This is a genomic window from Rhodococcus sp. AH-ZY2 (assembly GCF_030916465.1).
Classification (GTDB): Bacteria; Actinomycetota; Actinomycetes; order Mycobacteriales; family Mycobacteriaceae; genus Rhodococcus; species Rhodococcus ruber.
In genome coordinates, this window is sequence record NZ_CP126458.1 from 2,340,563 (window position 1) to 2,398,233 (window position 57,671).

Here is a 57,671-nt window from a genome sequence, read left to right on the forward strand (position 1 = left end):
ATGGCGACCCGGTCCACGCGCAGCGACACGATGGCGCCGGTGTGGATCCGGCGTGTGGACAGTGTCCGGAACTCGTGTCGCTGCGTCACGGTCGGCTACTTGCCGCCGGCGGTGGCGTTCTCGGACACGGTGGCGTCCTCGGACACGGTCGGCGCCGCGGCGCCGCCGTCGACCAGGGCGTGGTCGGCGTCGTCGCCGTGCACGTCCACCGGCAGCCGCTCGGCGGCCTTGTACCGCAGCGCGGCCGCGACGAATGCGGAGAACAGCGGGTGCGGCCGGGTGGGGCGGCTCTTGAGCTCGGGATGCGCCTGGGTGGCCACGAAGAACGGGTGCACGTCGGCGGGGTATTCGACGAACTCGACGAGATGCCCGTCCGGGGAGGTGCCCGAGAAGGTCAGGCCCGACTTGGCGATCCGGTCGCGGTAGGCGTTGTTGACCTCGTAGCGGTGGCGATGCCGCTCGGAGACCCGTTCGCTGCCGTAGGCACGCGCGACGACCGAGCCCTTGGTGAGCACGGCCGGGTAGGAGCCGAGCCGCATCGTGCCGCCCAGGTCGGCTTCTCCCGCGACGGCCTGCTCCTGATCGGCCATCGTGGAGATCACCGGGTGGGTGGTGTCGGGGTCGAATTCGGCGGAGTTCGCGTCGGCGATGCCGACCGAGCGGGCCGCTTCGATGACCACGCACTGCAGGCCCAGGCACAGGCCGAGCAGCGGGATCTTGCGGGTGCGGGCGTAGCGGATCGCGCCGAGTTTGCCTTCGATGCCGCGGATGCCGAAGCCGCCGGGGATCAGGACCGCGTCCACGTCGCCGAGCGCGGCCTGGGCGCCGGCCTCGGTTTCGCAGTCGTCGGAGGGCACCCAGCGGATGTCGACCTTGGCGCGGTGTGCGAACCCACCGGCCCGCAACGCCTCGGTGACCGACAGGTAGGCGTCGGGCAGGTCGACGTACTTGCCGACGAGGGCGACCCGCACGGTCTCGCGGGGCTGGTGCACCCGGTCGAGCAGATCACCCCACACGGTCCAGTCCACGTCGCGGAACGGCAGGCCGAGCTGGCGGACGACGTAGGCGTCCAGGCCTTCGCGGTGCAGGACCTTGGGGATGTCGTAGATCGACGGGGCGTCGGGGCAGGAGATGCAGCCGTCGACGTCCACGTCGCACATCAGCGCGATCTTCGCCTTGAGGGCGGCGGGGACCTCCCGATCGCAGCGCAGCACCAGCGCGTCGGGCTGGATGCCGATGTTGCGCAGCGCCGCCACCGAGTGCTGGGTGGGCTTGGTCTTCAGCTCGCCCGACGGGGCCAGGTAGGGCACGAGGGAGACGTGCAGGAAGAAGACGTTGCCGCGACCGACGTCGTGGCGGACCTGGCGAGCCGCTTCGAGGAAGGGCTGGGACTCGATGTCGCCGACGGTTCCCCCGATCTCGGTGATGACCACGTCGGGAACGTTGCCGTCCTTGTCGGGGCCGGCCATCGCCATGATCCGGTTCTTGATCTCGTCGGTGATGTGCGGGATCACCTGGACGGTGTCGCCGAGGTACTCGCCGCGCCGCTCCTTGGCGATGACCGTGGAGTAGATCTGGCCGGTGGTGACGTTGGCGGCGGCGTTGAGATCGCGGTCGAGGAAGCGTTCGTAGTGGCCCACGTCCAGGTCGGTTTCGGCGCCGTCCTCGGTGACGAAGACCTCGCCGTGCTGGAAGGGGTTCATGGTGCCGGGATCGACATTCAGGTAGGGGTCGAGCTTCTGCATGGTCACGCGCATTCCGCGCGCGGTGAGAAGAGCGCCCAGGCTCGATGCCGTCAGCCCCTTGCCCAACGAGGAGGCGACACCCCCGCTGACGAAGATGTGCTTGGTGGCGGTACGCGAGTGGCGTGACTGTGGCAAAGAAGCTCCCGTGACGTCTGGTGCAGGACTTCGGACTGATGACGGAACAACTGGGGCCTGCACGACCCACGGAACTTCACGGTAACACCTGCCGCGGGTCCCGCGTACACGACTCGCCCGGATCGGACGGGGATCACACCGTCCGCCGCGGCGCGCCCCGTCAGCGGGCGGCGGTTCCGACGGTGACGGCGCCGGCGTTGGGCCCGGTTCCGTACCGGCCCGACACCCCGGCGAGCTGTTCCTGCAGCGCCAGCACCGTGGTGATACGGCCGGATTCGCGGTCGACGGTGTCGACCGTGGACAGACCGGCCGACAGCGCCGCGTCGGCCCGCACCACGGCAACGGCCCCGTTGCCGACGGCGGCGCCGGGCCGTCCGGCCAGGACCGTGCCGGCGCCCCGGGAGTCGAACGCGGCGGCGAAGCGGGCCAGCAGCGCGCCGCGGTTACCGCCGGCCTCGGCCCCGGCCTCCCCGTCGCCGGTGACGACGATCGCGGCCTGCGCGGGCTCGACGGTCCCGTCGTCGTATGCGACGAATCCGCCGCCGCGCAGCGTGGACAGGGCGAGGTCGCGTTCCTGGGGGGTGCTGCGCGGTTGCGCGTTCGCCGGATCGACGAGCAGCACGGCGCCGAGCAGGTCGCCGGCCAGGCTGCCCTGGTCCACGGCGCCGGTCTGCAACTGCACCCCGGCGGGCACGACGTTGGTGACGGTGGTGCGCAACTGGTCGGCGCCCGCGGCGTCGACGAAGGACTCGGTCAGCGAGATCCGGCCGGTCACGGCGGCGCCCGCGGCCTCGACGGTGCGGATCACCGCGTCCAGGTCCGCCGGGTCGGTGTCGGGGGTGGCGATCATGAGCACCGTGCGACCGGCGAGCGTGTCGCGCACGATGCGTCCGGACACGGCGGCGTCGAAGCCGTCCGCCGCGTTGAGCTGCTCGGTGAGCGCGTTAGTGCGGTCCTCGGCGTCCTGCAGCCGGCGCTGCAACTCGGACCGGTCGTCGCGCAGGCCGGCGACGACGCTGTCCGACAACAGCCCGGAGCCGAGGGCGATGCCCACGGCCAGGGCGAGGAAGACTGCTGCGATCGAGATTGCGTGGTGACGCAACGAGATCACGCGGTCAGCCCCTGCACCCACACCACGAGGCTGTCCCAGCTCTGCACGGCCCAGTCCACGACGTCGCCGCCGAGGTTGGACACGATCAGGGCGACGATCACGGCGATCAGCGCGGCGAACACCAGCAGGGCGATCACCCCGCCGGAGACGCGGCTGCGGTAGAGGGTGGCGACGGCCTTGGCGTCGACCAGTTTCGGGCCCACCTTCAGCCGGGTCATGAACGCCGACGGGTTGCTGTCACGGCGGCCCTGGTCGAAGAACTCGTCGAGCGAGACGGTGCTGCCGACGGTGACGACGAGGGCGGCGCCGTGGTGGTCGGCGAGCAGCAGCGCCAGGTCGGCGGGGGCGCCGGTGGCGGGGAATGTCATCGCGCCGATGCCCAGGTCCTGGATCCGTTCGAGACCGGGCGCGTGACCGTCGTGATCGGCCGGCAGCACCACCTCGGCGCCGGACTTGAGGGTTTCGGTGCCGATCTCGTCCGGGTCGCCGACGATCAGATCCGGCCGGTACCCGGCGCGGACGAGCGTGTCGGCGCCGGTGCCGACACCGACGAGGATCGGCGAGTACTCCTTGATGAACGGTTTGAGATTCTTCAGGTCCTGCTCGTGGTCCGGTCCGTCCGCGACCACCACCACGTGCCGGTCGCGCAGGTCCACGTCGACGTCGGGCACTCCGACCCCGTCGATGAGCAGCGGGCTCTCCGAACGGATGAACTCGATGGTGTTGCCCGAGAACGCCTCGAGGTGGTCGACCAGACCGGTTTTCGCCTCGATCATGCGGTCGGAGATCTCGGTCTCGGTCTGCTCCTCGCCCTGGATCAGCAGCCGCTCCCCGGAATAGACCCCGCCCTCGTGCAGGCGAACCTTGGCGCCGTCCTTGATCTTCTTGAACACCTCGGGACCGGTGTTGTCGATCAGGGCGATGCCGTTGGCCACGAGCACCTCGGGGCCGAGGTTCGGGTAGCGGCCGGTGATCGACGTCGAGGCGTTGACCACGGCGGTCACTCCCGCCTCGACGAGCGCGTCGGCAGTGACGCGGTCCATGTCGACGGCGTCGAGAACGACGATGTCGCCGGGACCGACCCGACGCAGGAGCTTGGTCTGGTTCTTGTCGACCCGGGCAATGCCGCTCACTCCGGGCAACGTTTCGTTATTGCGTGACAGCAGCGCCGGCATCTTCATGGCATCGATGATGAACCCGGGCCGCGGTCGGGCAACGGAGGCGCGCCGGGGCGGGATCAGCCCCGGCGTTCGGCGTGCGCGGTGGCGAGCAGTTCCTCGGCGTGGGCCCGGCCCGTCTCGGTGTCGCCGAGACCGGCGAGCATGCGGGCGAGTTCGGCGACTCGTTCGGTCTCGGTGAGGGTGCGCACCCCGCTGCTGACGACGCCGCCCGCGTCGTCGACCTTGTCGACGACGAGATGGGTGTCGGCGAATGCAGCGACCTGCGGTAGATGGGTGACCACGATGACCTGATGCGTGCGGGACAACCGGGCCAGGCGCCGGCCGATCTCGACCGCCGCGCGACCGCCGACCCCCGCATCGACCTCGTCGAACACCATCGTGGCGCCGCGCTCGGATCCGGCCAGCACCACCTCGAGCGCGAGCATCACGCGGGAGAGCTCGCCGCCGGAGGCGCTGCGGGCGATCGGCAGGGACCGGGCGCCGCTGTGCGCGGCGAGCCGGAACTCGACGTCGTCGACACCCGACGTGCCGGCGTGCAGCAACCGCCCGCCGACCTCGAGAGGTGCGCTGTCCTGCGGTCCCGCCTCCCGGTCCCGCACCTGCACGTCCAGACTCGCCCGTCCCATCGCCAGGCCGGAGAGCTCCTTGCTCACCGCCTTGGCGAGCTTGTCGGCAGCCTTCCTGCGGGCGGCGGTGAGGGCGGTGGCGGCTTCGGCGGTCGCGGCCGCCTCACGGTCGGCGCGTGCGGCGAGCTCGGCGACCGCATCGGCGGACACGTCGATCCGCGTCAACCGATCACGGGCGTCGCGGGCCCACGCGAGCACGCCGTCGATGTCCGCGGCGTACTTGCGGGTGAGCGATTTCAGCTCGGCCTGACGGCCGAGCAACGTCTCGAGGACACCCGGATCGGACGGCAGGTCCGACAGGTACCCGGACAGCTCGCCCGCGACGTCGGTGACCACGGCGATGGCCTCGTCGAGCCGCGGCCCGAGCTCGCGCAGGGCGGGGTCCTCGGCCGCCTCGAGGCGCGCCCGGGACTCCCCGAGCAGATCCAGCGCCGCCGCGCCGCCCACGTCGTCGCCGTCGCCGCCGGCGAGCGCGGCCTGTGCGCCCTGGGCGGAGTCGCGCAGCGAATCGAGGTCGCCGAGCCGGCGCACCTCGGCCACGATCCGGGTGTCCTCCCCCGGCTGCGGGTCGACCGCGTCGATCTCGTCGAGCGCGAACCGCAGGCGGTCCGCCTCCTGCGCGAGTTCGCGGGACTTCTCGGTGCGTTCGAGTAGTTCGTCCCGCGCGGCCAGCCAGCGCCGGCGGTGTTCCTGGTACGTCGACAGCAGCGACGTGATCGTCTTGCCGGCGAACCGGTCGAGCGCGGCGCGCTGCTGGTCGGGTCGCAGCAGCCGCAGCTGATCGTTCTGGCCGTGCACGGTCAGCAGCGGATCGGTGAACTCCGAGAGCACCCCCACCGGGACACTGCGACCGCCGAGGTGGGCGCGGGAGCGGCCATCGCTGCCGACGGTGCGGACCGCGATGATGCTGCCGTCCTCGTCACGCTGGGCGCCGGTCGTCTCGAGCAGTCGCGCCACCTCCCGCTCGACGTGGCTGGGCACGGCGCCCTCCGCGCCCGAGCCGCCGTCGGCGTCGATGCAGAACCGACCCTCCACGACGGCGCGGGCGGCGCCGACACGGACGCGGGTAGGGTCGGCGCGGACCCCCGACAGTAGATGCAGGCTGGTCACGACCATGGTCTTGCCGGCTCCGGTTTCGCCGGTCAGGACGGTCAGACCGCCGTGGAACTGGGCGCCCGCCTCGGAGATGACCCCCAGATTGTCGATCCGGATCTCGGCAAGCACCTCACAGTCTCCTTCCCCGCCAGCCCTTCACCGGAAGATCGAACTTGCGCACCATTCGGTCGGCGAACGGCGCCGAGTCCAGGCGCACCCACCGCACGGGATGCTTGCCGCGGACCACCTCGAGCCGCCCACCCGCGGGCAGGTCGAGGGTGCGGCGGCCGTCGCAGAACACCAGCCCGTCGTGGCTGCCGGCGAGGGTCTCCACGGCGATCAGCGATTCCGGGCTGGTCACCATGGGCCGGGCGAACAGAGCGTGGGCGTTGCTGGGAATCACCAGCAACGCTTCGAGTTCCGGCCAGACGATCGGGCCGCCGGCGGAGAACGCGTAGGCGGTCGAGCCGGTCGGGGTGGCGATCAGCACTCCGTCGCATCCGAACGCCGACACCGGCCGACCGTCGACCTCGAGCACCACCTCGAGCACGCCCAGGCGGGACTTGTTCTCGAGGCTGGCCTCGTTGAGCGCCCATCCCCGGTCGACGATCGCGTCGTCGACCCGGATCGCGACGTCCAGCGTCATCCGCTCCTCGACCCGGTACTCGCGGCGCACCACCTGTGCCAGCGCCTCCTCGAGATGCTCGGTCTCGGCCTCGGCGAGGAAACCGATGCGTCCCAGGTTGATTCCGAGCACGGGCACCGTCGCGCACTGGGCCAGTTCGGCGGCGCGCAGGAAACTGCCGTCGCCGCCGAGCACGATCACCATCTCGCAACCCCGGGCGGCGTCCGGTCCGGGTTCGACGATGCGGACCCGGCCCTCGGGTCCGGCCAGGGGACCCAGACCGGTGCTGGCGACCTCGTCGTCGAGCACCCGCAGCCCGATGCCGGCCTCGCCGAAGATCTTCGCCGTGCGCTGCGCCGTCGCGGCGATCTCGACCCGTCCCGAGTGGGACACGAGCAGGACCTCGCGGGTCGCGCGCTCCGGGCCGGGCGCTGCACTATCTGTGGTCACTGGGGTCCTTCCTGCACGGCTCGTTCGACCAGCTCGACCACGTCCGCGTCCGGCTCGGCCGGGCCCGGTTGCCCGGCGCGCAGCCACAGGAAGTATTCGACATTGCCGGACGGACCGGGCAGCGGACTGGCCACCGCCCCGAGGGTACGCAGCCCGAGAGTCTGGGCTTCGCGCGCGACGTCGAGGACCGCCTCGGTCCGCAATGCCGCATCCCGGACGACACCGCCACTGCCGACCCGCTCCTTCCCGACCTCGAACTGCGGTTTGACCATGGGTAGCAGATCTGCGCCCGCGGTCACGCACCGCACGAACGCCGGAAGCACCAGCTTCAGCGAGATGAAGGACAAATCCGCCACCACCAGCTCGACCGGCCCCCCGATCGCGTCCGCATCGATGTTACGCACGTTTGTTCGATCGATCACGCGGACCCGGTCGTCGGACTGCAGCCGCCACACCAGCTGGCCGTAGCCCACGTCGACGGCGACGACTTCCCGTGCGCCCTCGTGCAACAGCACGTCCGTGAAGCCCCCGGTGGAGGCCCCGGCGTCGAGACACCGCCGGCCGGCGACCCGAAGTCCCCGGTCGGTGAACGCCTCGAGGGCGCCGAGCAGCTTGTGAGCACCTCGTGACGCCCACTCCACCTCGTCGGCGACCTCGGTGACCAACAGGGGCGCCCCCGGATCGACTTGCGTCGCAGGCTTCGTCGCGACCGTGCCGTGGACGAGGACCCGTCCCGCAGCGATCAGCTCGCCGGCGTGCTCGCGGGACCGGGCGAGGCCCCGACGGACCAGCTCCGCGTCGACTCGCGCTCGCCGGGCCACGTCAGATCTTGTCCACGGTAGCGAGCGCCTGGACGAGCAGGTCGTGTGCCTGTTCGAGCAGCTGCGCCTGCCGCGGGATGATCTCGGACGGATCGGCCGCACCGACAGCGGTGTCGCGGGCACGCGTGAGCAGCCCCTCGACATCGGTGTGGATCGACCGAGGATCCATACCCGGATGGGAGCCTGGAAGGTGATCGCCTGGGCGTGGTATCGACGTGCTCATCATCGACCACGCTAGTGCATGCCGGTGACGAACCGGCACACCACGCAGAACGGTCTCAGCGGGGCATTCCCCACCGCGCCAGCAGGTCGTCCGTCGCCACGACCCGACCGAAGCCGGGATGGGACCAGGCGACGTCGAGCACGGCACGAAGAGCAGCCATCGGGTCCGCGGCCGGTTGCGGGGCCAGATGCACGTCCCGACCGTCGAACGACACCGCGTGGGGCTCGCGCGTGCCCGGCCGCAGCTCGGCGGCCTCGCCGTCGAGACTCGCGAGCGAGTCCGCAACATAGGTGGGACGTTGCTCCGCCGGGGCCCGGAGCAGGTCCGCGACAGTGCTCACCCCGGTCAGCACCAGTAGCGAATCGACACCGACGGCATTCGCGCCGGCGATGTCGGTGTCGAGCCGGTCGCCGACCACGAGCGGACGCGAGGCACCGCTGCGCACGACGGCGTCCTCGATCAGTGGCGCGGCCGGTTTGCCGGCCACCAGCGGCTCACGTCCCGTCGCAGACCGCAGGGCCGCGACCATGGAACCGTTCCCGAGCACCAGACCTCGCTCGGTGGGCAGCGTCGAGTCGATGTTCGTCGCCACCCACAGCGCGCCGGAGCGCAGTGCGAGCGTCGCCTCGGCGAGAATCGCCCATCCGGTTTCCGGGGAATGCCCCTGCACGACCGCCACCGGGTCGGCGTCGGCGGAGCGTACCGGCACCAGCCCGACCCCGGCGACCTCGTCGACGAGGGCTTCGGTGCCGACCACCAGCACCGGCGCGCCGGCCGGAACCCGCTCCGCCAGCAGCCGGGCCGCGGACTGGGAGCTGGTGACCACGTTCGACTCGTCGGCCGCGAAACCGAGTTCGCGCAGGTGTTTGGCGACCTCACCGGGGCGGCGGCTCGCGTTGTTGGTGACGTAGAACAACCGCTCAGCCCCCTCGGACAGGGCCTCGCGGGCGCCCGGCACCGCTTCGGCGCCGCGGTAGACGGTGCCGTCCAGGTCGAGCAGAAGGACGTCGTAGTGGGTCCGCAACGATGCGCCCGTACCGGTCACAGATCCTCTCCGGTGAGCTCGGCGACGCGTTCCTCGGCGTCGGTGTCCCCCTCCAGATCGGCGGCGGCGGCGTTGAGGAACCACTTCAATCCGTCCTCGGTACGTCCCGCTGCCACGAGCGCGTCCGCATACGCGTAGAACAGGCGCGCGGCGGACGGTCCGGTGCGCGAGGCGTCCAGTTCCGGCGTCTGCAGGGTGACCACCGCCTGGTCGAACTGCCCCAGGTCCATCCGGGCACCCGCGACGACGATGCGCAGTTCGGTGGCCTCGTCTCCGGTCAGCGCCCGAGCCTCGTCGCTACGGCCCAGCTCGATCGCCCGTTCCGGTCGGCCGAGTCCGCGCTCGCAGTCCGCCATGACCGCCAGCAATCCGGGTCCACCGGCCATCCGGCGAGCGGCCCGCAACTCGGACAGGGCCTCCGCCCATTCGCCGGCGTGGTAGGCGGTGATGCCCGCTGCCTCCCGGACCACGGCGATGCGGCCGGCGCGCTGCCGCGCAGCACGCGCATGAGCCAGGGCGACACGGGGGTCGTCGTCGATGAGGCGGCCGGCCATGACCAGGTGCCGAGCCACCGCGTTGGCGTTCGACTTGTCGAGGCTCAGCAGATCCCGGCGGATGGTCGGATCGAGCTCCGACGCCTCGACGTCTTCGGGAAGATCCGGCTCGTCCGGTCGAGATTCGCGACGTCCAGCGGGAACGCCTTCCCGACCCCGGCCCGGGCCGAAGCCGCCTTCGCCGCCGCGGCGGCGCGGGGCGTTGCCGTCCCGCTGTTCGGGTCCGTGGCCGGCCCGGGACGTGCCGGTGCGCCGATCATCCCGGGTCCGATCGTCACGCCGGTCACCGGTGCGCCGATCGTCCCGGCGGTCCTCGTTCGTGCTTCGATGCGGACGCTCGCCGCGCCGTTCACCGTAGGGCCGGTCTCGCCGGTCTCCCGGCGGGCGGTCGCTGCGGGGTCGCTCGGACCGGGCGCCCTCCCGGGAGTCGTCCCCGGCGCCCTTGGGTGCCTCACTTCGGCGTTCCCCGCGGAACGTGCGGTCCTCGCCGCGGCGATCCGGTCGGCCGGCGAATCCTTGCCGGCGGTCCTCGCTGCGGGCCTGACCCCGATCACCGCCTTGGCGACGTTCGCCGCTGTCTCCGCGTCCCGACCTGGGAGTGGACCCTCCACCCCGGAAGGATCGACGCTCACCATTGTTGTCGGACACAGAAAAATCCTTTCACGAAAAACGACGAGAGGGGACCCACCAGGTGGGTCCCCTCTCGGTAACGGGTGTTCGGCGGTGTCCTACTCTCCCACACCCTGTCGGGTGCAGTACCATCGGCGCAGACAGGCTTAGCTTCCGGGTTCGGAATGGGACCGGGCGTTTCCCTGTCGCTATGGCCGCCGTAACTCTGCGAAACGTCACGCATCAGAGTTCTCGAATACCCTTGTCGGGCTTCGGTATCTGATGTGTGTGCTGTTTCAGATACCGCACAGTGGACGCGTAGCTTCTTCGTGGTAAGTCCTCGGCCTATTAGTACCGGTCACCTGCATGCGTTGCCGCACTTCCAGTTCCGGCCTATCAACCCGGTGGTCTGCCGGGGGCCTTACCCCCTCGAGGGGGTGAGAAACCTCATCTTGGAACAGGCTTCCCGCTTAGATGCTTTCAGCGGTTATCCCTTCCGAACGTAGCCAACCAGCCGTGCCCCTGGCGGGACAACTGGCACACCAGAGGTTCGTCCGTCCCGGTCCTCTCGTACTAGGGACAGCCTTCCTCAAGTTTCTAACGCGCGCGGCGGATAGAGACCGAACTGTCTCACGACGTTCTAAACCCAGCTCGCGTGCCGCTTTAATGGGCGAACAGCCCAACCCTTGGGACCTACTCCAGCCCCAGGATGCGACGAGCCGACATCGAGGTGCCAAACCATCCCGTCGATATGGACTCTTGGGGAAGATCAGCCTGTTATCCCCGGGGTACCTTTTATCCGTTGAGCGACACCGCTTCCACATGCCGGTGCCGGATCACTAGTCCCGACTTTCGTCCCTGCTCGACCTGTCGGTCTCACAGTCAAGCTCCCTTGTGCACTTGCACTCGACACCTGATTGCCAACCAGGCTGAGGGAACCTTTGGGCGCCTCCGTTACATTTTGGGAGGCAACCGCCCCAGTTAAACTACCCACCAGGCACTGTCCCTGAACCCGATCAGGGTCCGAGGTTAGAGGTCCAATACGATCAGAGTGGTATTTCAACAACGACTCCACGGTAACTGGCGTCACCGCTTCACAGTCTCCCACCTATCCTACACAAACCGAACCGAACACCAATACCAAGCTGTAGTGAAGGTCCCGGGGTCTTTTCGTCCTGCCGCGCGTAACGAGCATCTTTACTCGTAATGCAATTTCGCCGAGTCTGTGGTTGAGACAGCAGAGAAGTCGTTACGCCATTCGTGCAGGTCGGAACTTACCCGACAAGGAATTTCGCTACCTTAGGATGGTTATAGTTACCACCGCCGTTTACTGGGGCTTAAATTCTCAGCTTCGCGGATCGCTCCGCTGACCGGTCCTCTTAACCTTCCAGCACCGGGCAGGCGTCAGTCCGTATACCTCGTCTTACGACTTCGCACGGACCTGTGTTTTTAGTAAACAGTCGCTTCTCTCTGGTCTCTGCGACCACCCCCAGCTCCGACCGCGAAGGTCTTCACCAGGGCTGGTCCCCCTTCTCCCGAAGTTACGGGGGCATTTTGCCGAGTTCCTTAACCACAGTTCTCTCGATCGCCTCGGTATTCTCTACCTGACCACCTGTGTCGGTTTGGGGTACGGGCCGTGTGAAAGCTCGCTAGAGGCTTTTCTCGGCAGCATAGGATCATGGAATTCGCCTCATTCGGCTACGCATCACCTCTCAGGCTCGTGCGACACGGATTTGCCTATGTCACGCCCTACAGGCTTACACCGGTACAACCACTGACCGGCCCCACTACCTTCCTGCGTCACCCCATCGCTTGGCTACTACCAGATCGGGTCCCGTGCATCCACACGACCGATTCCCGAAGGAACCGGCCGGCTTCAGGACGGTTAGCATCACTGATTCACCAGGGGCGCGTTCACACGGGTACGGGAATATCAACCCGTTGTCCATCGACTACGCCTGTCGGCCTCGCCTTAGGTCCCGACTCACCCTGGGCGGATTAACCTGGCCCAGGAACCCTTGGTCATTCGGCGGACGAGTTTCTCACTCGTCTTTCGCTACTCATGCCTGCATTCTCACTCGCGCCGCCTCCACACCTGGATCACTCCGGCGCTTCCCCGGCGGCACGACGCTCCCCTACCCACCCACACCACTGCACCCGTCTCCGCAGAAACGAGTGGGTGTTGTGTGAGTGCCGCGGCTTCGGCGGTGTACTTGAGCCCCGCTACATTGTCGGCGCAGAACCACTTGACCAGTGAGCTATTACGCACTCTTTCAAGGGTGGCTGCTTCTAAGCCAACCTCCTGGTTGTCTCAGCGATCCCACATCCTTTTCCACTTAGTACACGCTTAGGGGCCTTAGCCGGCGATCTGGGCTGTTTCCCTCTCGACTACGAAGCTTATCCCCCGCAGTCTCACTGCCGCGCTCTCACTCACCGGCATTCGGAGTTTGGCTGATTTCGGTAAGCTTGTGGGCCCCCTAGACCATCCAGTAGCTCTACCTCCGGTGAGAAACACGCGACGCTGCACCTAAATGCATTTCGGGGAGAACCAGCTATCACGGAGTTTGATTGGCCTTTCACCCCTACCCACAGCTCATCCCCTCAGTTTTCAACCTAAGTGGGTTCGGGCCTCCACGACGTCTTACCGTCGCTTCACCCTGGCCATGGGTAGATCACTCCGCTTCGGGTCTAGAACATGCCACTGATACGCCCTGTTCGGACTCGCTTTCGCTACGACTACCCCACACGGGTTAACCTCGCGACATGCCACTAACTCGCAGGCTCATTCTTCAAAAGGCACGCCGTCACCCCCAGCAGACCGAACTGCTCGAAGGCTCCGACGGATTGTAAGCGCACGGTTTCAGGTACTATTTCACTCCCCTCCCGGGGTACTTTTCACCTTTCCCTCACGGTACTAGTCCGCTATCGGTCACCAGGGAGTATTCAGGCTTATCGGGTGGTCCCGACAGATTCACAGCAGATTTCACGGGCCCGCTGCTACTCGGGTATCCGAATCGACAGTCACCGTGTTTTCGTCTACGGGATTCTCACCCTCTACGACGGGCCGTTCCAGACCACTTCGACTAACACAGGCGATTTCTCACTGTCGGCCGGTGCGGCAGCACCGACACATCGAACCCCACAACCCCGAACACACAACCCCTGCCGGGTATCGCATGTGCCCGGTTTAGCCTCTTCCGCTTTCGCTCGCCACTACTCACGGAATCACATGTTGTTTTCTCTTCCTGTGGGTACTGAGATGTTTCACTTCCCCACGTTCCCTCCACACGCCCTATATATTCAGGCGCGGGTAACACGACATCACTCGTGCTGGGTTTCCCCATTCGGAAATCCTCGGATCACAGCTCGGTTGACAGCTCCCCGAGGCATATCGCAGCCTCCCACGTCCTTCATCGGCTCCTGGTGCCAAGGCATCCACCGTACGCTCATAAACACTTACAACAAAGATGCTCGCGTCCACTGTGCAGTTCTCAAACAACACACAACAACCGATACTGGGGAAAGAAGAACCCTTCCCGTTCCCGGTCATCGTCGCTGACAAAACACTCGCGTGTTCTCTCAGGACCCAACAGTGCACCGATATAACTCTCTTCCCGCCGGCACTCGGACCGGCGGTGACGAAGAAAATACCTGTCAGCGTTCCACCCATGAGCTCCTGCCGTTCCACGTGTGGGAACGAAACAGTCTCTGCCCGAGAGGCATTCACCTGTGTGAACCCTCGCCGGGAGAAGTGCTCCTTAGAAAGGAGGTGATCCAGCCGCACCTTCCGGTACGGCTACCTTGTTACGACTTCGTCCCAATCGCCGATCCCACCTTCGACGGCTCCCTCCCACGAGGGGTTAGGCCACCGGCTTCGGGTGTTACCGACTTTCATGACGTGACGGGCGGTGTGTACAAGGCCCGGGAACGTATTCACCGCAGCGTTGCTGATCTGCGATTACTAGCGACTCCGACTTCACGGGGTCGAGTTGCAGACCCCGATCCGAACTGAGACCGGCTTTAAGGGATTCGCTCCACCTCGCGGTATCGCAGCCCTCTGTACCGGCCATTGTAGCATGTGTGAAGCCCTGGACATAAGGGGCATGATGACTTGACGTCGTCCCCACCTTCCTCCGAGTTGACCCCGGCAGTCTCCTGCGAGTCCCCACCATTACGTGCTGGCAACACAGGACAAGGGTTGCGCTCGTTGCGGGACTTAACCCAACATCTCACGACACGAGCTGACGACAGCCATGCACCACCTGTACACCGACCACAAGGGAAACCCCATCTCTGGGGCGGTCCGGTGTATGTCAAACCCAGGTAAGGTTCTTCGCGTTGCATCGAATTAATCCACATGCTCCGCCGCTTGTGCGGGCCCCCGTCAATTCCTTTGAGTTTTAGCCTTGCGGCCGTACTCCCCAGGCGGGGCGCTTAATGCGTTAGCTACGGCACGGATCCCGTGGAAGGAAACCCACACCTAGCGCCCACCGTTTACGGCGTGGACTACCAGGGTATCTAATCCTGTTCGCTACCCACGCTTTCGCTCCTCAGCGTCAGTTACTGCCCAGAGACCCGCCTTCGCCACCGGTGTTCCTCCTGATATCTGCGCATTTCACCGCTACACCAGGAATTCCAGTCTCCCCTGCAGTACTCAAGTCTGCCCGTATCGCCTGCAAGCCCGCAGTTGAGCTGCGGGTTTTCACAGACGACGCGACAAACCGCCTACGAGCTCTTTACGCCCAGTAATTCCGGACAACGCTCGCACCCTACGTATTACCGCGGCTGCTGGCACGTAGTTGGCCGGTGCTTCTTCTGTACCTACCGTCACTTGCGCTTCGTCGGTACTGAAAGAGGTTTACAACCCGAAGGCCGTCATCCCTCACGCGGCGTCGCTGCATCAGGCTTGCGCCCATTGTGCAATATTCCCCACTGCTGCCTCCCGTAGGAGTCTGGGCCGTGTCTCAGTCCCAGTGTGGCCGGTCGCCCTCTCAGGCCGGCTACCCGTCGTCGCCTTGGTGGGCCGTTACCCCACCAACAAGCTGATAGGCCGCGGGCCCATCCTGCACCGGAAAACCTTTCCACCCCGGAACATGCATCCCGAGGTCCTATCCGGTATTAGACCCAGTTTCCCAGGCTTATCCCGAAGTGCAGGGCAGATCACCCACGTGTTACTCACCCGTTCGCCACTAATCCACCCAGCAAGCTGGGCTTCATCGTTCGACTTGCATGTGTTAAGCACGCCGCCAGCGTTCGTCCTGAGCCAGGATCAAACTCTCCGTTGAAGACTCTCAATCAAACCCCGAAGGGCCGATCAGCCATAAGCGTAGAGCCGAATCACTAGCAAAAAACTCAAACTAGCAAAAACACTGACCACCACAGACGGAAGAATGCGGCAGCCAGCAACAACCACCCCACAAAAGTGAAGTGGCCGCACCAAAATAATTTGGCACTGACATTCATCGGCACACTGTTGAGTTCTCAAAGAACACGCACACACCGTCGCTTCGCGCTCTCGCGTTCGGCTCCGGGGCAACCGTTCTATCCTAACACTCCGAGTTCACCTACGCAATCAGCGTCTGCGATCATCGTGTCGGCCGTTCGGTCGGTCAGGACACAACCAACTTCCGTACCTCTCGGTCCGGGTCGGTGTCCGTGTCGCTCGAACGACGACAAAGTTACGCCACCGCTAACGGGCCGTCAAACCAGCAGGTCAGCGGCCCGTCAGCGGGTGAGGGCGTTCTCGTCAGCCGCGCTCGATGCGGACGCCGGCGAAGTTGCGCTTGCCTCTCCGCAGCACGAGCCAGCGACCGTGCAGAAGATCCGCACTCGACGGGACCCAGTCCTCGGACGCGACGCGCTGGTTGTTCACGGAGGCGCCCCCTTCCTTGATCGTGCGCCGGGCCGCGCCCTTGCTCTCGCACAGACCTGTTGCGACGAGCAGGTCGACGATCGTGTCGGGTTGCCCGTCGTGCACCTCGGCGACGGAAGCCTCTGCCAGGGCGGCGGAAAGGGTCGCCTCGTCCAGCTCCGAAAGCTCGCCTCGCCCGAACAACGCCCGACTCGCCAGTTCGACCGCGCGAGTGTTCGCCTCTCCGTGAACGAGAGTCGTCATCTCGGCCGCGAGCCGGCGCTGCGCTTCACGGGCGTGCGGCCGCTCGGCCGTCGCCGTCTCGAGTTCGGCGAGCTCCTCCTGATCCAGGAAGGTGAACCACCGCAGGTACTTCACGACGTCGGCATCCGCGGCGTTGACGAAGTACTGGTACCAGGCATAGGGGGTGGTCATCTGCGGATCGAGCCACAGGCTTCCGCCGCCGGTGGACTTTCCGAATTTCTTTCCGTCGGCGGAGGTGACGAGCGGGACCGTGAGCGCATGCACTGCCGCGGCGTCCGTCCGCCGGTTGAGCTCGACGCCCGCGATGATGTTGCCCCACTGGTCCGATCCACCCACCTGCAGGGTGCACCCGTGCTGACGACGCAACTGCACGTAGTCGTTGGCCTGGAGCAGCATGTAGCTGAATTCGGTGTACGAGATGCCGTCGCCCTCGAGCCGGCGTCTGACGGTGTCGCGCGCGAGCATGACGTTGACGGAGAAGTGCTTGCCGACATCGCGGAGGAAGTCGACGACGCTGAGGGAGGAGGTCCAGTCGGCGTTGTTCACGACGATCGCGCTGGTCGGGGAATCGTCGAAGTCGACGAACCGCTCGAGCTGCCCACGGATGCGTTCGGCCCACTCGGCGACCGTGTCCGCCGAGTTCATGGTCCGCTCCCCCACCTCGCGCGGGTCGCCGATCATGCCGGTGGCGCCGCCGGCCAGCACGATCGGCCGGTGGCCCGCCCGCTGAAAGCGCTTGAGTGCGAGCAACGGCACGAGGTGACCCGCGTGCAGACTGGGGCCGGTCGGGTCGAATCCGGCATAGAGCGTGACCGGGCCCGCGTCGAGGTCGCGGCGGAGTGTGTCGAGGTCGGTCGATTGGGCGATCAGCCCGCGCCAGGTCAGTTCGTCGAGGATGTGCTCAGTCACTGCTCGATCATCCCATCCGGCGCGGAGCGGCCGGCGCGCGCGGGCTGCGCCGGTAGGCCGACACGCCCACCGCCCCCGGAATCCACAGCCGCCACGGCCGCTCGGCCGCGACGCTGATACCCACGCGGGGTCCCGCCGCGACCCGCTCGGCGTCCCCCAGGGTGAGCCTCACCGAGGCGCCTTCGTCGAGCACGTCGATCCCGTTGTCCGCGAGCGTCAGCCCCAGAGCCTCGGCCAGGTTGCCGGGTCCGCGGGCGAGGTTCGACGCCGGAGTCCCGGCCGTTCGCCGGGCACGGACGGTCTCCTCCCCCGCAACGACTTCCGCGCCTCGCAGCAGCACGGCGGCAGCCACTCCGTCGGCTCCGACCGAGATGTTGGCGCAGTGGTGCAGCCCGTAGCTGCGGTAGACGTAGAGATGGCCCGCGGGGCCGAACATCACCGCGTTCCGAGGCGTACGTCCCCGGTAGGAATGCGCCGCCGGATCGGGCCAGGGACCGTCCTCGGGGCCCCCGTAGGCCTCCACCTCCGTGATCCGCAGCACCACCTCGCCCGCACACAGCGTGGCACCGAGGATCGTGTGGGCCGCCTTCAGCGGATCGACCGCGGTGAGCCGCTCGAACGCCACGGTCAGTCCGTCACCGGGTCCTCGGTCCAACCGGCCACCCCGCGCGCGACATAGTCCTCGTGTTCGGCGTCGGTCACGTCTCGGGCCTCGTCGACGAGGAGGACGGGGATGCCGTTCTCGATCGGATACGCCCGGCGCAACCGCGGGTTGTAGAGGACCGAATCGTCGACGAGGAGCAGCGGCCCCTTGTCCTGCGGGCAGGCCAGGATGCTCAGCAGCGTGGGATCGACAGCCACGGTTGTCCTCTCGACGGTGGTGTGGGGGCCGGACGGGCCCACGCTACCGTGCGCCCGGCGCCGGACCAGCGCCGACGCCGGCAAATCTCACTGCAACCGCTTTGGTGAACCGCTTGTAGGTGCCGGTATCGGGATCGGCGAACCACGACCGCACCGTCGGCTTCGGCAGGCCTCGTGCCGGCAGATCGCCGGACACGGGCCGGAATGTGGGCCCGAGGTCGATGTGCGGGACGACATGGACGAGATCGGGTCGTTCCGAGGCGGGGACTGCGTCGAGTGCCGCGGTGATCTCCGCGGCGCTCGGCGCGCGGTTCTCGCGGAGGGTGCAGGCGGCCACGGCGATTTCGGTGCCGGCGGTGCGCACACCGTAGACGACGCAGAGATCGACCTTCGGGATACTGCCGAGCGCGTCCGCCACCGGCTGCCCGTATACCGGCCCGTGCGGGGTACGGATGACACTGTGCTTGCTGTCGAGCAGCCAGTAGTCACCGTCCTGGTCTCGACGGAAGAGGTTCTCGGTGGGCACCCATACGTCACCGACTTCGAACACACCTCGCATGACACCGGGCAGTGCTTCGGTGGAGGCACTGGGCCGCCCGAGCAGGAGTCCGACCTCGCCGTCCGCGCTTTCGCGGACGAAGCCCCGCGGATCCTCCACCAGGCGCCCGGTCGTGGGATCCCATGCGGCAAGGCGAGCCTCGGCGCTGCCGGGCAGGGGCCGTCCCTTGCACCCGATCTTGGCACCCGAGACGTTGGCCAGGACGACCTCGCCGTCGGTGGAGGCATAGAACTCGAGCACCTGTGCGGGAGCAAAACGTTCGAGGGTCCGCCGCCACAGTCCGGTGGTCATGCCCGAGCCGATGAAGAGGCGGACGGGATGGATCTCGTCGATGTGCAGCGCGGGGCTGTCGAGGATGTCCCTCATCATCGCCCAGGTGTAGGTGACGACGGTGACGCCGTAACGGTGAACTTCCTCGCTGAAGCGTGCGGGATCGAGACCGTGGGACAGGGCTATCCGGCAGCCTCCCGCGAGTGCGCCGCCGAAGCTGACCAGCAGACCGGACGAATGATAAAGCGGGGCAAGGCAATAGACCGTGTCACCGCGGCCGAGCGCGGCGGCGGTGGCGGTCCCGAAGGCGGAGAGCGCCCATCGGTGGTTGGAGATCTGACGCATCTCCAGGGTGTCACCACTCCCGGTGAACAGGAGAAAGGCAAGTTCCCGCGCGACACCGGGATCGGGGGCATACCAGCCGGGGAGTTCGATCGTGGTGATGTCGAGGTGCTCGAGATCGGCGACGTCTGCACCGGGCGGGATGTCGAGTTCGCGAATGCTGCCCCCGCCGAGGACCAGGGCCGGGATCCCCGTGGCGAGCGCCCGATCGAGGTTCTCGGGGTCGGTGATGATCTTCTGGACACCACCCGATCGGATCGCCTCGTCGAGGTCGGGGCCGGGTGGGAGCAGGACCGACACCGCTCCGATCCGGGAGACGGCCGTGACCGCGGCCATCGCGCTGGGGCGGGTGTCCATCAGGATGCCGACGTGGGCGGCGGGACGCACACCGGAGTGCACCAGTCCGCGCACCACGTTGTCGATCCGGCGATTGACTTCGGCGAAGGTGTAGACGCGGTCTTCGTAGATGAAGCACTCGCGGTGCGGTCCCTTGCGGCACTGCTCGGTGAGGACACCGGCAAGGGAGATGCGGGTACGGGGCTGGATCTGTCCGAGCCGGGCCAGTCGTGGCAGGGCGCGGGCCGCTTCCCCCGACAGTTCCCGCGCGCCGCGCACCGTCTCGGAGGCCAGGTCGGCGATGCCCTTGCCGACCTCTACGCCGACCTCCGCGATGGTGGCGACGGTGTGGGTGAGCCGGGTCGCGACGGACACCCCGGTTTCCCCTTCCGCGTGGAGTTCGGGGATCGCCATCCGGCCGACGCCGACCGGTCGGTCGCCGTGCCCTTCGCGCCACTGCACCCATTCGCCGACGGCGGGCCAGGTCTGCCGGGCCGCAGTGCCACCCACGACGAGTCCGAAATGCCCTGCGCGTAGCGAATATTCGAAAACCTGGGCCCGGGGGGCGGCCTTGCGGATGCCGCGCACCGCAAGGGGCTGGCCGATGTCGTCCACCTCGCCGACGAACGCGAGGATCGGACAGGTTATCTCGGCCAGGCTCACAGCACGGTCGTTGATGACGAATCCGCCACTGACCATGCGGTTGTGCACGATGAACTGGCGGAGCAGTTCGGCCACCGCGGGACCGGACCAGGCCACCCACCCCTCGGTGTCGAGGAAGCGACGCTGGGGTTCGCGCGGCAGGAGGGCTTCCCGGTCGTGCAGTTGCATGAGGAACTCGATGCGCGACCGCACCGTCTTGACAGGATCGAGGAACTGGAAACCGGTCTTGGCCATCCAACCGGTGATGGCGAGACGGTTGAAGACGTGGTCGGCGAGGAAGTCGGCAGCCCGGACCGCGACGCCCTCCGGGATTCCGAACGGCAACGCGGCCAGGGTGTCCACCGGGCTGCCGAAGGTGATCAGGCTCGCGACGTGCCGACTGCGGCGGTAGGCAGCGGCCTGATAGCAGAACATCCCGCCCTGCGAGTAGCCGGCGAGGTGGATGTCACGACCGGTGTAGTCGTGCACGTGATCGACGATCTCGTCGAGGGCGATGATGTGATCGGTGAGGGTGCGGTCCCACCCGCCTTCCTCCCGGTCCGGGGAACCGAAGTCGACCACCCAGGGGTCGAGGCCCATCGAGTGCAGGATGCCGACCGCTCCCGTCTCACGGGTGACGTCGTACACGTCCGCCGACATCATCATCGGGGGAACCATCACCACCGGAGCACCGGTCTCGGCGGCGTCGGATTCCGGATAGTAATGCCGCAGCCTGTACATGCCGGTCCGCTCGACGACCTGGAACGGGGACGGGGTCGCCCCCGTTTCCAAGCCGCCGTGACGGATCACCTCGAGGCCGTTCTGCGCGGTCGCCACCACACGTCGCAGGGGCCCCATCACCGATCCACCGCCCAGTGCCACGAACCTCTTCCCATCCGCCGAGTTCTGCGTGTGTCGACCCTGTCAGGAATGACAGCCTGCCACATTACGTCGACCCGATGGCCCCGTTCACCGAGCAGGCCGGTCAGCCGCGCACCCAGTCCCGCAGCGCGCGGGCGGCGGCACGGACACCGTCGAGCTGTTCACCGACCCGCACGCCCGCGGTGCCGCCGCGGGCGTTGCGCGAGGCGATCGAGCCCTCCACGGTGAGGACCTCACGTACCTGCGGGGTCAGTGCGGCATCGACGGCGGCCAGTTCGTCGTCGGTCAGTTCCTCGAGTCCGACTCCCCGCGCCTCCGCCGCCCGCACGCAGGCGCCGGCCGCTTCGTGCGCGATCCGGAACGGCACTCCCTGGCGCACCATCCACTCGGCGATGTCGGTGGCGAGGGTGAACCCGGCGGGTGCCAGCTCGGCCATGCGATCGGTGTGGAAGGTCAGGGTGGACACGAGACCGGTGATCGCCGGCAGGAGGAGCTCGAGCTGCGCGACCGAGTCGAACACCGGCTCCTTGTCCTCCTGCAGGTCCCGGTTGTACGCCAGCGGCTGGGCCTTGAGCGTGGCGAGCAGGCCGGTGAGATTGCCGATGAGGCGGCCGGCCTTGCCCCGGGTCAGTTCGGAGACGTCCGGGTTCTTCTTCTGCGGCATGATCGACGAGCCGGTTGACCACTCGTCGGCGAGGGTGATGTAGCCGAACTCCGGCGTGCTCCACAGGATGACCTCTTCCGCCATGCGGGAGAGGTCGACCGCGATCATTGCGAACACGAACGCGGCCTCGGCGGCGAAATCCCGCGAGGAGGTGGCGTCGATCGAGTTCTCGGCAGCGGAGTCGAAGTTCAGCTCGGCCGCGATCGCGTCGGGGTCCAAGCCGAGGGAGGAGCCCGCCAGCGCCCCGGAGCCGTACGGGGAGACCGCGGCACGCGCATCGAAGTCCCGTAGCCGCTGTACGTCGCGCAGCAGCGGATGGGCGTGAGCGAGCAGGTGGTGCGCGAGCAGTACCGGCTGTGCCGCCTGCAGGTGGGTCTTGCCCGGCATCACGGCCGTGGGATGGGCGGCGGCCTGGTCGGCGAGGGCGTCGACGACGGCGAGGACCCCGTCGGCGATGCGTCGCGCCGCGTCGCGCAGCCACATCCGGAACAGCGTGGCGACCTGGTCGTTGCGGGAGCGGCCGGCGCGCAGCCGGCCTCCGACCTCGGGTCCGACCCGCTCGATGAGCCCACGTTCGAGAGCGCCGTGGACGTCCTCGTCGGACTCGGCGGGGGTGAACGCACCGGAGGCGACGTCGGTGGCGAGCCTGTCGAGACCGTCGAGCATGGCGGTCAGGTCGGCATCGCTGAGCAGTCCGGCCTTGTGCAGCACCCGTGCGTGTGCCTTGGAAGCTCGGACGTCGTAGGGGGCGAGTGCCCAGTCGAAGTGGGTGGATTTGCTCAGCGCCGCCATGGCGGCGGCCGGTCCGGATGCGAACCGGCCGCCCCACAGGGCGCCTTCGTTGGTGCCGTGAGCGGTCATCGCTACAGGCCCAGATCCCGCTTCGCGGCGACCTTGGAGGACAGGCCGTGGATCTGGACGAAGCCCTTGGCGTTGGACTGGTCGAAGGTATCGCCCTCGTCGTAGGTGGCGAGGTTGAAGTCGTACAGCGATTCGGCGCTGCGGCGACCGTTGACGGCGATATGGCCGCCGTGCAGGACGAGCCGGATGTCGCCGGAGACGTGCTCCTGGGTGTTCTGGACGAACGAGTCGAGCGCGTACTTCAGCGGCGAGAACCAGAGGCCGTCGTAGACCAGCTCACTCCAGCGCTCCTCCACGCGACGCTTGTACCGTCCCAGTTCGCGTTCGAGCGTGACGTGTTCGAGTTCCTGGTGGGCGTGGATGAGGGTGAGCGCGCCGGGGGCTTCGTAGATTTCGCGGCTCTTGATGCCGACGAGCCGGTCCTCGACCATGTCGAGACGGCCGACGCCCTGGGCGCCGGCGCGGCGGTTCAGTTCCTGGATGGCCTCGAGCACGGTGACCGACCGGCCGTCGATCGCGGTGGGCACACCCTTGTCGAAGGTGATGATCAGCTCGTCGGGGGCCTGCCAGTTGAGGCTGGGGTCCTCGGTGTAGTCGTAGACGTCCTTGGTGGGGGCGTTCCACAGGTCCTCGAGGAAGCCGGTCTCGACGGCCCGGCCCCACACGTTCTGGTCGATCGAGAACGGGGACTTCTTGGTGACGTTGATCGGCAGGTTGTGCTCGCCGGCGAAGGCGATGGCCTTCTCACGGGTCCACGCGTAGTCGCGGACGGGTGCGATGACCTCGAGATCGGGGGCGAGGGCGCCGAATCCGACCTCGAACCGGACCTGGTCGTTGCCCTTGCCGGTGCACCCGTGCGAGACGACGGTGCCGCCGTGCTCGCGGGCCGCCTCGACGATGTGCTTGACGATCAGCGGGCGGCTGATCGCGGAGACCAGCGGGTAACGGTCCATGTAGAGGGCATTGGCCTGCACGGTCGGCAGGCAGTACTCCTCCGCGAACTCGTCCTTGGCGTCGACGACGACGGATTCGACCGCGCCGCAGTCGAGGGCGCGCTGGCGCACGACCTCCATGTCCTCGCCGCCCTGGCCGAGATCGATGGCGACGGCGACGACCTCCTTGCCGGTCTCCTTGCCGATCCAGCTGATGGCGACGGAGGTGTCCAGCCCGCCCGAGTAGGCGAGTACGACGCGATCGGCCATTGTGTTTGTGCTCCTTCTTGATTGAACGTGCGTCTATCGGTGCTCGGTGCGCGATCGGATCAGGCCAGGGATTCGATCTTCGCGGCGAGGTCGGCTCCGGTGAGGGGCTCACGCGCGATCACCGCGATGGTGTCGTCGCCGGCGATGGTGCCGACCACTTCGGGTAATGATGCCCGATCGAGTGCGCTGGCCAGATAGTGCGCTGCTCCTGGTGGGGTGCGGAGCACCGCGATGTTGCCGCTCGAGTCGGTGGAGACCAGCAGTTCGCCGAGGAGGCGGGAGAGTCGGTCGGTGCCTCCGGAGACGCCTCGGACGGGGCTCCCGTCCTCGGGGACGACGTACACCCCGGGGCCGCCGTCGGCGCCGCGGAGTTTGACCGCACCGAGCTCCTCGAGGTCGCGGGAGAGGGTGGCGTTGGAGACCTCGATGCCTTCGGCGGCGAGCAGCGCGGCGAGTTCCGGTTGGCTGCGGATCGCACGGGTGGCGACGAGCGCGGTGATCCGGGCCTGCCGGGCCGCGCGGGTCGGGGCCGCGGCGGCGCCGGCGCCGCTCGACGGTTCGGCCACGCTGCTCACGGCTACCGTTCGCGCTGCTCGAGCAGCCATACGAGCAACGCCTTCTGGGCGTGGAGGCGATTTTCGGCCTCGTCCCACACCACCGACTGCGGTCCGTCGAGGACCTCGTCGGTGACCTCGTCACCGCGGTGGGCCGGCAGGCAGTGCAGCACGACGGCCTTCGGGTCGGCGAGCGCGAGCAGCTCGGCGTTGACCTGGTACGGACGGAAGGGACCGACGCGGTCGAGTCCGTCGTTCTCCTGGCCCATGGAGGTCCAGGTGTCGGTGACGAGGGCGTCGGCACCGGTGGCGGCGGCGCGCGCGTCCTCGGTGAGGGTGATCTGCGCGCCGGTGTCGGCGGCGCGGGCGCGGGCCGCTGCCACGACGGCGGGATCCGGAGCGAAACCGGCGGGGGCGGCGATCGTGACGTCGATGCCGGCGGTGACGCCGCCGAGCATGAGCGAGTGCGCCATGTTGTTGGCGCCGTCACCGAGGTAGGTCAGTTTCAGTCCCTGCAGCTCCCCCTTGTGCTCGCGCAGGGTGAGCAGGTCCGCGAGGACCTGGCAGGGGTGGTACTCGTCGGACAGGGCATTGACGAGGGGCACGGTGGCGCCTTCGGCCATCGCCTGGAGCCGGTCCTGGCCGAAGGTGCGCCAGACGACGGCGTCGACGTAGCGGGACAGGACGCGGCCGGTGTCCTGCAGGGTTTCTTCCCGTCCGAGCTGGGTGGTGCGGCCGTCGACGACGACGGCGTGGCCGCCGAGCTGGGCGATTCCCATCTCGAAGGAGAAGCGGGTGCGGGTCGAGTTCTTCTCGAAGATGACGCCGACGCCGCGCGGGCCCTCGAGCGGGCGGGCCGAGAACGGCGCCTTCTTCAGGGCCGCGGCGAGGTCGAGAACCTCGCGCTGTTGTGCGGGCGTGAGGTCGTCGTCCTTCAGGAAGTGCTTCACCATGGGTCTAGTTTCCTTCCTGCCGGGCGGCGTCGAGCACGCAGGGCAGTGTCGCGACGAATCCGTCGGCCTGTTCCTGGGTGAGGATCAGCGGTGGGGCGAGGCGGATGACGTCGGGGGCGGCAGCGTTGACGAGATAGCCGGCGTCCCGGGCTGCCGCTTCGACGGCGGGGGCCCGGGTGTCGGTGAGGACGATGCCGAGCAGCAGGCCGGCGCCGCGGACGTGGTCGACGAGGGGGTGGCCGAGTGCCTCGATGCCGGTGGCGATGGACTTGCCGACGGCGTCGACGTGGGCGAGCAGGTCCTGTTCGTCGATGGTGCGCAGGACGGCGAGCGCGGCGGCGGCGCACACCGGGTTGCCGCCGAAGGTGGTGCCGTGCTTGCCGGGCTGGAAGAACTCGGCGGCCGGACCGGTGGCGAGGACGGCACCGATGGGCAGGCCACCGCCGAGACCCTTGGCGAGGGTCATGACATCGGGCACGATTCCGGCGGTCTGGTGGGCGAAGAACGTCCCGGTGCGGGCGATGCCGGTCTGCACCTCGTCGAGAACGAGCAGTGCCCCACGTTCTGCGGTGATCCGGCGGGCCTGGACGAGGTAGCCCTCGGGGGGCACGACCACGCCGGATTCGCCCATGATCGGTTCGAGGAACACGGCGGCGGTGTTCTCGTCGACGGCGGCGTCGAGGGCCTCGGCGTCGCCGTAGGGGACGAATTCGACGCCGGGGGGCATGGGTTCGAACGGGGCGCGCTTGTCCGGCTGGCCCGTGAGGGCCAGGGCCCCCATGGTGCGGCCGTGGAAGGCCTTCTCCGCGGCGATGATCTTGGGGCGTCCGGTGAGCCGGGCGAGCTTGAACGCGGCTTCGTTGGCTTCGGTGCCGGAGTTGCAGAAGAACGCCCGGCCGGGGTGCCCGAAGTGCGCGAGGAGGTGTTCGGCGAGTTCGACGACGGGTCCGCTGGCGTAGAGGTTGGACACGTGACCGAGCGTGTCGAGTTGCGCGGTGACGGCGTCGCGGATGGCGGGATGGCGGTGGCCGAGGGCGTTGACGGCGATGCCGCCGAGCAGGTCGAGGTACTGCTTGCCGTCGGCGTCGGTGACGACGGCACCGTCGCCGGCGACGAGGGCGACCTTGGGGACGCCGTAGTTGTTCATCAGCGACCCGGCCCAGCGCTGCTGGAGTTCGGAGGTGCCGGTCATGGGGTGCCTTCCTGGGTGGGCGCGGTCGCCCGGGGGTGGGTGGGAGTGACCATCGTGCCGATGCCTTCCTCGGTGAGGAGTTCGAGCAGCACCGAGTGCGGCTGGCGGCCGTCGATGACGTGGGCGGTGGGCACGCCACCGCGGACGGCTCGCAGGCAGGCTTCCATCTTGGGGACCATGCCGGCGTCGAGGGACGGCAGCAGCTCGGCCAGGGCGTCGGCGTCGATGCTGGTGGCGAGGGAACTGCGGTCGGGCCAGTCGGTGTAGAGGCCCTCGACGTCGGTGAGGACGACGAGTTTCTCCGCGCCGAGCGCCTCGGCGAGCGCGGCGGCGGCGGTGTCGGCATTGATGTTGTGGACCACGCCGTCGGCGTCGGGGGCGATGGTGGAGACGACGGGGATGCGACCGGCCGCGACGAGGTCGTGGACGGCGGCGGGGTCCACGGAGGTGACGTCGCCGACGAGACCGATGTCGGTGTCCTCGCCGTCGACGACGACCGTGCGGCGGGTGGCGGTGAACAGGTGGGCGTCCTCGCCGGAGATCCCGACGGCGTACGGGCCGTGGGCGTTGATCAGGCCGACGAGTTCGCGGCCGACCTGGCCGAACAGCACCATGCGGACGACGTCCATCACCTCGGGGGTGGTGACGCGGAAACCACCGCGGAACTCCCCTGCCATGCCCAGTCGCTTCAGCATGGCGTTGATCTGCGGTCCGCCGCCGTGGACGACGACGGGATGGACGCCGACGGTGCGCAGGAATGCCATGTCGGCGGCGAAGGCGCGCTTGAGCCGGTCGTCGATCATGGCGTTGCCGCCGTACTTGACCACGACGGTCTTGTCCCGGAATTTCTGCAGCCACGGCAGCGCCTCGGCGAGGACGTACGCCTTCTGGTGGGCGGTGAGCTGCGCGATGGGATCGGTGGTCGTCTCGGTTCCGGTCATGACGAGTAGGCCGAGTTCTCTTCGACGTATCCGTGGGAGAGGTCGGTGGTGCGGATGGTCACCTCGGCGTCACCGACGCCGAGGTCGATGTCGAGGGCGATGTCGGGGCCGGACAGGTCGACCTCTCGGGCGCCGGGAGCGCCCACGCCGTCGAGGCACACCGGGGATCCGTTGAACGTGACGGAGATGCGATCGGGGTCGAGCGCGATGGGCGCGATGCCGATGGCGGCGAGCACACGCCCCCAGTTGGGGTCGGAACCGAACAGGGCGGTCTTGACGAGGTTGTCGCGTGCGACGGTCCGGGCGCCCACGAGGGCGTCCTGCTCGGTGGCGGCGCCGCGGACGGTGATGGTGACCCGTTTGGTGACGCCCTCGGCGTCGGCCATCATCTGCCCGGCGAGGTCGTCGCACACGGCGAGGACGGCGGCGTCGAGCTGCTCCTGGCTGGGGGCGATGCCGCTGGCTCCGGACGCGAGCAGCAGCACGGTGTCGTTGGTGGAGGTCGACCCGTCGACGTCGAGACGGTCGAACGTGAGCCGGGTGGCGGCGCGCAGGGCACGGTCGAGCTGCTCGGCGGTGGCCACCGCGTCGGTGGTGAGCACGCACAGCATCGTGGCCAGGGCGGGGGCGAGCATGCCTGCGCCCTTGGCCATGCCGCCGACGTTCCACTTGTCGGCGTGGTGCAGGGCGGCCTGTTTGGGCACGGTGTCGGTGGTCATGATGGCGTAGGCGGCATCGGTGCCGCCGGAGATCCCGCCGGCGAGTTCGTGGACGATCTCCGCGACACCGGCGAGCACCTTGTCCATCGGCAGTCGGTCGCCGATGAGGCCGGTCGAACACACCGCGACTTCGCCGGCACCGGTCTCGGTGCCCCAGTTGCTGAGCGTTTCGGCCACCTTCTCCGCGGTGGCGTGGGTGTCCTGGAAGCCGCCCGGTCCGGTGCAGGCGTTGGCGCCGCCGGAATTGAGGATCACGGCGCGCAGCGCGCCGGACGTCAGGACCTGCTGCGACCACAGCACGGGCGCGGCCTTGATCTTGTTGGTGGTGAAGACGCCGGCTGCGGTCAGCTCCGGGCCCTCGTTGAAGACCAGCGCGAGGTCCGGGTTGCCGGAGGCCTTGATGCCGGCGGGGATACCGGCGGCGCGGAACCCGGCCGGCGACGTGACGCCCTGGGTGCGGATCAGGCGGCCGCCGGCGATCTCGACCGCGTCGGCGTAGACGTGCTCGTCGGTGGACTGTCTGTCGATGCTCACGGGGCGACTCCCACGGTGGACAGGCCGGCGGTCTCGGGCAGGCCGAGCGCCAGGTTCATGGACTGCACCGCCGCGCCGGCGGTGCCCTTGGTCAGGTTGTCGAGCGCGGCGACGACGACGAGGACGCCGGCGTCGGGGTCGACGGTGACGGCGAGCTGCACGGCGTTGGAGCCGAGTACCGCGCCGGTGCTGGGCAGCGTCCCTTCGGGCAGTACCTGCACGAACGGCTCGTCGGCGTAGGCCTTCTCGTACACGGCCCGGGCCTCGTCGGCGGTGGCGGTGGTGGGGGCGGTGCAGGTGGCGAGGATGCCCCGCGGCATCGGCGCCAGCACGGGGGTGAAGGAGACGGACACTGCGGCGTCGGTCAGGGTGGCGAGGTTCTGCTTGATCTCGGGGGTGTGCCGGTGTGCTCCGCCGACGGCGTAGGCCCGGACCGAGCCCATGACCTCGGAGCCGAGGAGGTCGGCTCGGAGGGACCTGCCGGCGCCGGAGGTACCGGATACGGCGACGACGTGGACTGTCGGCTCGACGATGCCGGCCGCGACGGCGGGGGCCAGGGCCAGGGTGGCCGAGGTGGGATAGCAGCCGGGGACCGCGATCCGGGTGGCGCCGATCAGGTGCTCGCGCTTGCCGGGTAGTTCTGGCATCCCGTACGGCCAGGTCCCCGCATGTTCCCCGCCGTACCAGCGCTCCCAGTCGGCGGACTCGGACAGGCGGAAGTCGGCGCCGCAGTCGATGACGACGGTGGTGTCGGGCAGCTGTTCGGCGATGACGGCGGAGTGGCCGTGCGGCAGGCCGAGGAACACGACGTCGTGGCCGCTCAGGGTCTCGGAGTCGGTGGCGTCGAGGACGCGGTCGGCAAGCGGGAGCAGGTGGGGATGGAATTCGCGGAGCCTCGCGCCGGCGTTGCCACCGGCGGTGAGTGCACCGACGACGAGCCGGCCGTCCTGGTAGGCGGGATGCCCGAGGAGCAGACGCAGGATCTCGCCCCCCGCGTACCCGCTCGCCCCTGCGACGGCGACCCGAATCGGTGACTGTGCGGTCGCCGTGAATTCCGGTGAGTTACCCATGCGATTGATTATGCACCATCATGCAACTTCATTCATGCGGGTGGGTCGGACCGAGCCCGGTTCACCCCTCGGCCAGCGAGCGACGGATCTCGCGCAGCCTGTCGGCGGCGGCCTGTCGGCGCTCGTCGAACTGCTCCTCGAGCGTGCGTCCCGCTGCGCTCTCGCGGGCGAGTTCCTCCGCACCGGTCGCGGTGCCCGCGCGGCGCTCGATCTTCTCCCGCACCGCGTCGAACGTGGGTACCCCGGCCGAGGTGTAGCCGGGGTCCTTCCCCTCGGCGGGTGTCACGTCCGGCCCGACCGGGGACGGCGGAACATCCGGCACCGACGGGGAACCCGGTTCCGCCGGGGTCACATCCGGCACCGACGGCGAACCCGGTTCCGCCGGGGTCACATCCGGCACGGGCGCGTCCGGGGCATCGGGGGCGGGTGAGGACGGATCGGTGGTCATGCTCCCAGGCTACGTCCGCGGCGGTGGCTCAGTGCCGCAGTTCGGCGCCGACCGCCGTGCCGGCCGCGGCCACAGCGGCGTCCCGGGCCGCGCTGGCCTCGTCCTCCGTGAGGGTGCGGTCTGCCGCGCGGAAGCGCAGAGCGAAGGCGAGCGACTTACGCCCCTCCCCCACCTGCGCCCCCTCGAACACGTCGAACAGGCGGATGTCTTCGAGCAGTTCGCCGCCGCCCGCGCGCAGCGCCTCCTCGACGTCGGCGGCCGGGATCTCCTCGGCCACGACGACGGCGACGTCCTGCAGCACAGCGGGGAACGGGGAGATCTTCGGCGCCGGCAGCGACTCCACCATCGGCAGCGCGTCGAGGTCGAGTTCGAAGGCGCACGTGCGGGCGGGCAGCCCGGCCCGCTCGAGCACTGCCGGATGCAACTCACCGGCGTGACCGACGACGACACCGTCGACCAGTAGTTCGGCGCAGCGGCCCGGATGCCACGGCAGGTACTGCGCGGCGCGGCGCTGCAGCCGGACACCCGCGGCGGCCGCGACGGTCTCGGCCGCGGCGAACGCGTCGGTCGCGTCCGCGGGCCGGCCCGGCCCCCACGGCCCGGCGGGTTCCCGCAGGCCGCACAGCACCGCCCCGACGTGGACGGGCTGCGCAGGCAGCGAGCCCTCGAGCAGCGCGATCTCCTCGTCCGTGGGGCGCCGGTCCACCGGCAGGGGCGGCACCGGCCGGGTGCCGGGGCCGGGCAGGACGACCTGCGCGATCGCATAGAGCGCCAGGTCGCGCTGACCTCGGGACACGTTGCGGGCGAGCACCTCGAGCAGGCCGGGCAGCAGCGTCGTCGCCAGCTCGGGACGATCGGCCTCGAGCGGGTTGAGGACCGTCGTGGTGGTGCGGCGGGGGTCATCGGCGGCGAGACCCCACGTGTCGAATACGTGCGCCGGCAGGAAGACGGGGGCGAGCACCTCGACGTGACCGTCGGCGGCCAGGGCGCGGCCCACGGCGCGGCGTCGTTTCTGGCTCGGGGTCAGTCCGCGGCCCGCCGGGGCGGCCGGGAGCACGGACGGGATCTGTTCGAGCCCCTCGAGCCGGAGCACCTCCTCCACGAGGTCGGCGGGCTGACGCAGGTCGGGACGCCAGGTCGGCGGCGTGACCACGAGCTGGCCGTGTCCGTCCGGGCCGACACCGACCTCGACGCCGCACCCGATCTGGGTGAGCCGGCGCGCGGCGGTGCCGGTCGGGTAGGCGACCCCGGCGGTGCGGTCGGGCAGGTCGATGTCCATGCGGATCGAGACCGGCTCGACGGGGACGGACAGGTCGGTCAGGACCGGCTCGACGCGGCCACCGGCGATCTCCACGAGCAGCGCCGCGGCCCGGTCCAGGGCCGGCAGCGCCACTTCGGGGTCGACGTTGCGCTCGAAACGCTTGCCCGCCTCGCTCACCAGCTTGTGGCGCCGGGCGCTGCGGAACACGGCCAGCGGATCCCAGGTGGCGGCCTCGAGCAGGACCTCGGTGGTCGTGCCGCTCACCTCGGTCGCGGCGCCGCCCATGATGCCGGCGAGGGAGATCACCCCGGAGTCGTCGGTGATGACGACGTCCTCGGGATCAAGGGTGCGTTCGACGCCGTCGAGTGTCGTCAGCTTCTCCCCCGCCTTCGCACGCCGGACGACGAGCTCACCGCGGAGGGTGGCGGCGTCGAAGGCGTGCAGCGGCTGGCCGAGCTCGAGCAGCACGTAGTTGGTGACGTCGACCGCCGGGGAGATCGGGCGGATGCCGGACAGCAGCAGCCGCCGTTGCAGCCACCACGGGGACACGGCATGGGGGTCGATGCCGGTGACCTTGCGGGCAGCGAAGCGGGTGGCGCCGGTTTCGCGTTCGAGCCGGATGGGGTACGCCGGGCCGTCGGCGGGGTGGGGTGCGACGTGCGCGGGATCGGCGAACTCGAGGTCGAAGCCGCACGCGAGTTCGCGGGTCAGGCCGCGCAACGAGAAGCAGTAGCCGCGGTCGGGCGTGATGTTCAGCTCGATGACGGTGTCGCCGAGGCCGAGGAGGTCGTTGGCGTCGGTGCCCGGCTCGGCGGTGCCCTCCTCGAGCACGAGGATGCCCGAGTGGTCCTTGCCGACCCCGAGCTCGGCGACGGAGCAGATCATCCCGTCGGAGACCTGGCCGTAGGTCTTACGGGAGGCGATGGCGAAGCCGCCGGGCAGCACCGCGCCGGGCAGTGCGACGACCACCAGGTCACCCTCGGCGAAGTTGCGGGCGCCGCACACGATGCCGCGCGGGGCGTCCTCGCCGACGTCGACCTGGCAGAATCGGATGGGCTTCTTGAATTCGGTGAGCTCGGTGATCTCGAGGACGCGGCCGACGACGAGGGGGCCGTCGATGCGCGCGAGGGTGTCGACCTCCTCCACCTCGAGTCCGACCCGGACGAATCCCGCGTCGAGTTCCTCGGCAGTGACGTCCCACTCGGGGGTGGCGCGCTGCAGGATCTCGGTCAGCCAGGACTGCGCTACTCGCACTTTTCGCTCAGCTCTTTCGGTCGGTTCGGTAGTCGGATCTCGGGTCGGGCGGTGTCAGCCCTGCACCCCGAAGGGGAGGGTGAAGCGGATGTCGCCCTCGACGATGTCGCGCATGTCGGAGATGCCGTTGCGGAACTGCAGGGTGCGCTCGAGGCCCATGCCGAACGCGAAGCCGGTGTACTCGTCCGGGTCGATGCCGCTCGCGCGCAGCACGTTGGGGTTGACCATGCCGCAGCCGCCCCATTCGACCCAGCCGGCGCCGCCCTTCTTCTTGGGGAACCACACGTCCACCTCGGCGGACGGCTCGGTGAACGGGAAGTAGTTCGGGCGCATCCGGGTGCGGGTCTCGGGTCCGAACAGGGCGCGGGCGAACGCGTCGAGGGTGCCGCGCAGGTGGGCCATGGTCAGGCCCTTGTCCACGGCGAGGCCTTCGATCTGGGAGAACACCGGGGTGTGCGTGGCGTCGAGCTCGTCGGTGCGGAAGGTGCGGCCGGGGCACACCACGTAGATGGGGATGTCCCGGTGCAGCATGGTGCGCACCTGCACCGGCGAGGTGTGGGTGCGCAGCACCTGCCGTGAGCCCTCCGGCGCGATGTGGAAGGTGTCCTGCATCGTGCGGGCGGGATGGTCGGGCAGGAAGTTCAGCGCGTCGAAGTTGAAGTGCTCGGTTTCGACCTCGGGGCCCTCGGCGATCTCCCAGCCCATGCCGACGAACACGTCCGCGATCTGGTCGGAGATGATCGTGATGGGATGCCGCGCACCGGCGGGGCGGCGGCCGGCGGGGAGGGTGACGTCGATGGCCTCGGCGACGAGGACCGCGGCGTCGCGCTCGGCGAGGAGCACGGCGCGGCGCTCGTCGTACGCCGCGGTGACAGCGCCGCGAGCGGCGTTGACCCGCTTGCCGGCGTCGGCGCGCTGGTTGCCGGGCAGGCTACCCAGGGCGCGTTTGGCGAGGGAGACGGGAGCCTTGTCGCCGAGGTGGTCGATCCTGGCCTGCGCGAGTGCGTCGAGGTCGGTGGCGGCGGCGAACGCCTTCAGTGCGGCCTGGGTGGACGCGGCGAGCGACTCCTCGCTCAGGGCGCTCGGATCGACTGCCGGCGGGGTGCCGCCCTCATTCTTGGCCACGACCGGTGCATCTCCTTCTTCGGGCGAACAGTGGGTGTGGTGCCACGTTCGGCGTCGAGCGGATCGCGCCAGCGCAGCACCCGAATCCTAGGTGATGGCCGGGTCCCGTCAGGGCACGGCCCTGTCGGCGCGATGCTGCACGCGCGCGCTCGCGTACAGGCAGATCGAGGCCGCGGTGGCAAGGTTCAACGATTCGGCGCGGCCGCGGATGGGAATGCGCACCCGATGGTCCGCCCGTGCCGCGACCGCCGGGTCGAGACCGTGCGCTTCGTTGCCGAACAGCCAGGCGGTGGGGGCGGCGAGCAGCTCGTCGGCGTCGTCGAGATCGACCTCGCCGTCGGCGGCGGTGGCGAGCACCTGCAGTCCGGCGGCGGCGAGTGCGTCGAGAACCGTACCGGTGTCGCGTTCCCGGGCGAGCGGGAGATGGAACACGCTGCCCGCGGAGGCCCGGACGCATTTGCCGTTGTGGGGATCGACGCTGTCGCCGGCGAGGACCACCGCGTCGGCGCCGACCGCGTCGGCCACGCGGATGACGGTGCCGGCGTTGCCGGGCTCGGCGATCCCGACGGGCACGGCGAGCAGCCGGGGCGACGGTGTCAGGGCCCGCGCGAGCGGCACGTCGAGCAGATCGCACACGGCGACGATGCCCGGCGGGGTGACGGTGTCCGAGAGCCGGGTGGCGGCCCGCTCGGTGACGGTGCAGACCCGCACGCCCCGGCGGTGGGCGGCGTCGAGCAGACCGTGGTAGCGGGCGGCGGCGGCCTCGGTGACGAACACCTCGTGCACGACGGCCGTGGCGAGGGCCTCGCCGACGGAGTTCTCGCCCTCGGCGAGGAAGCGGCCGGCCTTGCGGCGGTCGGCGGTGCGCAGCAGTTTGACAGCAGAAACGACCCGCGGGGTGCGCTCGGTGAGCGGGTCCACGGGTCGTTCCTGTGCCGGTGTGTCGTTCAGCGTCGTCTCGGCGCTGCGCTCAGGCGGCGTCGGCCGGCGCGTTGACGTCGGCGGGCAGCGCGGCCTTGGCCACGGCGACCAGGCCGGCGAACGCCTCGGCGTCGGAGACGGCGAGCTCGGCGAGGATCTTGCGGTCCACCTCGACGCCCGCGGCCTTCAGGCCCTGGATGAAGCGGTTGTAGGTGATGTCGTTGGCGCGGGCAGCGGCGTTGATGCGGCTGATCCACAGCTTGCGGAAGTCACCCTTGCGCGCGCGACGGTCGCGGTAGGCGTAGGTCAGCGAGTGGAGCTGCTGCTCCTTGGCCTTGCGGTACAGACGCGAGCGCTGCCCGCGGTAGCCCTTGGAAGCCTCGAGGATCGAACGGCGCTTCTTCTGGGCGTTGACGGCCCTCTTCACGCGTGCCACTGATATGTCCTGTCAATCTCGGGGGGCAGTCGATCGCCCCCGGGGGTCGGTCGGGGAAGGAAGCTCAGATGCCGAGCATGCGCTTGACGCGCGGGACGTCGACGTCGGCGACGGTGGCCTTGCCATCGAGGCGACGCGTCACCCGGGAGGACTTGTGCTCGAGCAGGTGGCGGCGGCCGGCCTTCTGGCGCAGGATCTTTCCGCTGCCGGACACCTTGAATCGCTTCGCGGTGCCGCTGTGGGTCTTCGACTTGGGCATGGAGTCCTCAGTTCGTCGGGGATTTACTCGTGTTCGTCCGGCACGCGCGCAGCGGCCGGCCGGGCGGTGGGCCCGGTCGACCGGCGGAGCTACGCGGTGCCGTCGCCTGCCGCAGGCTTGTCCGCGGCAGGAGCCGGCCTGGCGACGGAGGCCTGAGCGGTCTCCTGCGCCTTGGCGCGGGTCTTGGCGCCCTTGTGCGGCGCCAGGACCATGGTCATGTTCCGACCGTCCTGCTTGGGGGCGGTCTCGATGAAGCCGAGATCGGCGACGTCGGCGCCGAGGCGCTGCAGCAGCCGGAACCCGAGTTCGGGGCGGGACTGCTCGCGGCCACGGAACATGATCGTCACCTTGACCTTCGACCCGGCCTCGAGGAAACGCACCACGTTGCGCTTCTTGGTCTCGTAGTCGTGGTCGTCGATCTTCGGTCGGAGCTTCTGCTCCTTGATGACGGTCAGCTGCTGGTTCTTGCGCGACTCGCGCGCCTTCTGGGCAGCCTCGTACTTGAACTTGCCGTAGTCCATGATCTTGCAGACCGGTGGACGGGCGTCAGGGGCCACCTCGACCAGATCGAGATCGGCTTCGTATGCCAGGCGGAGTGCATCTTCAACACGCACGATTCCGACCTGTTCCCCGCCGGGTCCGACGAGCCGGACCTCGGGAACTCGGATGCGTTCGTTGATGCGGGTCTCAGCGCTGATGGGGCCTCCTAGGTAGAGCGGTGCGGTCCGGGTGACCGCGCCGCAGCACATGGGGCCGACTTCCGACGAAAAACCCCGCCGACGGTGCTCGCGCACCGGGCGGGGTCCGAATACCGACCGGCCCGACGGACCGCACGACTCGACGGTCGTGCGTTCTCGTCCCCCGATCACTCGGGGCGCACACTCCCCGGACATCCCGGAGGGCGGCGGACCGGACCACTGAGCGGAGATCATGACCAGGTCATGGGTCGCGCAGAGGTGGGAGTCGGACTCCACTTTGCTGCCCACGCGCAGTGCGCGCGGACGGTCGTGTCCCACAGCCTAGCAAACTTCGGCCCCGCGATCGAATCGCCGGCTGCGGCCCGACCCGCTCTCGCGGCAGCGTGCGGCGGGTGGGATCGTGAAGTCATGACCGACACCCCCGATCCGACCGTGGCCGACGACGTCCGGCACCTGGGCGAGATCCCGGCCGTCGAGGTGATCAGCCGCGCCGCCGTGATGCTCATGAGTTCCGCCGCCGAGAAGCTCGGCCTGGCCGACGAGGATCCCGAGGCCGGCACCCACCGCGACCTGGACGAGGCGCGCCGCGTGATCACCGCCCTGGCCGGGCTGGTCACCGCGTCGGTGGAGTACCTGGGCCCGCACGCCGGGCCGCTGCGCGAGGGATTGCAGGCGCTGCAGCGGGCCTTCCGGGAGGCGTCGGCCTACCCGGACGAGCCGGGCAAGGGTCCCGGCGAGAAGTACACCGGCCCGGTCTTCTGACCCGGGCCGGTCTCACCGCAGCGGCACGCCCGGCTCCTCCCAGGCCCGCAGGCGCCGCAGCAGCGAGTCCTTCTTGCGCTGATGGTCGGCCATCCGGCACAGCACGTCGTCGAGGAACCGCACCGCGTGGTCGACGTACGGGCCCTTGTTGAGCATCACGCATTCGGCGCGGCCCGACGCCGCGGCGTCGGTGATCTCCGCGCGCGAGGGACGGCCGGTGCGCGCGAGGGTGTCGAGGACCTGCGTCGCCCAGATCACCGGGACGTGCGCCGCCTCGCACACCCACAGGATCTCCTCCTGCACCTCGGCCAGCCGGCCGTACCCGGCCTCGACGGCGAGGTCGCCGCGCGCGATCATCACCCCGACCCGGGGTGAGTGCAGGGCCGCGAACAAGATGGCCGGGAGGTTCTCGAAGCCCGCCACCGTCTCCACCTTGAGGATCACCCCGAGGCGGGCGCCGCCGAGTTCGGCGAGCCGGTCCTGCAGGCGCGCGACGTCGGCGGCGCTGCGGACGAAGGACAGGCTGACCGCGTCCGCGTGCGTGACCACGAACGGCAACCGGTCCAGGTCCTCGTCGGTGAGCGCCGGCAGCCGCAACTCGGTGTCGGGCAGGTTGATGCCCTTGGCCGTGCCCAGCCGGGAGCCGCGCAGGTCCGCGTCGGTGATGCGGATCCGCAGCCGTTCCGGGCCGGCCTCCTCGACGATCCCCCCGATCCGGCCGTCGTCGAAGAAGATCCGGTGCCCGATCCGGGTGTCGTCGAACACCCGGGGCAGGGTGCAGCCGATCCGGGGCGGATGGGCGTCCGGGTCGGCCGGGGTGAGGTCCGGGTCCAGGATCAGCTCGTCGCCGACGTGCAGGGTGAGTCTGCGTTCGCGTGGCGGGAGCGCCGCGACGGCGGTGGCGTCACCGCGCGCGGTCAGCCGGGTGCCGGGTACGAGGTAGGCGGTGTCGGTCAGTTCGGTGCGTACGTCCCCGGCGGCGGTGCCGGTGACGACCAGGGTGCGTTTGGAACCGCGGGTGTCGCGGAAGGTGATGCGGTCGCCGGGTCGGCGCCGGGCCAGCCACAGCTCGTCGGCGACGGGGACGACCACCTCGCCGGGGGCGGCCGCGGAGCCGGGGCGGGTGAGCCGCACCTGGACGGGCGCGACGGTGCGGCCGAGCGCGTCGCGTTCGGGTTTGGCGTGCACCACCGCGGGACCGGGGGCGACGGGGCCGGTGCGCAGCTTCGGGCCGGCGAGGTCCATGGTGACGGTGACGTGCCGGCCGTGGGCGCGTTCGGCGCGGCGCACGTGCTCGATCATGGCGGCCCACGCGTCGGGTTCGTCGTGGGCGCAGTTGATCCGGACGAGTTCGGCACCGGCCCCGACGATCCGGTCGACGAGGTCGGCGTCGGTGGCCGCTTCGCTCGGCAGCGTCACCATGATGCGGGTCCGGCGGCCACCGCGGACGGGGCCGAGCAGGGCGGCGGCGTTGCGTTCGAGCAGGCGTTCGCCGGTGACGAAGTCGACCGGGCCGGGGCGGGTGTCGACCTCGGGCAGGTCCGCGAGGCCGGCCACGGCGCGGCGCACCGCGTCGACGGAGGCCAGGACGTGGGCTTCGGCGCGTCCCAGCGACGACAGTCCCCACGCGGCGAGTTGGGATTGCAGCACGCGGATGTCGCGGCGCCGCAGCGCGACGTAGTGCGCCAGGTTCTCCGCGCCGGCCCGGTGAGCGGGGTGCGCCTGCGCCCAGCGCTCGTCGGCGCCGGCCGCGGTGACGAGGCCGTCCCGCAGCTCGTCGAGCGCGGCGGCGAGGGCCGCGAGGTCGCCGTGCGCACCGGTCATGCGCCCACCGTAGGGGCGCGGAGTTTCGCGGGGTTTGCGCCCGGTTGAACAGTGTCGTTCCTGCGGGCGACCGTGTCGGTGGCCCGCACCGTCACCGGGATGCCCGAGGATGGTGGTCATGGGCACGCACCTGGTCCTCGTTCCCGGATTCTGGCTCGGCGCGTGGGCGTGGGAGGCCGTCGCCGAGGATCTGCGGGCGCGGGGGCATCGGGTCGACGCCCTGACACTGCCCGGGCTCGAGTCCGTCCGGGCCGACCGCTCCGGCATCACGCTCGACGACCACGTCGGTGCCGTCGTGGAGGCGGTGGCGGGCGGTGCGGTCGTCGTCGCGCACAGCGGCGCCGGCCCGGTCGCGTACGCGGCGTCGGACCGGGTCCCGGCGGACGTGGCCCGTCTGGTGTACGTCGACACCGGCCCGTTGCCGGAGGCCGCCGCGCTGCGGCCGGATCTCGATGCCGCCGTGGCGGAGATTCCGCTGCCGCCGTGGGCGGAACTCGAAGCGGCCGGCAACAGCCTGATGGGACTCGACGGCGCCGCGCTGGACCGGTTCCGGGAGCGGGCGGTGCCGCATCCGGCCGGTCCGGCGCGGACCCCGCTCGCCCTGCGCGGGGACGCGCGCCTGGCGGTCCCGACGACCGTCGTGTGCACGAGCTTTCCGTCCGCGTCGATCCGGCAGATGGCGCAGGCGGGGCACCCCGTGGCGAGTGAGCTCGGCCGGCTCGCCGACGTGCAGTATGTGGATCTGCCGACCGGGCACTGGCCGATGTGGTCGCGTCCCGCCGAACTCGCGGCGGTGCTCGACGCGGCAGCTCGCCGTTGAGGGGTGAGGTCACCCACCCGGGGCGAACAGGTCGCGGACGAACGCCGTCGCGTCGGACAGCGAGGCGCGCATCGTCTCGAGGTGACCGGCCGGATACGGGTGGAACACGAATCGCGTACCGGCCGCAGTCAGGTCGGCGACGAGCTTGACCGTGAACGGCGCCGGGGTGACGGTGTCGGTCAGGCCCTGACCGAGGAACAGGGGGCGATCGTAGCCGCGGGTGGGAATCTCGAGCATGTCGCGGGCGGCGCGGACCAGGGCCGGGTCGTCGGTGCGCCGCGCCAGCAGATCGCCGATCGACAGGTCCGCGAACTCGGCCGCAGCTTCCCGGTAGCACAGGTCCTCGAGCCGGGTGAGAACGCCGCGGCCCCGCGGGCTGAGGAAGCGGTCGACCTCGACCTCGGGGTAGGTCGCGCGCATCCCGGCCAGCAGGTAGGCGATGAACACGGCGGTGCCGGTGAGCGGCAGCGGCGGAAAGGCGGGGTCGCCGAGCGGCACGAGGTGCTCGATGTTGGACGGCACGCCCAGCGCGACGGCGCCGCGGTAGTCGAGTTCGGGTGCGTACCGGGTCGCGAGGGAGGCCGCGACCATGACGGCCTGGCCGCCCTGCGACTGGCCGAGTGCGACCCAGCTCGGCCCGAGGGACGGTTCCACCGTCCGGGCGGCCCGCACCATGTCGATCACGGCGTGCGCCTCCGACGGCCCGTCGAGGTAGGCGTGCACGCCGGGGGTGCCGAGGCCGACGTAGTCGGTGGCGACGATGGCGTATCCCTGGGCGAGCCAGTGCGCGAGGTATCCGTTGTCGATGCGGCCGTCGACCGTGGGGGCGCACCGGTCCGCGATCCCGACGGCGCCGTGCCCCCACGAGATCACCGGCCAGCCACCGGCGGGCGCGGCACCCGGCGGCACGAACACCGCGCCGGTGCTCAGGGCCGGCACCCCGCGGGGGCCGGTGGTGCGGTAGGTGACCACCGAGGCGGCGACCGCGCCGGGCAGCCACCACTGCCGCGGTAGGGGCTCGACCCGGACGACGCTGCCCGGCGGGTCCGTCTCACGGCTCGGCGGCTGCGCCGCCGCGACCCCGGCCGTGAGCAGCATGCTCGTCACCAGCACGGCGACGACCCCACGGACACGAGCCTCGACGAACATCCGCCTCACGGTCCCCCCTTTGCGGTCCGCGGCGCGTCGGCGCCGTCAGGGTCAGCTCGCCGCTGCCACCTTCCGTGGTGCGCGCTTGCGTGCCGGCTTGCGGGCGGGCGCCGGCTCCGGCGCGACGGGCTCGGCGAGCGCCTCGCTCAGGAACCTGCCGGTGTAGCTGCCCTCGACGGCGGCGACGTCCTCGGGTGTGCCCTGCGCAACGACGGTGCCGCCGCCCGAGCCGCCCTCGGGGCCCATGTCGATGATCCAGTCCGCCGTCTTGATCACGTCGAGGTTGTGTTCGATCACGATCACCGTGTTGCCCTTGTCGACGAGACCGTTGATCACGCCGAGCAGCTTGCGGATGTCCTCGAAGTGCAGTCCGGTCGTGGGCTCGTCGAGCACGTACACGGTGCGGCCCGTCGACCGCTTCTGCAGTTCCGCGGCGAGCTTGACGCGCTGGGCCTCGCCGCCGGACAGGGTCGGGGCGGGCTGGCCCAGGCGCACGTACCCGAGGCCGACGTCGACGAGGGTGCGCAGGTAGCGGTGGATCGAGGTGACCGGCTCGAAGAACTCGGCGGCCTCCTCGATCGGCATGTCCAGCACCTCGGCGATGGTCTTGCCCTTGTAGTGCACCTCCAGGGTCTCGCGGTTGTAGCGGGCCCCGTGGCACACCTCGCACGGCACGTACACGTCGGGCAGGAAGTTCATCTCGATCTTGAGCGTGCCGTCGCCCGAGCACGCCTCGCACCGGCCGCCCTTGACGTTGAACGAGAACCGGCCCGGCTGGTAGCCGCGCACCTTGGCCTCGGTGGTCGCGGCGAACAGGGTGCGGATCTTGTCGAACACACCGGTGTAGGTGGCCGGATTCGACCGCGGCGTACGCCCGATCGGCGACTGGTCGACCTGGACGAGCTTGTCGAGCTGGTCGAGCCCGTTGACGCGGGTGTGCCGGCCGGGCACCTGCCGCGCGCCGTTGAGCTTGTTGGCCATGACCGTCGCGAGGATGTCGTTGACCAGGGTCGACTTGCCGGAGCCGGAGACGCCCGTGATCGCGGTGAGCACGCCGAGCGGGAAGGCCACGTCGATGCCGCGCAGGTTGTTCTCGCGCGCGCCGACGACGGTGACCTGACGTTTGCGGTCGACCGGCCGGCGCTGCTGCGGCACCTCGATCCGCTGGCGGCCGGACAGGTACGCGCCGGTGAGCGAGTCGGTGCAGTCGAGCAGTTCCTTGTACGGGCCGGTGTGCACCACCCGACCGCCGTGCTCACCGGCGTACGGCCCGATGTCGACGACCCAGTCCGACGCCCGGATGGTGTCCTCGTCGTGCTCGACGACGATCAGGGTGTTGCCGAGATCACGCAGCCGGGTGAGGGTTTCGATGAGCCGGCGGTTGTCGCGCTGGTGCAGGCCGATGGACGGCTCGTCCAGGACGTACAGGACACCGACCAGGCCCGAGCCGATCTGGGTGGCGAGCCGGATACGTTGCGCTTCCCCGCCCGACAGGGTGCCGGCCGCGCGGGAGAGGGTGAGGTACTCGAGTCCCACATCGAGCAGGAACCCGAGACGTGCCTGGATCTCCTTGAGCACCTGCCCGGCGATGGCCTCCTCCCGCGCCCCGAGGGTCAGCGCGCCGAGGAACTCCGCGCATTCGGCGATGGACAGGTCGGAGACCTCGGCGATGGACTTGTGCCCGTGCTCGCCCGCGGCGACCGTCACCGCCAGAATCTCCGGACGCAGCCGCGCCCCCGCGCACGCCGGGCACGGGATCTCCCGCATGTACCCGTCGTACCGTTCCTTCATCTGTTCGGATTCGGTCTGTTCGAGCCGGCGGTGCAGGAACGGCATCACGCCCTCGAACTCGGCGTAGTACGACCGGGTCCGGCCGTACCGGTTCTTGTAGCGGACGTGCACCTGTTCCGGGCTGCCCTCGAGGATGGCCTTGCGGGCCTTGGCCGGCAGCTTGTTCCACGGGGTGGACATCTCGAAGCCCATGATGTCGGCCAGCCCGGACAGCAGCCGGGTGAAGTATTCGGAGGTCTGCCCCATCGACCAGGGCGCGATCGCGCCGTCCTCGAGGCTGAGTTCCGGGTCCGGCACGACGAGTTCCGGGTCGACCTCCTTGCGGATGCCGAGGCCGGTGCACTCGGGGCAGGCACCGTACGGGGAGTTGAACGAGAACGACCGGGGTTCGAGCTCGTCGATGGACAGCGGGTGCCCGTTGGGGCAGGCGAGTTTCTCGGAGAAGCGGCGCTCGCGGTCGGCCGCGTTCTCGTCCCGGTCGACGAAGTCGAGGACGACGATGCCCTCCGCCAGGCGCAGCGCGGTCTCGATCGAATCGGTGAGCCGCTGCTTGGCACCGGACTTGACCGCGAGCCGGTCGACGACCACCTCGATGTCGTGCTTCTCCTGCTTCTTCAGCTTCGGCGGATCGGTGAGGGGATGGACCACCCCGTCGACCCGCACGCGGGCGTACCCCTGCACGGTCAGCTGTTCGAACAGGTCGACGAACTCGCCCTTGCGGGTGCGCACGACGGGTGCGAGCACCTGGAACCGCGTGCCCTGCTCCATGTCGAGGACCTGGTCGACGATCTGCTGCGGCGTCTGCCGGGCGATCCGCTCCCCGCACTGCGGACAGTGCGCTGTGCCGGCGCGGGCGTACAGCAGGCGCAGGTAGTCGTAGACCTCGGTGATGGTGCCGACGGTCGAGCGCGGGTTCCGGTTGGTGGACTTCTGGTCGATGGACACCGCCGGTGACAGGCCCTCGATGAAGTCGACGTCGGGTTTGTCCATCTGGCCGAGGAACTGGCGCGCGTAGGCGGACAGCGACTCGACGTAGCGGCGCTGCCCCTCGGCGAAGATCGTGTCGAACGCCAGGCTCGACTTGCCCGACCCGGACAGGCCGGTGAAGACGATCAGGCTGTCACGCGGCAGGTCCAGGTCGATCCCCCGCAGGTTGTGCTCCCGCGCGCCACGCACGATCAGGCGATCCGCCACGCCACGTCCCTCCTCGTCGGATCCCCTGGATGGTCGGATCCGGTCGCATCTCGATTCACCGACGTCACGTCGCGCAACTCGGCCCTGGACCATGGTAGGCGCGCCCACCGACACGTTCCGGTTCCCGACCGCCGTGCACGCGGGCGACGGACCACGGCGGTAACGTGCCTCACATGTCGCAGCAGCCCTTGGTCATCGACGACGACTACACCGGCGAGGTCACCCCCGGCGGACCCGCGCAGCGCCGCACCGTGCCCGGCGCGACCATCGTCAAGCTGTCCGTCGGACCCATGGACAACAACACCTACCTGATCACGGATTCCGCCACCGGCAACTCGGTGTTCCTCGACGCGGCGAACGAGCCGGAGTTGCTCACCCGGTTCCTCGCCGAGCACGCCCCGAAACTCGAGCTGATCGTCACGACCCACCAGCACTGGGACCACTGGCAGGGCCTCGAGGCGGTCGCGGCCTCGACCGCGGTTCCCACGGCCGCGCACCCGCTCGACGCCGAGCCGCTCCCGGTCACACCCGATCGGTTGCTCATGGAGGGCGACACCGTCGCCGTCGGCGAGCTCGGCCTCGAGGTGATCCACCTGTCCGGACACACCCCGGGCTCGATCGCGCTGGTCCTCACCGAGACCGGCACCGGCCGGCACCACATCTTCACCGGTGACTCCCTCTTCCCCGGGGGTCTTGGGCGGACAACAAAGCCCGAGGAGTTCAACTCGCTCTACGACGACGTGGACACCAAGCTGTTCGGTCGGTTCGGCGACGACACCGTCGTCTACCCGGGCCACGGCAAGGACACCACGCTCGGCGCGGAGCGGCCACATCTCGGGGAGTGGCGCGAGCGCGGCTGGTGACCACTGGCGCGACGTCTCACCTCAAGGTCTCCTCGGATCACTTCAAGGACCCGTTTATGACATCCAGCGACAACCCCCGGCATCTTGCAGTGCTGGCAGGTAACGGCCTGAGTGTTGCTTTCAGCGAAGAGCTCTTGCTCGATCGGATCACTGCGGAGGTGATGGCACGCCTCGCTGCCGCCCACGCAGATTCCGACGCTGTGACGAATGCGATGCATAAGGTGGCCAACCATGACCTCAACACCAACGCCGAGTACGACTTCGAGGCCCTAATTGGGGCGTTCGGCGGGCAAAGCAACATTCTGCGAGACCTCATGCTGTACGCCGACCTGGTCGACCAGTCCAACGAGACTCTGACGTCGTCAATAGCCCAAGTCCAGAAGTTTGTTACCGATGTGCAGAGGCAGGGAGTCGGCCACGTCCTTGAAGTCATCGCAGAGCGATCAATCGCATACGAGGACGAGAGCGGCCCGCTACGCGAATTGCTCTCCGAAGTAGTCGGAGCGTTCGACGGGCACAAGACGATTGCCAACCTCAACTACGACACACTTGTGCTGTCTGCGCTCATGGAAGACCACAAGGATGACGTTTGCGACATGGCTAGCGGGTGGCAGACCGGAACCGCCGCGGTACCCGGCGACTTCACCTACAAGATCAACCGGCTTCGCGGTGGGGCTAATGAATTCGTGGATTGGTCGAAGCGTCCTATCCGGCTCGTGAACCTTCATGGATCACTCACTTTCTGGATGGACACGAACGGCGAACAATGGAAGTTTCCAGTCGGTGCCCTCAGAGGAGAAGCACTCGGTGAGGACCCCGCAACGGTATGGGATGCGTATCGCCGCGGCTTGCTCCCCTATCAGCCCCTCGTCGTTCTAGCGAACCAATACGACAAGACGCAGCTTGTAGCAGAGCAACCTTTCGCGATGGGGTATGACGTCTTCGCAGAGGGTCTAGCGGAAGCCGACCACTGGCTCGTGATCGGGTACTCATTTCGCGACTACTGTGTCAGCGACCGCCTGCGCGCTAGCTTCGAAGCACGTTCGACTAGGCCACACGTTCTCGTTGTCACGCTCGGCGGCTCTCCCGACGTCGCCACGATCGAATCTGCCCTGGGCTGGGAGAACACCTCGGGCGACTCGTCATCATGGCTAACTGTGTTCCGGGGAGGCGCAACAGCCCTCGTCGGCTCGGCCGAATGGAAGAAGTTCTTGGCTTGAAGGTGGCTGCGATGCGGAAGGTCACATAGTGATCAAGGCGCTAAGGAGCACTATCAGCGCAAGTACAGCGAGAGCGACGAGGATCGACGCAGGCTTGGGAATGAAGTACCCGTTTTCATCTGTCCATCCGAATACGCTCTCGTCCCGGCGCGGAACCGGCGGCCGGTAGTTCCGGTACATCACTCTTGCCGCGCCGTTGACCGGACGTATACGCCCCGTGCGGTCGTAGACGAACAGCGCCATACCTTCCTCCTCGGCATAGGTCGTGGCACGGTCCGAGTAGCCAGCCAAAGAGAAGAACAACATCTGCTGGTGCACATTGCGACTTCCACGTGCACCGACCAGCCTCTGCAGGTCTGGGCTGCCGGTCACCGCTGCGTGCATCTTGACCTGAGCGACCGCCTCCCTCGCTGCGACATCGACGCCGCCATCGTGCGCCACCTGAGTGGCAGCTGCGTCAGAAAACCCGATCTGCCGCATGAACCTGGCAGCGAGTAGTTCCGCGTCGCGGAAATCGGTGATCAACTCTTCCCTAGACAATCAGCTTCGTCCTTTCAGCAACAAGACAGGTCGAATGATGGCCGATCATCCGAAGAGGCACGCGTGAAACGTCCTACCCGGCGGAACAGCTTGGCACAATGCACCCGCCATGGACTTCGCATCGGCAATAAATGCTCCCTGTAACGACCCCGCTTGTCCCGAGTATCGGCGGGTAGCTAGCCGAAGCACTTCAGTTCCCTCTGTCGTGACGTCACCACCGAGGCCTTCGACCGCATTGGCGGATAGGGCCAGCACGAACGAGTGGCCATCCCGCACGGAGTTCCTCCCGTAGGACCGGCCGACCCTCAGTCGTCCGAGACCTCCGCGTCATTGACTACTACCGGCATGAGCGAGAGAGCTCGTGCGACCTCGTCGAGGAACCGGGTGCTTGTGACGAACCACTCTCGGCAGGCGGTCCGCGCCACGCTCCGGTGGTGATCGGCCGCCTCGAGCAGACGGTGGAAGATCGTCTCCGCCGGCGCTGCCGCGCCGGGCTCGGTCCGGTAGATGCGAAGCAGGACCGGTTCCTCGGGCAGTGCCGTGGTGCGGGTCTGCTCCCGAAACCGCCGGATGATGTCGCTGTCGCTTCGCCCTACCTTCATCAAGGTGCGTCCGCTGTCGGGCTCGTAGGGATGTAGCAGGTAGTGCGGCAGGGCATAGACGTAGATGCCGACCTCGTTCCGCGCCTCGGCCTCTTCCGTCTGCGCCTTGGCCTGCTGGACCTCCACGCTGCGGGCCGACTCGTCCGAGGCGCGCCGCTCAAGCTCGACGAGGTTATGTTCGAGGTAGGTGCGGCAGGCCTCCGACCATCCCCCGGTTTTCAGCATGCTGCGGAACTTACGGGCCACCACCTGGGCCACAGTCGGGGCCGTAGGCAGGTCGCCGTCGAGCAGGCTGCGGATGCGCCGTTCATACATCCAGACGAAGCCCGACGTGGACACCTCCAACTCGGAGGCGATTTCGTCGGCGGTCAGGCCACGCTGCAGGCATCGATACACCTCGCCGAGACGCGACGCATCCTGCTCGAGAAACGCGATCAGTTCGACTCGAACGTCGGCAGGCGGCCGTACAGGCCCGAGCTCGGCTCGAGCTGAGGAGAGAGTGGACGCGCTATCCTCCACGCCGCCATCCGAGTTCACTTCATTCCCCCGTGCGTCGACATTTGGTGATCGTTGCATCGAACGTCATCATCGGCAATCCGCGAGCCCCCCGGCGCGCCCCGGACTCGCGCGCCGTAAACGGTAGACCATACGGCACCAGCACTCCCCGGGAGCCGTGGGAGTGCACTACCCGTTTGGACCTACTCCGTGCTGCAGGGTAGGGAACCTGCCGCTGTCCGGGTCGGGCGGCGACCACTCTGACCTTGTCAGGAAGAGCGACGAGCCAAGTGCGCACCGCGTCTCTCATCCCGTGGAAACGGCTGGTTGGTTCGGGTCTCTTCCTGGCAGGGCGCATTACAGGGCCCGTCATCGAAATCTCTACTGCCGACGACCGCTCCAGCCGACCGGGCTACTACCGATGTCTGCGTCTATACCGCCGTGCAGTTGGCGTCTCGCAGCTCCCTGATGACGTCGGCCAGCTGAGAGTACTTCGACAATCGGTTTCCCAGGTCGGCAGAAGTAGCGCCGCCCTTCCAGTGCTGCCGACCGTAGGTGTCCTGCGAGCCCATGTGCTTTCGCAGATGTCGAGGTGCCCGGCTGAGAGCTTCTAAACTTGGCATTTTGCCCGGAGGCAAACGCATGACCTGGGCCCTGACCACGTGCGGCTGCGGAGGACGATGGGCACCCTTCGGGACTTCGTTGACGTGGTCACGGAATGTAGGCGTGGGAAGGTATCGGTATCCAGATGCAGAGCCGGTCCCCTTACGCGTGAATTGGTTCGTGCCGGCAGGTGCTTTAAGGATTCGGACCGACACATCGACGAACCACCCAATTGCCATCGCGATAGCGGCACGAACCCCGGGTTCGTCCAGTCCGTAGCCGGTGAAGTGCTCGAGGTCGAAGGCGACAAGGACTCCTCGACTCTTGCGTCCCACCCATGCATAGCCGTGTCCACCGCCCATGGTGAGCAGGACCTGCCCGTTGTCACCTCCGTCGAACCACATCGGCGTCTCGGAGTACATGCTGAGTCGATGCGCTTCCGCAAGGGTGCGCGCCCGGACGATTTCATTGTCCAGTGCCGCATGTTCGGTCTCGTCGAGGAAGTCGAACGGCGAGGTGCCGATTGGGACGAAGTCGAGCTTCAGGTCCAATGCCGCGTCGAGGAGTCGCCGAGCAGTGGCACTGTCTTTGGAATCGAGTATGGCCAGGAGCCACGGCGCAGCCCGGAACCGCCACCCGGTGGCACCCTTCTCCCATGGTGCACCCTCGGCGAGATCCAATCCTGGGCTCCCGAGCGCAGCCAGAGCATATGCGGCAGCCAAGATTCGATCCGCATGCCGTTGCCGCCTCGTTGCCGATTTCACGAAGGCGATGGACTGCGTCAACGACCCACTCAACGTCAGCGCGACATCGGTGCAGTCCGCGGTACGCATCGAGGCAAGCAGAGCTGCCGTCACTGCCATGGTCACGAGATCAGCCGAATAAGCCGCCGAACGCGCAACCTTCTCAACGTCAGCCTTCCTCCAACTGCTCCTGATCCGGTCAAGGCTGATCTTCGATGCTGCAGCGCCGGCGTCCTTGGTCTCCGCGTCCCACAGCGCCAATACGTGCGCAGCGCGCGCGGTGGACAACTGAACTCCTGCGAGGTACCCGATGGGGTGGTTGTTGACTTCACGGTCGACAGCTAGTCGAGTCCCCAGCCGAACGGCTTTGTCGGCGCGCACCGGTGGCATGTCGAACTCTGTGCGGAGCATCGTCCGGGCCGCCGAATCCGAATCGCTGCACGCCCGCGCTGCCAGACCCAAAAGCCCGGACGCGCCCAGCTGCCCCAACATTTCGGACCGCTGCAAGGAACTCGCCAGTGACCTAGCTGGTCCCTTAAGCGGGCAGAAAGGCCGCGACGTCCCATGGAACACCGTCAAGGTCAATCGGCTGGGCGGTCATCTGAGCACTATACGAAGACTTCGTCTGGGCATGCTGCACAACCGAAGCCAGAGGTGTGGCCAGCGGTGGGGAGCAAGCACATGTAACGAAGCCGAGTTGCTCGCCGTGTCGACCGTCGCGTAATTCCCCAGGGGTTTCCGTCACGGAATTCCCCATGTCCGGGTGTGCTGAGTCGAGGGTAGCCGGACCGATACCCGGGTTGGTTCAGTTCGTGGTCGTGGTCCGGTTTCCGGGACGTTTGCGCGGCCGGTAGGACGGGCCATCCATCAGGACCTGGTGGCTGGTGTTGATCAGCCGATCGAGCAGAGACTCGGCCACGACCGGGTTCGGGAACAGCGGATACCAGTCCTTCGGGGCCCTGTTACTCGTCAAAACCAACGGCTTGCCGGCGATTGCCCGGTCGGAAACCAGATCGTAGAGATCATCGGACTGGGTGGTGGTGTGCTCGCGCATCGCGAAGTCATCGATGATCAACACCAGCGGCCGGGTATATTCGCGCATGCGTTGGCCGATGGTGCGATCGGCGTGTCCACCCGCCAGATCGGCGAGCATCCGGGAACATTTGACGAACCGCACATCCCCACCGCGGCGGGCGGCATGATGCCCAAGAGCTTGCGCCACATGGGTTTTCCCGACGCCGACGGGACCGTAGAGGATCACCGACTCGCCGGCGTCGAGCCACCGCAGGGCGGCGAGGTCCCGCAGCATCGCGGCCGGGAGTTTCGGGTTGGCGGTGAAGTCGAAGTCCTCGAAGGTGGCCTGCTGCTCGAACTTGGCCCTGCGCACCCGCCGGGCCAGGGCGGCGGTTTCCCGGCGGGCGATCTCGTCCTCACAGAGCACCTGCAGGAACTCGAGGTGCCCGAGCTGCCCGTCGCGGGTCTGGGCCAGACGCGCATCGAGGGTGTCGAGCATGCCGGTCAGCTTCAAGGTCTTCAATGCAGAACGCAGGCTGGGATCGTGAATGGTCATGACAGGTGTCCTCACAACTTCTCTTGAAAATGACTGCAGTTCAACGACTTATGCCGAGATGGCGGCTCAGGCGGAGCGTTCGGTATCGAACGCGTCCGGTCCGCGCAACAACGCCGGGGCGGTGACCCCGGTAGGGGCCTCGGCGAGGCCGTCGTGCTCGGTGCCGGCGGCGAGGATGCCCTTGACGGTGCGATAGCGCGGATCACCGACCTCGAGGGCCCGGACGCAGGCTGCATCGACGCGGGCATCGTCGTAGCGCGACCGCAGCCGGATGATGCCCTGGATCGACCGCAACCGATGGATCGCGTTGACCTGCGACAACTCGTCGACGATCGCGACCGCACCGGGCCCGATCTGCTCGGCCTGGGCCCGGCACCACACCACCGTCTGCAACGTGAACGCGGTCTTCTCCGGCGGGTAGTGCTCGGGATTCGTCGCCCTCCCCGAGGGGCGGCGCACATGGGTGGCCACGACCTGCTCGTCGTGGAAGATCTGCACCACATCGCCGCTGGTGCGCACGAGCAGTTGCCGGCCGATCAGCCGCCACGGCGCCGAATACAACGCCTTACCGGCCTTGACGTGGCAGTCCGGGGCGAGCTTGCCGGTGGAGTAGACCACCGGTTCGAACGGCCTGGGCGGCAACGGTGTCAGGGTGTGCTTCTCGACGGCGTCGAACACCACCGCCGGGTGCGCACCACCGAGACCGCGATGCTGGTGCCGGCCGTAGACGTCGGTGCACCATGTCAGCGCGGCGGCCTGCATCTGCGTCAGCGAGGTGAACTCGCGGCCCCGGAAGAACGAGTCCCGGATATAGGGCATCGGGCGCTCGATCCGTGGTTTGTCCTTGGGTTTGCCGGCCCGGGCCGGATCGATGAGCACCTGATAGAAGTCGGCGAGTTCGGCATAGGCCCGGTTGATCTGCGGATCGTAGAGATCGGGCCGATCCACCCCGGTCTTGAGGTTGTCGCACACCATCCGCGCCGGAGCGCCACCGAAGAACTCGAATGCAGCCACATGCGAGGAGCACCAGGAGGTTTGATCCATCCGCAGCACCGGTTGGACGAACAGCATCCGTGAACACGCCAGGATCACCGCGAACGCCCACACCGCCACCCGCCGGTCCGTCGCCGGATCGCGCCACATCCCCAGCTTGCCGTAGTCGACCTGACCCTCGTCGCCCGGCGGGACCGGTCCGCGGGGAAACGTGGCCTTCGACGCTGCGACACGATCGGCGAATCGTGTTGTGATATACCGCCGCACAGTCGATTCCGACACCGGAACACCGCGATCGTCGCGCAGCCGTTGAGCGATGGTCGCCACGGTCACCGACTCGTCGAGTTGGCCCTCGATCCAGGCGTGGTGGGCGGCGATCGCCGACCAGGTCACCGCCCGCGCCGTCGGGTCCACCACTTCCGGGAACCAGGCCGCGATCAACTCGCGCCACAGGTTCTCGTCGAACTTCTCCCCGCCGCCCGGCGTCAACCCCGCCGCCAATGCCCGGGTGAGGTACTTGCGGATGGTTTTGCGGTCGAGTCCCAGGGCTGTCGAGATCTGCACCTGGGAGCGGCCGGCATGCCAATGCCGGAACAACTCCATCAGATCGGTCATCGTCCACGTTCTCCTTGCCACCGTCGGGCCCCTTCCCAGGCCCCCTTGGTGGACCTTGGGAAGAAGCGAACCTGCAGCAGCACCCACACCCCGGCCGACACGCCCCAGGGGTGGGGAATTACGTGACGGCCGGGTGGGGAATTACGTGACGGACCAACCCCTCAACCTGGGGAATTACGTGACCGCTGACACTCGCCGACATTCGAAATGTCCTGCCCTAGGATCACGGCACTGGACGCGGAGAACACGGGGGCAGGCGGTGCCGAGATATCGGTTCAAGTGGCCGAACCTACAACCGCAACTGCTGAGAGCTCTGTGCCGTGATCTCGACCTCGACGTCGGCGAGTACAGTCCGGCCGCGGCGCTGCGAGCCGCATATGGCGCACGCCCCACCGAGGACTTCGTTCGTGAGGCGTGGCCACCCTGCGCGAGAGGTGGCTGCGCACCTCGAGAGAATCCCGCGCCTGAGTTGTCGACAGCCTGCGCGAGGTGCGGGGGAACCGTGAAGGTCCTGCGCCGCGACGATCAGATGGGGTACCTGCGCAGCATGCGAGTCGCGAATACCTACGCCGTATCGTGTGACAGGATTTCGTCGCCGTCGGCGCGATCGAACCCGAACCGGACGTCGCCGAAACCGAGGAGCGCACGTTCGCCTCTGTTCGTACCCCGACCAGTGCAAAGCCTTCCTAAACCTTCCGTAGCGTCACGCAACTCAGCCAGAATCCGGCAAGTCGGTGTCCAGTGGTCGGCTACTCGAGCGATACGCTGCCGCAATGACTGAAAAGCCATCTGGCATCGACCTAATGTCCCAGTATGAGCGCAAGGCGTGGGTTTCCTTGGTCGAATCTGCCCACGGTAAGGCCACCGAAACGCGGCGCTCGCGCGCCCTGGCTGAAGCGAAGCAGAAGGCCATGCGTGGAGCGCAGCGAGCCAAGGGAGCGATAGAACGAGTACCCGGAAGCACACAAGTCATTGATGGTTTCGATGCCTCGGTACATCAGGCGGTACAGGGTTTACACACGCTAACGGTGGAACGAGGCCTGAATTCCGTCAGACTGCCGAAGATTGTAAAGGCGTTCGGGGCGGAAGGCGTGAAAATCGCTCAACTCGAGGATATTCGGGAAGTAGACCTTCGGCACTGCGATCGGTCATTACCGCGGAAGCGCGAAGGGTACTTGCTAGCTGGAACAGCAGAGGGCGTTATGTCATCACTTGCCGTCACTGGAGCGATGGTTTCTTCAACCGTTACCGGCGGTACAACGGCTGCAGTTGCAATCGGTGCGGTATCGGCCGACGTCGTCACTGTACTTATCGGGATGGGACGCATAGTCGCGCTCGTTGCGGCACACTACGGGTACGACGTTCGTGAACCCGACGAGCAGGTATTCGCGGCAGGGGTTCTCGCATATTCTTCGGCCGGAAATGCTGCGGAAAAGGCGGCATCCTTGGCGTCCCTGTCGCGTTTGACGCAAACTATGATGCGTCGAGCCACCTGGAAGCAGTTGAGTTCGGACAAGTTGGTTAGAATCATTCAAGGAGTCTTCGCTTCATTGGGTCTGAGGCTGACACATAAGAAGTTGGCGCAGGCGGTACCGGTAGTGGGCGCGGTGATTAACGGCGGAATGAACGCACACTTTGTCAACCAAACATTCGCGCGAGCCCAGCAAGCTTACCGCTTGCGGTTTCTAACAGAGAAGTACGAAATGGACTCCGCAGTTTGGGCTCCGAGCGCCCCAGAGGACCGCGATCAGTCCGACAGTCAAATGCCCCGCGTAGACGAACTAGTGGAATCGCAAATCGCGAAATGAGGGTAGATTCAATCCCACAGAAGGCTGATACTAGCATTTCCTGGGGCGATTTTGCTCGGACACCCCTGCACAGGTAAGGAGATGCCGGTCCTCGACGACCCGCTCTTCCCGGGGGTTCTTGGGCGGACAACAAAGCCCGAGGAGTTCAACTCTCTCTACGACGACGTCGACACCAAACTCTTCGGCCGCTTCGGGGACGACACCATCATCTACCCCGGCCACAGCAAGGACACGACCCTCGGAGCGGAGCGGCCGCATCTCGGCGAATGGCGCGAACGCGGCTGGTGACCGGTCCCACATCGGACCAGCAGAGTCAGGGGGCTACGTGACATCACAACCCGACGGCGATCTGCCGCCCTTCACCCTGTGCGCGGACGTCGACGGGACGAGGTACGTCAGGATACGAGAGCGCCAACTCGGGCACGGACACGCGCCGAGGCGCGGCGTGGCGGCGTGATCACGCTCCCAGACTGGGCTACGGCGAACTCGCGGCGAGACAGGACGAGAATCAGTCTGCGGTGGCACCAGGCGGCCTCGATCTGCGTGATGTCGGGGCGCGGGCGGTGCAGGTTGCTGTGGCGGCGTCGCGATATTCGAAGGGAACGTGTCTACGTCGATAAGTAGCGAGCCAAACCCTCGCTCCCGTCCCCTGTTACGAGCGAGACCGCAGCTACCCGGATCTGGGGTCGCGCACATCGCGACACGCCGGTCGCCCCATGCCAGTAGCGATCCCTGGCGCACGTGATATGACATCGAGATGGTGCATCCCGCGCATATCGTGCACACTCTGATCGCCTCGCCGTCGGATGTCGACGAAGAGCGGTCCGCGCTCAGAAACGCGATGTGGGAGTTCAACGACGAGCACACGCCATCGAACCTGGTCGTACTACTTCCCCGAATGTGGGAGCGGAACAGCACTCCCCGCCTCGGTGCTCCACCGCAAGACATTCTGGATGAGCAAATAGTCGACCCGTCCGACATTGCGGTCGGCATCTTCTGGACTCGGATTGGACAGCTGCTTCCCGACGGAACGCCCGCAACCGTCCATGAGTTGGAACGCTTCGTCGCAGCCGGAAAGCCCGCCCTGCTCTACTTCTCGGACAAGCCCGTAGTTCTCGATTCCGTCGACCCCGAGCAATGGGGCGCAGTGCGGGACTTCAAGAAGCGTGCCCAATCGTGGGGCGTATATCGTGAGTACTCGACTATCGCCGAGCTCGTCGATCGTGCCCGCCGCGACCTTCTAGCTACCGTTCGAGACCGCCTCAAACTTGAACAAGTCGCTCCAGGTGCAGCTCCTACCGGGACCGCTCGACCCGTAGCGAGAGTTGAACATCGACAGGTTTCGAGGACGAACAACGAGGGACAACTCAAGGTCGAAACCCGGCGCTACCTCATCGTCGAGAACATGGGCGCACAGATGATGCCCGTGGCCTCACTATGCAATGGCGCTCGCCGACGCCCGACCCTGAGAGGAATCCGCCGCCGCAGATACTGGGCCCAGACGGTCCTCTGGAATCAGTGGTCGGTGGTGCGCAGCTCGAGTTCCCGATGATCGTCACGTTTGGCACCGCCCGTAGTGCCACCCTCAAGCTCGAGTGGAAAGACTAGAGAGGGCGCTACTCAACGGTCCGATCAGACTCTCGTCTTCTGAGTGCAGCCCTCAAGAGCCACGATTACTAAGGCTTCACAGGCCCCCACGGCCACTTCCAGTGCAGCGTCCTTAAGAATGGGGCGCGAAGTTTCTCGCCGCCCTCCCGTGAAGCACTTCCCCGGCCCAAGGATCGTGAGCGAGAAGGTCACCGACCGAGCATGAATAGGGCCTTGTCCACGTCTCGCGGAAGCCACCGTCGACCTGTCCCGCCGTTCACCGCTTCGACGAGCTCACACACCGTTGTCATGAAGCGGCTGTAGTAGCCGGCCGGATCAGGGAACCCAAGGCTCTCCAATGCGGCCTTTGCCCGGCGGTCGTAGACGGCCATATGGTCGGGTGCACCTGCGGTCAGCAAGGTGGAGGCAACCGCCGCCCCGTGCTGACACCCCGGCAGCTCGAGCAACGCCGATCGCGCCGCTCCCGCGGCCTCGGGAATGCTTCGGTCGATGTCCCCGGCGAGCTCGAACGCCTCGGCGGTGACCGCTCGCACCTTCCGGTCGGGCCACTCGTTCAGATCGCGGGTCCAAACGGTGCTCAGGTTCAGCCGCTTCCACAGCAGCAGCGCGCCGATGTCAGCCTTGCCGATCGACCCGTCCCGTTCGGCCCGGGCCTGGACCTCAAGCAGCACCTCGTCGTAGAAGCTGCCGCCCTCGAGACTGGGGTACTGCGCGTACGCCTCGACAAGGGTGGCGACGATGTCCTGCTCATTTTCGGATACCGCCATGCCGAAAGACTACGCGGCAAAGAGTTTTAGTTGGCTGGCGTCAGCGCCTCGGGTCGGGAATGATCGCGATATGGGCCTCCATCTACAGCTCGGTGAGAAGATCACGCCGAAGGGACGAACGCTGACGGTCACCGACCTCGACGTAGTCACTTTGACGGAACTACGTCCCTTGCTGATCGGCATCGCCCTGTCCGGCGGCACCATCCACCATTCGGCCCTCATCAAGGCCTTGGAACTGCCTCATGCAACGAACGGGCTGGGGCGCGTACTCGACCTGTTGTCCGAAGACTGCAGACGCCGCCGCGAGCCTTCGCTGGCTGCGCTCGTCGTTTCCCAGTCGACCGGCGAGGTGGGGTCAGCCTTCTGGGGCAATCCGAGTTCCGAACGTACGGACGTGTACAAGCACAGGCGCGACGTCATCAGTACCTGAACAGGTCGTTCTTCGCCCCCGCTGACCGCAAGCGGTCAGTACTGCGCCCGCACCACTGACTCGCGTCCCACACCGACTCGCGCCGTGCCGATGCAGCACCGCGTCAGCCCTCGAGCTTGCGGAGGATCTCCGTCCACATCGATCGAGGGACGGTCGAGCGCACCGCATCGGTGATCTTCTGAACCTGAAGCATCATGTCCGCGACGTCCTGGGTGTCCTGCCGGGCGTCCAGCATCGTTTGCCGCCTGGTGTCAGCGGTCATGTAATTCCGACTTATCTTCGTGTCATCGGTCCGTGGTCGGGTTAGCTGCCCGTAGCGTTCCGTAGCAGACCGGAAGGGCTGACTCGTGTAATTCCTGTCGCCCGCTCGTTGGGTTGACCCTCCTGGGGTGTGTCCGCCCCTTCCGGTCTGCGTTCGCGGAGTGACTGAAGAGAGGCGTGACCCCAAGCTGCTGTGAGAGGTGCTTGAAGTCGGATTGTCCTCCGCGGATTCCCCCAATCCGGAGCAGAGAAGGGAACCGCCTTCCATGATCGTCATCGGCATCGATCCCCACAAGTCCAGCCACACCGCCACCGCGGTCGACCCGGTCACCAACACCGATCTCGACTCGATCCGCATAGACGCCATCCACACCGGCTACAAGATGCTGATCTCTTGGGCCAAGTCCTGGCCGACGCGCAAGTGGGCGGTCGAGAACGCCGAGGGACTCGGCCACCACCTGGCGCAGTGGCTGCTGGTCCTCGGCGAACTCGTTCTCGACGTCCCGACCACCTCCACCGCCCGGATCCGGGAACTCTCCCGCGGCGGTCGACGGAAGAACGACCGCATCGACGCCGCCGCAGCGGCCTGTGTCGCCGTCCTGCAGGGCGACGCCCGCCCGCTCGACCCGGAGGGCGCGACCGATATCCTGGCACTGCTCGACGAGCGTCGAACGAATATGTCCAACAGTCGGACTCGTCTCGTCAATCAGTTACACGCGTTGCTGGCTGTTTGCCGGCGGTGCACCAACCTCGTTGACCGCAGCCTCGGCCATCACCCTGCTGCG

At 68.0% G+C, this 57,671-nt stretch carries 47 protein-coding genes, 3 rRNA genes and 2 pseudogenes (2 of these 52 running past the window's edge); 10 read left to right on the top strand and 42 right to left on the bottom strand.

Going from position 1 to position 57,671, the window contains the following annotated elements; translation table 11 throughout:
• The 32 genes from QNA09_RS11800 to infC all read right to left on the bottom strand — a co-directional run.
• Positions 1–89: the 5' portion of an NUDIX hydrolase gene (locus tag QNA09_RS11800; protein ID WP_048773822.1), read on the bottom strand. 538 nt of this gene lie to the left of the window's left edge; 89 of the gene's 627 nt are visible here — the first part of the coding sequence; its start codon is at positions 87–89; the stop codon falls past the left edge of the window.
• Between the two features lie 6 nt (positions 90–95).
• Positions 96–1,880, bottom strand: a complete 1,785-nt coding sequence (locus QNA09_RS11805) for a CTP synthase (RefSeq protein WP_026138095.1) — start codon at positions 1,878–1,880, stop codon at positions 96–98.
• A 160-nt stretch (positions 1,881–2,040) separates the two neighbouring features.
• Complete coding sequence (locus QNA09_RS11810) at positions 2,041–2,991, bottom strand: copper transporter (protein ID WP_010596546.1); 951 nt, start codon at positions 2,989–2,991, stop codon at positions 2,041–2,043.
• Positions 2,988–4,172, bottom strand: coding sequence for a putative cytokinetic ring protein SteA (steA, locus tag QNA09_RS11815; protein WP_010596547.1), 1,185 nt, complete (start codon positions 4,170–4,172; stop codon positions 2,988–2,990). The genes QNA09_RS11810 and steA overlap by 4 nt, the downstream gene beginning before the upstream one ends.
• A 56-nt stretch (positions 4,173–4,228) precedes the next feature.
• The gene (recN, locus tag QNA09_RS11820; protein WP_203010728.1) at positions 4,229–6,022 is read right to left on the bottom strand and encodes a DNA repair protein RecN; all 1,794 of its coding nucleotides are present in this window, start codon (positions 6,020–6,022) and stop codon (positions 4,229–4,231) included.
• Position 6,023: 1 nt separating this feature from the next.
• Positions 6,024–6,968, bottom strand: a complete 945-nt coding sequence (locus QNA09_RS11825) for an NAD kinase (RefSeq protein ID WP_010596549.1) — start codon at positions 6,966–6,968, stop codon at positions 6,024–6,026.
• A complete protein-coding gene (locus tag QNA09_RS11830; protein WP_203010729.1) occupies positions 6,965–7,789 on the bottom strand; it encodes a TlyA family RNA methyltransferase in 825 nt (274 codons plus the stop codon). Before QNA09_RS11830 ends, QNA09_RS11825 begins: the two co-directional genes overlap by 4 nt.
• A gap of 1 nt (position 7,790) precedes the next feature.
• A complete protein-coding gene (locus QNA09_RS11835) occupies positions 7,791–7,958 on the bottom strand; it encodes a hypothetical protein (protein ID WP_010596551.1) in 168 nt (55 codons plus the stop codon).
• A gap of 109 nt (positions 7,959–8,067) precedes the next feature.
• Positions 8,068–9,057, bottom strand: a complete 990-nt coding sequence (locus QNA09_RS11840; protein WP_010596552.1) for an HAD-IIA family hydrolase — start codon at positions 9,055–9,057, stop codon at positions 8,068–8,070.
• On the bottom strand, positions 9,054–10,259 hold the full coding sequence (locus tag QNA09_RS11845; protein WP_010596553.1) for a hypothetical protein: 1,206 nt from the start codon (positions 10,257–10,259) through the stop codon (positions 9,054–9,056). Before QNA09_RS11845 ends, QNA09_RS11840 begins: the two co-directional genes overlap by 4 nt.
• A 67-nt stretch (positions 10,260–10,326) precedes the next feature.
• Positions 10,327–10,443, bottom strand: a 5S ribosomal RNA gene (gene rrf / locus QNA09_RS11850).
• Between the two features lie 105 nt (positions 10,444–10,548).
• Positions 10,549–13,682 (bottom strand): 23S ribosomal RNA (locus QNA09_RS11855).
• 300 nt (positions 13,683–13,982) lie between these two features.
• Positions 13,983–15,505: ribosomal RNA gene (locus QNA09_RS11860) — 16S ribosomal RNA — on the bottom strand.
• The 16S, 23S and 5S rRNA genes sit together here, the layout of an rRNA operon.
• A gap of 461 nt (positions 15,506–15,966) precedes the next feature.
• Complete coding sequence (tyrS, locus tag QNA09_RS11865) at positions 15,967–17,244, bottom strand: tyrosine--tRNA ligase (RefSeq protein ID WP_010595388.1); 1,278 nt, start codon at positions 17,242–17,244, stop codon at positions 15,967–15,969.
• Between the two features lie 7 nt (positions 17,245–17,251).
• Entirely contained in the window at positions 17,252–17,869 is a 618-nt protein-coding gene (locus QNA09_RS11870) for a DNA-3-methyladenine glycosylase (protein ID WP_010595387.1), read from the bottom strand.
• A gap of 2 nt (positions 17,870–17,871) precedes the next feature.
• Positions 17,872–18,105, bottom strand: a complete 234-nt coding sequence (locus QNA09_RS11875; protein ID WP_010595386.1) for a Trm112 family protein — start codon at positions 18,103–18,105, stop codon at positions 17,872–17,874.
• A gap of 43 nt (positions 18,106–18,148) precedes the next feature.
• Positions 18,149–21,112: an AMP-binding protein gene (locus tag QNA09_RS11880; protein WP_203011874.1), complete on the bottom strand. Its 2,964-nt coding sequence runs from the start codon at positions 21,110–21,112 to the stop codon at positions 18,149–18,151.
• A 127-nt stretch (positions 21,113–21,239) separates the two neighbouring features.
• The gene (argH, locus tag QNA09_RS11885) at positions 21,240–22,661 is read right to left on the bottom strand and encodes an argininosuccinate lyase (protein ID WP_010595384.1); all 1,422 of its coding nucleotides are present in this window, start codon (positions 22,659–22,661) and stop codon (positions 21,240–21,242) included.
• A gap of 2 nt (positions 22,662–22,663) precedes the next feature.
• Positions 22,664–23,863: an argininosuccinate synthase gene (locus QNA09_RS11890; RefSeq protein WP_010595383.1), complete on the bottom strand. Its 1,200-nt coding sequence runs from the start codon at positions 23,861–23,863 to the stop codon at positions 22,664–22,666.
• Between the two features lie 59 nt (positions 23,864–23,922).
• The gene (locus QNA09_RS11895; RefSeq protein ID WP_172603638.1) at positions 23,923–24,468 is read right to left on the bottom strand and encodes an arginine repressor; all 546 of its coding nucleotides are present in this window, start codon (positions 24,466–24,468) and stop codon (positions 23,923–23,925) included.
• On the bottom strand, positions 24,441–25,370 hold the full coding sequence (gene argF, locus QNA09_RS11900; protein WP_010595381.1) for an ornithine carbamoyltransferase: 930 nt from the start codon (positions 25,368–25,370) through the stop codon (positions 24,441–24,443). Before argF ends, QNA09_RS11895 begins: the two co-directional genes overlap by 28 nt.
• Positions 25,371–25,374: 4 nt before the next feature.
• Positions 25,375–26,562: an acetylornithine transaminase gene (locus QNA09_RS11905; protein WP_203010730.1), complete on the bottom strand. Its 1,188-nt coding sequence runs from the start codon at positions 26,560–26,562 to the stop codon at positions 25,375–25,377.
• On the bottom strand, positions 26,559–27,503 hold the full coding sequence (argB, locus tag QNA09_RS11910) for an acetylglutamate kinase (protein WP_140188637.1): 945 nt from the start codon (positions 27,501–27,503) through the stop codon (positions 26,559–26,561). Before argB ends, QNA09_RS11905 begins: the two co-directional genes overlap by 4 nt.
• On the bottom strand, positions 27,500–28,756 hold the full coding sequence (gene argJ / locus QNA09_RS11915) for a bifunctional glutamate N-acetyltransferase/amino-acid acetyltransferase ArgJ (protein WP_203010731.1): 1,257 nt from the start codon (positions 28,754–28,756) through the stop codon (positions 27,500–27,502). Before argJ ends, argB begins: the two co-directional genes overlap by 4 nt.
• The gene (gene argC, locus QNA09_RS11920; protein ID WP_017681574.1) at positions 28,753–29,826 is read right to left on the bottom strand and encodes an N-acetyl-gamma-glutamyl-phosphate reductase; all 1,074 of its coding nucleotides are present in this window, start codon (positions 29,824–29,826) and stop codon (positions 28,753–28,755) included. Before argC ends, argJ begins: the two co-directional genes overlap by 4 nt.
• Positions 29,827–29,887: 61 nt before the next feature.
• Positions 29,888–30,274 carry a PspA/IM30 family protein gene (locus tag QNA09_RS11925; protein WP_010595375.1) on the bottom strand — a complete coding sequence of 129 codons (387 nt, stop codon included), beginning with the start codon at positions 30,272–30,274 and terminating at the stop codon, positions 29,888–29,890.
• Between the two features lie 28 nt (positions 30,275–30,302).
• Positions 30,303–32,789, bottom strand: a complete 2,487-nt coding sequence (gene pheT / locus QNA09_RS11930; protein WP_010595374.1) for a phenylalanine--tRNA ligase subunit beta — start codon at positions 32,787–32,789, stop codon at positions 30,303–30,305.
• 54 nt (positions 32,790–32,843) lie between these two features.
• Positions 32,844–33,914, bottom strand: a complete 1,071-nt coding sequence (gene pheS / locus QNA09_RS11935) for a phenylalanine--tRNA ligase subunit alpha (RefSeq protein WP_010595373.1) — start codon at positions 33,912–33,914, stop codon at positions 32,844–32,846.
• A 108-nt stretch (positions 33,915–34,022) separates the two neighbouring features.
• On the bottom strand, positions 34,023–34,835 hold the full coding sequence (locus QNA09_RS11940; protein WP_010595372.1) for an RNA methyltransferase: 813 nt from the start codon (positions 34,833–34,835) through the stop codon (positions 34,023–34,025).
• A gap of 49 nt (positions 34,836–34,884) precedes the next feature.
• Complete coding sequence (gene rplT, locus QNA09_RS11945) at positions 34,885–35,271, bottom strand: 50S ribosomal protein L20 (RefSeq protein ID WP_003937964.1); 387 nt, start codon at positions 35,269–35,271, stop codon at positions 34,885–34,887.
• Positions 35,272–35,335: 64 nt separating this feature from the next.
• Positions 35,336–35,530, bottom strand: coding sequence for a 50S ribosomal protein L35 (gene rpmI / locus QNA09_RS11950; RefSeq protein WP_010595371.1), 195 nt, complete (start codon positions 35,528–35,530; stop codon positions 35,336–35,338).
• 89 nt (positions 35,531–35,619) lie between these two features.
• Positions 35,620–36,279: a translation initiation factor IF-3 gene (infC, locus tag QNA09_RS11955; protein WP_017681575.1), complete on the bottom strand. Its 660-nt coding sequence runs from the start codon at positions 36,277–36,279 to the stop codon at positions 35,620–35,622.
• A gap of 357 nt (positions 36,280–36,636) precedes the next feature.
• Between infC and QNA09_RS11960 the strand changes: the two genes are divergently transcribed.
• Positions 36,637–36,990 (top strand): DUF1844 domain-containing protein, encoded by a 354-nt coding sequence (locus tag QNA09_RS11960; protein ID WP_003937961.1) that lies wholly within the window; start codon positions 36,637–36,639, stop codon positions 36,988–36,990.
• 12 nt (positions 36,991–37,002) lie between these two features.
• Here the strand turns inward: QNA09_RS11960 and QNA09_RS11965 are convergent, their stop codons facing one another.
• A complete protein-coding gene (locus QNA09_RS11965) occupies positions 37,003–38,814 on the bottom strand; it encodes a pyruvate kinase (RefSeq protein WP_017681576.1) in 1,812 nt (603 codons plus the stop codon).
• A 118-nt stretch (positions 38,815–38,932) separates the two neighbouring features.
• Between QNA09_RS11965 and QNA09_RS11970 the strand changes: the two genes are divergently transcribed.
• Entirely contained in the window at positions 38,933–39,634 is a 702-nt protein-coding gene (locus QNA09_RS11970; RefSeq protein ID WP_017681577.1) for an alpha/beta fold hydrolase, read from the top strand.
• Positions 39,635–39,643: 9 nt separating this feature from the next.
• On the opposite strand, the gene QNA09_RS11975 is transcribed toward QNA09_RS11970, so the two are convergent.
• A complete protein-coding gene (locus tag QNA09_RS11975; RefSeq protein WP_010595366.1) occupies positions 39,644–40,783 on the bottom strand; it encodes a lipase family protein in 1,140 nt (379 codons plus the stop codon).
• A 51-nt stretch (positions 40,784–40,834) separates the two neighbouring features.
• On the bottom strand, positions 40,835–43,768 hold the full coding sequence (gene uvrA, locus QNA09_RS11980) for an excinuclease ABC subunit UvrA (protein ID WP_010595365.1): 2,934 nt from the start codon (positions 43,766–43,768) through the stop codon (positions 40,835–40,837).
• A 173-nt stretch (positions 43,769–43,941) separates the two neighbouring features.
• Here uvrA and QNA09_RS11985 point away from each other — a divergent pair, with 173 nt between their 5' ends.
• Both QNA09_RS11985 and QNA09_RS11990 read left to right on the top strand, forming a co-directional pair.
• Positions 43,942–44,631, top strand: a complete 690-nt coding sequence (locus QNA09_RS11985; RefSeq protein ID WP_119699810.1) for an MBL fold metallo-hydrolase — start codon at positions 43,942–43,944, stop codon at positions 44,629–44,631.
• Between the two features lie 56 nt (positions 44,632–44,687).
• Positions 44,688–45,851, top strand: coding sequence for an SIR2 family protein (locus tag QNA09_RS11990; RefSeq protein ID WP_162919315.1), 1,164 nt, complete (start codon positions 44,688–44,690; stop codon positions 45,849–45,851).
• Between the two features lie 21 nt (positions 45,852–45,872).
• Here QNA09_RS11990 and QNA09_RS11995 read toward each other — a convergent pair whose 3' ends face one another.
• The 5 genes from QNA09_RS11995 to istA form a co-directional block, all read right to left on the bottom strand.
• The gene (locus QNA09_RS11995; protein ID WP_162919316.1) at positions 45,873–46,376 is read right to left on the bottom strand and encodes a restriction endonuclease; all 504 of its coding nucleotides are present in this window, start codon (positions 46,374–46,376) and stop codon (positions 45,873–45,875) included.
• A 320-nt stretch (positions 46,377–46,696) separates the two neighbouring features.
• Complete coding sequence (locus tag QNA09_RS12000) at positions 46,697–47,530, bottom strand: GIY-YIG nuclease family protein (RefSeq protein ID WP_162919317.1); 834 nt, start codon at positions 47,528–47,530, stop codon at positions 46,697–46,699.
• Between the two features lie 389 nt (positions 47,531–47,919).
• Complete coding sequence (locus QNA09_RS12005; protein ID WP_162919318.1) at positions 47,920–49,122, bottom strand: hypothetical protein; 1,203 nt, start codon at positions 49,120–49,122, stop codon at positions 47,920–47,922.
• A gap of 517 nt (positions 49,123–49,639) precedes the next feature.
• The gene (gene istB, locus QNA09_RS12010) at positions 49,640–50,404 is read right to left on the bottom strand and encodes an IS21-like element helper ATPase IstB (protein WP_208643842.1); all 765 of its coding nucleotides are present in this window, start codon (positions 50,402–50,404) and stop codon (positions 49,640–49,642) included.
• Between the two features lie 66 nt (positions 50,405–50,470).
• A complete protein-coding gene (istA, locus tag QNA09_RS12015) occupies positions 50,471–52,012 on the bottom strand; it encodes an IS21 family transposase (protein ID WP_208643843.1) in 1,542 nt (513 codons plus the stop codon).
• 773 nt (positions 52,013–52,785) lie between these two features.
• Here istA and QNA09_RS12020 point away from each other — a divergent pair.
• The 3 genes and pseudogenes from QNA09_RS12020 (at position 52,786) to QNA09_RS12030 (ending at position 55,372) form a co-directional block, all read left to right on the top strand.
• Positions 52,786–53,820: an EcsC family protein gene (locus QNA09_RS12020; RefSeq protein WP_248957258.1), complete on the top strand. Its 1,035-nt coding sequence runs from the start codon at positions 52,786–52,788 to the stop codon at positions 53,818–53,820.
• A 96-nt stretch (positions 53,821–53,916) separates the two neighbouring features.
• Positions 53,917–54,108 (top strand): annotated as a pseudogene (locus tag QNA09_RS12025) (MBL fold metallo-hydrolase); the annotation flags it as partial.
• 469 nt (positions 54,109–54,577) lie between these two features.
• Positions 54,578–55,372 (top strand): DUF4062 domain-containing protein, encoded by a 795-nt coding sequence (locus QNA09_RS12030; RefSeq protein WP_162919319.1) that lies wholly within the window; start codon positions 54,578–54,580, stop codon positions 55,370–55,372.
• Positions 55,373–55,616: 244 nt separating this feature from the next.
• On the opposite strand, the gene QNA09_RS12035 is transcribed toward QNA09_RS12030, so the two are convergent.
• Positions 55,617–56,195, bottom strand: coding sequence for a hypothetical protein (locus tag QNA09_RS12035; RefSeq protein ID WP_208643844.1), 579 nt, complete (start codon positions 56,193–56,195; stop codon positions 55,617–55,619).
• Here QNA09_RS12035 and QNA09_RS12040 point away from each other — a divergent pair.
• The gene (locus QNA09_RS12040; RefSeq protein WP_162919320.1) at positions 56,194–56,625 is read left to right on the top strand and encodes a hypothetical protein; all 432 of its coding nucleotides are present in this window, start codon (positions 56,194–56,196) and stop codon (positions 56,623–56,625) included. The genes QNA09_RS12035 and QNA09_RS12040 overlap by 2 nt on opposite strands.
• Positions 56,626–56,728: 103 nt before the next feature.
• Here QNA09_RS12040 and QNA09_RS12045 read toward each other — a convergent pair whose 3' ends face one another.
• The gene (locus QNA09_RS12045; RefSeq protein WP_162919321.1) at positions 56,729–56,887 is read right to left on the bottom strand and encodes a hypothetical protein; all 159 of its coding nucleotides are present in this window, start codon (positions 56,885–56,887) and stop codon (positions 56,729–56,731) included.
• Positions 56,888–57,152: 265 nt separating this feature from the next.
• Here QNA09_RS12045 and QNA09_RS12050 point away from each other — a divergent pair.
• Both QNA09_RS12050 and QNA09_RS12055 read left to right on the top strand, forming a co-directional pair.
• Positions 57,153–57,554, top strand: a pseudogene (locus QNA09_RS12050) (transposase); the annotation flags it as partial.
• 85 nt (positions 57,555–57,639) lie between these two features.
• Positions 57,640–57,671, top strand: the beginning of a protein-coding gene (locus tag QNA09_RS12055) for a transposase (RefSeq protein ID WP_244213161.1). 538 nt of this gene lie beyond the right edge of the window; only the first 32 of its 570 coding nucleotides appear in the window; its start codon is at positions 57,640–57,642; its stop codon lies off the right edge, out of view.

Bases quoted from the DNA above. Each gene is read 5' to 3' on its own strand.
- QNA09_RS11895 (WP_172603638.1), bottom strand. From the start codon at position 24,468: ATGGCTGCTCGAGCAGCGCGAACGGTAGCCGTGAGCAGCGTGGCCGAA.
- QNA09_RS11970 (WP_017681577.1), top strand. From the start codon at position 38,933: ATGGGCACGCACCTGGTCCTCGTTCCCGGATTCTGGCTCGGCGCGTGG.
- QNA09_RS12035 (WP_208643844.1), bottom strand. From the start codon at position 56,195: ATGGCGGTATCCGAAAATGAGCAGGACATCGTCGCCACCCTTGTCGAG.
- QNA09_RS12020 (WP_248957258.1), top strand. From the start codon at position 52,786: ATGACTGAAAAGCCATCTGGCATCGACCTAATGTCCCAGTATGAGCGC.
- QNA09_RS11890 (WP_010595383.1), bottom strand. From the start codon at position 23,863: ATGGCCGATCGCGTCGTACTCGCCTACTCGGGCGGGCTGGACACCTCC.
- QNA09_RS12045 (WP_162919321.1), bottom strand. From the start codon at position 56,887: ATGACCGCTGACACCAGGCGGCAAACGATGCTGGACGCCCGGCAGGAC.
- argB (WP_140188637.1), bottom strand. From the start codon at position 27,503: ATGACCGGAACCGAGACGACCACCGATCCCATCGCGCAGCTCACCGCC.
- rpmI (WP_010595371.1), bottom strand. From the start codon at position 35,530: ATGCCCAAGTCGAAGACCCACAGCGGCACCGCGAAGCGATTCAAGGTG.
- argF (WP_010595381.1), bottom strand. From the start codon at position 25,370: ATGGTGAAGCACTTCCTGAAGGACGACGACCTCACGCCCGCACAACAG.
- QNA09_RS11880 (WP_203011874.1), bottom strand. From the start codon at position 21,112: ATGGGGCCCCTGCGACGTGTGGTGGCGACCGCGCAGAACGGCCTCGAG.
- QNA09_RS11990 (WP_162919315.1), top strand. From the start codon at position 44,688: ATGACATCCAGCGACAACCCCCGGCATCTTGCAGTGCTGGCAGGTAAC.
- argH (WP_010595384.1), bottom strand. From the start codon at position 22,661: ATGACCGCTCACGGCACCAACGAAGGCGCCCTGTGGGGCGGCCGGTTC.
- QNA09_RS11960 (WP_003937961.1), top strand. From the start codon at position 36,637: ATGACCGACACCCCCGATCCGACCGTGGCCGACGACGTCCGGCACCTG.
- infC (WP_017681575.1), bottom strand. From the start codon at position 36,279: ATGTGCTGCGGCGCGGTCACCCGGACCGCACCGCTCTACCTAGGAGGC.
- QNA09_RS11925 (WP_010595375.1), bottom strand. From the start codon at position 30,274: ATGACCACCGATCCGTCCTCACCCGCCCCCGATGCCCCGGACGCGCCC.
- QNA09_RS11985 (WP_119699810.1), top strand. From the start codon at position 43,942: ATGTCGCAGCAGCCCTTGGTCATCGACGACGACTACACCGGCGAGGTC.
- QNA09_RS11835 (WP_010596551.1), bottom strand. From the start codon at position 7,958: ATGGATCCTCGGTCGATCCACACCGATGTCGAGGGGCTGCTCACGCGT.
- QNA09_RS12040 (WP_162919320.1), top strand. From the start codon at position 56,194: ATGCCGAAAGACTACGCGGCAAAGAGTTTTAGTTGGCTGGCGTCAGCG.
- steA (WP_010596547.1), bottom strand. From the start codon at position 4,172: ATGAAGATGCCGGCGCTGCTGTCACGCAATAACGAAACGTTGCCCGGA.
- argC (WP_017681574.1), bottom strand. From the start codon at position 29,826: ATGGGTAACTCACCGGAATTCACGGCGACCGCACAGTCACCGATTCGG.
- istA (WP_208643843.1), bottom strand. From the start codon at position 52,012: ATGACCGATCTGATGGAGTTGTTCCGGCATTGGCATGCCGGCCGCTCC.
- istB (WP_208643842.1), bottom strand. From the start codon at position 50,404: ATGACCATTCACGATCCCAGCCTGCGTTCTGCATTGAAGACCTTGAAG.
- QNA09_RS11965 (WP_017681576.1), bottom strand. From the start codon at position 38,814: ATGACCGGTGCGCACGGCGACCTCGCGGCCCTCGCCGCCGCGCTCGAC.
- QNA09_RS11975 (WP_010595366.1), bottom strand. From the start codon at position 40,783: ATGTTCGTCGAGGCTCGTGTCCGTGGGGTCGTCGCCGTGCTGGTGACG.
- QNA09_RS12030 (WP_162919319.1), top strand. From the start codon at position 54,578: ATGGTGCATCCCGCGCATATCGTGCACACTCTGATCGCCTCGCCGTCG.
- QNA09_RS11905 (WP_203010730.1), bottom strand. From the start codon at position 26,562: ATGACCGGCACCTCCGAACTCCAGCAGCGCTGGGCCGGGTCGCTGATG.